Genomic DNA, 56,685 nt, shown 5'->3' on the forward strand with positions numbered 1-56,685 from the left:
CTGAGCATTCTGCTCGGCCTGCTCTTGATGATCTGGATGCGCGTCGCGCAAATCCTGCTGGTCGTGCTGGCCCCTTTTGCGCCACTGGAACCCAGCGCCTTTCTCAACTTCCTCTTCACCGATGGGTCCGGACTGACCCTGCTGGCTGTCGGAACCGTCTTCGGCGGCGTGCTGGCCACCCTCTCCTTTGCGATTTCAGTGATCGCCTTCCCGCTGCTGGTGGATCGCGATGTCGATGCCATCACGGCGCTCGCAACCAGCTTCAATGCGGTCTTGAAACAGCCCTTCGTGATGTTCACCTGGGCCTGGCTGATCGCCTTCATCATCGGCGCCGGTATCGCCGTCTTCGGGATCGGCCTGACGGTAGCCTTCCCGTGGATCGCGCTGGCCACCTGGCACGCCTATCGCGATTTCATGCCGAAGGAAGACGACTGAGCCACGCACCGGCCGCCCTCAGTCGTCCGGGCGCTCGTCATGGCCGGGAAGCGGTTGGTCATCATCCATCAGGATGCGATGGGCGGCGCCATCCATGTCGTCGAACTGGCCACTGCGCAGGCTCCACAGGAAGCCTGCCAGACCGAGCGCGCCCATGATGAGCGCGACCGGGATGAGCCAGATAAGGGCTGTCATCAGCGTCCTCCCCGCGCCAGTCTGAGCGCGTTCAACGTCACCAGGACGGACGAGGCCGACATCGCGATGGCCGCGATCAGGGGTGTGACCAGACCGGCCACGGCCATCGGGACGGCGATGGCGTTATAGGCGGCGGCCAGACCGAAATTCTCGAGCACGCGCCGCTTGGCACCGCGCGACACGTCCAGCGCCACAATACTGGCCGCGAGACGGTCGCCCTGCAGCACAAAATCAGCGGCGGCCTGGGAGACTTCGGCGGCCGAGGCCAGCGAGATCGAGACGTGCGCGGCGGCCAGGGCCGGTGCGTCATTAATCCCGTCACCGACCATGGCAACGGTGCCGCCTGCCGCCTTCAGGGCTTCCAGGCGGGCGATCTTGTCCTGGGGCTGCATCTCGGCCTGCCAGTCATCAATCCCGAGCGTGGCGGCGACGGCCTCCACCGGTCCGGTCCGGTCTCCCGACAGAAGATGAACCCGGCAATCGCGCGCCTTCAGCGCCGTGATCACGGCCGCCGCATCCTCGCGTAGACGATCCTCGAAACAGAAGCGGACCGGCGCCTCGTCTCCGATGACCAGCCAGGATTCGGTATGCGGATCGCTGACCGCATCAACGCCCAACCAGCGGGCCGCGCCGAAACGCACACGCTGGCCCTCCACCCTCGCTTCCAGTCCGCCGCCGGGGATTTCCCTCACATCGGCAGCCGCCTCCCCCATGCCCGCGGCGTCGGCAATCGCGCGTGAGAGCGGATGGCGACTGGTGCGGGCCAGCCGGGCCGCCGCCTCCAGCGCGCCGGCCGGAAGCCCATCCGCATCGACGAGGCGTGGACGGCCTTCTGTCAGTGTACCGGTCTTGTCGAAGACAATCGTGTCCGCCCCGGCGAGCCGTTCCAGCGCATCCCCGGATTTGACCAGCACGCCTTCGCGATAGAGCCGTCCGGACGCCACGACCTGCACGGCCGGTACCGCCAGCCCCAGCGCACACGGGCAGGTAATGATCAGGACCGCGATCGCATTGATGATGGCAGGACGGACCTCACCGCCGATCAGCAACCAGCCGATCACGGTGAGCGCTGCCAGCCCGTGCACGACCGGCACATAAAGGCGGGCCGCGCGATCAGCCAGGCGCACATAGCGAGAGCGGGCCTGCTCACCCGCTTCAACGAGACGGGTGATTTCGGCGAGCAGGGAATTGTCGCGATCCGCCCGCGCTTCAAGCACCAACTTGCCGTCCAGATTGAGCATGCCGGACCAGACGTCCAGACCGGGTTTGGCCGTGACCGGCGCGGTTTCTCCGGTGACCAGAGAGCCATCGAGCGCGCCCGCACCTTCGAGGATGCGGGCATCGACGGGAACCCGGTCGCCGGCGGCCAGGACCAGGCGATCGCCGGCCTTCACGTCACGGGCCGGAATGGCCCGGATATGCCCATCCGCATCGAGCAGGTTTGCCGTCGCCGCCTGCATGGCTGCCAGACCCCGGGCAGCTTCTCCCGCGCGCGCACGCAGCCGCATGTCGAGAAAGCGGCCGATAAGCAGGAAGAAGAGCAGCATGACCGCGGCGTCGTAATAGGTCTGGCCGTGACCGATGAAGGTTTCCCAGACAGACAGGCCGCAGGCGAGCAGAACCGCCAGCGAAATCGGCACATCCATATTGACGTGACCGACCCGCAGGGCCCGCAGGGCAGAGCGGAAAAAGGGCTGACCGGCAAAGGCGGCGGCCGGCAGGACGATGAGGGCGGATATCCGATGCATGAGAGCCTGCATGGTCTCACTCATTTCCAGTCCGCCGGACCAGACCGAGATCGACAGCAGCATGACATTCATCATGGCAANNAGGCGCCCGGTCGACAGATTGAGCCGTGCCTGCTGGACGCGCTTGTCCTCGCGCAACCCGCCCTCGATCCGCGCGATACACCCCGCACAGGTCGCCCCGCGCACCATCAGGTCAAGCTCGCAGAGCCCCTCCCGCCGGCGAACAAAGGCTTGCGGGTCCGCACCGCTGGCGGCGGCGAGACCGGAATGGGTGGCATCTAAGGCAGCCATAACTCACTGACCATCTCGAACGGGGCATCATCGCGACTGTGCGCCTCAAGGCGCCAATCGCCCTGCCCTTCACAGGGTAGGGTCACACGGTATACGCCCGGTCGGGATTCGGCGAAGGCCAGCGGACAGTCGCGCGACGTGTCGGCCGGGTGAATGAGCGTCCCGACGAGATCGAGCCCGGCGACCGGGCTGCCATCGGCCGCACTGATGGCCAGGACGACATCGCGCTCGACCAGGTTCACACGGGCCGTCCAGCCCAAGGCTTCCTGCGCGCGGCGACGGTCCAGCGTGTCATTGTAATTCAGCCCCTGGACATAGGAGCGCGGCACGTCCTCGCCCGGATGGGTCCGCAGGGCCAGGGTGATGAAGGTCGCATTGACCCCGATCGTGACCCCGAAAAAGGCCAGGATGAGGATCAGGACATGCCAGCCACGCAGGGGATTGAAGGGGTTTCGCATCACTCGGCTCCGGTAATCAGGACGGATGAGGATCGTGCCGTCTCGCCGGTTTCCCGGTCGGTCACGACAAAGGCAATGTCTTCGCTCGGACCATCGATGGCCGCCCCCGGCAGGGTCAGATAGACGACGTAGTCCTGCGAGCGGTCGGGACCGATCTCGATCCGGTCCGGGGTCACGTCAGCCGCGCCGAGGATGCGCACGCCGATCGCCGGATCACCCTCCACCGCCAACTCCATAACACGTGGCGCATTGGCCTTGTTGATAACGTTGACCGTATAGCCATTGCGTACGGCGCCATCGGACAGGCGCACATAATTCGGATTGCGGTCGCGCTGGGAATTCAGTTCCAGATGGGTCCGCGTCACCAGGGCGCCCAGCATCAGGGCACTCACAATGGCCAGCGAGACCGCATAGACCATGGTGCGCGGCCGGANNTCGACATTGTCATCCGTCTCATAGGTGATCAGTCCGGTCGGACGCCCGACCTTGCCCATGATGTCATCGCACGCATCAATGCATAGCCCGCACTGGATACACTCCAGTTGCGCCCCGTCACGAATATCGATCCCCATCGGACAGACTGCGATGCATTGCTTGCAATCGATGCAATCACCCCGATTGTCCCAGCTCTCCGTCTTCTTGTGGGCACCGCGCGGCTCACCGCGATCGATCCGGTAGGTGACATTGAGCGCGTCACGATCCGTCATCGCCGCCTGGATGCGTGGCCAGGGGCACATATAGGTACAGACCTGCTCACGCATCGTGCCGGCAAGCGTATAGGTGGTGAAGGTCAGAACCCCGGCGAAGACGTAGGAGGACGGCGCCGCCGTGCCAGCGAAGAAATTCGCGAGCGTGTCCCAGGCATCATGGAAATAGAGGATCCAGGCCCCCCCGGTCGCAAAGGCGATGACCAGCCAGATGGCGTGCTTGCCGACCTTGCGCCAGGCCTTGTTCAGCGACCAGGGCGCACGGTCCAGCTTCATGCGGGCATTGCGATCCCCCTCGAACATCCGTTCGACCATGATGAAGAGATCGGTCCAGACCGTCNNGCGGGCAGGCATAGCCACACCAGACCCGGCCGAACAGCGCACTGGCCAGAAACAGACCCAGCGCCGCCATGATGAGCAGGCCGGTGACGTAGTAGATTTCCTGCGGCCAGATCTCGAGAAAGAAGAAGTAGAATCGGCCATGGGCGAAATCGACCAGGACGGCCTGGTCGGGCGCCCCGGGACCACGGTCCCAGCGCAGGAAGGGGATGAGATAATACACCCCCAGCGCCAGCGCCATGATCACCCATTTGACAAAGCGGAACTTGNNCATGCGCCAGCTTGGGATAGATCGGCTCGCGCTTCTTGTAGAGCTCTCGCGTGTCGGCGGCATTGACCGCCTCGGCCTTGGACCGGGAAATCCCGGGCGCTGCCATGTTCTTGGGAGTGGCGTTGGACATGACAGCGTTAAACCGGATTTCTCATGGGGTCACTATGCGACCTACTGCCCCGTGGGACCAGCTGTCGCATCCTCGCCGCCGCCCCGCAGGAAGACATAGGCTGCCAGGGCGTCGAGCGTGGTCTCCTCCAGGCGGTCTTCCCAGGCCGGCATGACACCGTATGGACCCCGATGGATGGAAGCCATGATCTGCTCGCGTGTCCCGCCATAAAGCCAATCCTGATCGGTCAGGCTCGGTGCGCCCTGCGCGCGGTCACCACGTCCGTCAGCCATGTGGCAGCTGGCGCATTGCGAGTCATAGATCGCCTGCCCGCGGCTGACCGCGCCAGCATCGGCACTGGTCCCGGAAAGGGAGAGCACATAATCGGTGACCTCACCGATTTCGGCGCGGCTCAGCAGCTCATCACGACCAAAGGCCGGCATTTGCGAGAAGCGGGTGTCGGGATGCTCGGAGCGAATTCCGACCTGGAGCGTATGACGGATATCGTCATAGGACCCGCCCCACAGCCAGACATCGTCATTCAGGTTGGGATAGCCGACAAAGCCCTGCCCGCCAACGCCATGGCAAGTGCCGCAGCGGTCACGGAAGACGGTCTCACCCGCTGCCAGCACGAAGCCGAGCAATTCCGGGTCATTTTCGATCTCGCCGATCGAGGCACCTTCCAGCGCGGCGAATCCGACGGCGCGCTGCTCGGCCAGCGCATCAAGCGCCTCGGCCACATTGGCGCGTTCGGAGTGATTGCGCAGTCCCCGGGTGTGATCGGTCTCACCCGCCAGACCGGGAAGCGCCGGCCAGGCTGGCATGAGCACCCAGTAGATGACGGCCCAGACACAGGAGGCATAGAAAATATACAGCCACCAGCGCGGCAGGGGCGTGTCGAGTTCCTTGATGCCATCCCATTCATGACCAGTGGTCTCGGTGCCGGAATGAGCGTCGGTTTCACGCGTTTCATCATGCTCGGACATGGGTCTCGTCCTCGGTCTCGTCGGCCGCAGCCGGCGTATCGTTTTCAGTGAGCGGGGCGCTGGCAGCCGCGTCGAACAGCGCCTGATTGCGCGGCCAGAGCGCATAGACAAGCGCCGCAGCGAACAAGGCCACGAAGATCAGCAAGCCCCAGGTCTGCGCGAAGGTTGAGAGGATCTCATACATCGGCCTACCTCAGATTTTCATCGGCTTCGGCCTCATAGGTGGAGAAGTCCACCATGGTACCGAGAACCTGCAGATAGGCGATGAGCGCATCGAGCTCGGTCACCTGATCCGGATTGCCGTCAAAATCACGCATGACCGCGCCCGGATAGCGTTCCTGGAAGCCGTCATAATCCTCGGCATAGGGATCCAGCTGGGTCTCCACGTCCGAAACAGCCGCTTCCAGCATGCCGTCATCATAGGGCACGCCGACCGTGCGCAAGGCGCGCAGATTGGCCTCGACATTGTCGAAACCGAGCTCGGAATTCTCCAGGAAGGGATAGGCCGGCATCACCGATTCCGGGACCACGGATTGCGGGCGTCGCATATGGTCGCGATGCCACTCATCCGAATAGAGCCCGCCGATACGGGCCAGGTCCGGCCCGGTCCGTTTCGATCCCCACTGGAAAGGGTGATCATACATACTCTCGGCCGCCAGCGAGTAGTGGCCATAACGCTCCACCTCATCGCGCAGCGGACGGATCATCTGCGAGTGGCAATTATAGCAACCCTCGCGAATATAGATGTCCCGGCCCAGTTGTTCGAGCGGCGTGTATGGCCGCACCCCTTCGACTTCCTCGATTGTCGAGTCGAGGTAGAAGAGCGGTGCAATCTCGACGATGCCGCCGATGGACACGGTCACCAGAACGCCAACGGTGAGGACGAGCGGTTTCTTTTCGAAGAGCGATTTGTGCAGATCGCTCCAGAGAGATTTTTTCCCTGACATTGCGACCTCCTATGGCGCCGGCTGGAGGGCGGGTTGCTCGACGACATTCTCGTCGTCCTCAACCTCGTCGCCCCGAACGGTGCGGTACACATTATAGACCATGATCAGGGCGCCAGCGAGGTAGAGCACGCCGCCCACCGCTCGGATCACGTATGGAATGAACATGGCTTCAACGGTCTCCACGAAGGAGTATTCCAGGAAGCCGAGCGCGTCATAGGTGCGCCACCAGAGGCCCTGGAGGATACCGGCCGTCCACATCGAGGTGATGTAGAGAAGGATGCCGATCGTCGCGATCCAGAAATGCCAGTCGACCAGCGCCTTGGAGTACATGCCCTTGCGCTTCCACAACCAAGGAACAAGGCAATAGAGCGCACCGAAGGAGACGAAACCGACCCAGCCGAGCGCACCGGAGTGCACATGCCCGATCGTCCAGTCCGTGTAGTGCGACAGCGCATTCACGGCGCGGATAGACATGACCGGACCCTCAAAGGTCGACATGCCGTAGAAGGCGACCGACATGACCAGCATGCGGACCACCGGGTCGGTGCGCAGCTTGTCCCAGGCGCCAGAGAGCGTCATCAGGCCGTTGATCATCCCGCCCCAGGACGGCATCCACAGCATGATCGAGAAGGTCATGCCCAAGGTCTGCGCCCATTCCGGCAGCGCCGTGTAGTGCAGGTGGTGCGGACCAGCCCAGATATAGATGAAGATCAGCGACCAGAAGTGGATGATCGACAGGCGGTAGGAATAGACCGGCCGGTTCACCCGCTTGGGGATGAAGTAATACATGATCCCGAGGAAGCCGGCGGTCAGGAAGAAGCCAACCGCATTATGGCCGTACCACCACTGGATCAACGCATCCTGCACCCCGGCAAAAGCCGAATAGGACCGCGATCCGACCCAGGAAACCGGCATCGACAGATTGTTGATCACATGCAGGACGGCGATCGTGACGATGAAGGCCAGGAAGAACCAGTTCGCCACATAGATGTGCTTTTCCTTGCGCTTCCACAGCGTGCCGAGGAAGACGAGGAGATAGACCACCCAGACGAGGGTCAGCCAGATATCCGCATACCATTCCGGCTCGGCGTATTCCTTGCCCTGGGTAATCCCGATCAGATAGCCCGAGGCGGCGATCAGGATGAAGAATTGATATCCCCAGAACACGAACCACGGCCAGATCCCGCCGGCGATGCGCGTCCGGCAGGTTCGCTGGACAACATAGAAGGATGTTGCCAGCAGGACATTGCCGCCGAAGGCGAAGATCACCGCCGAGGTGTGTAGCGGGCGCAAACGGCCAAAATTGGTGAACCCGAACGCCTCGATGTTCAGGACCGGAAAAGCGAGCTGAAAGGCGATGACAACACCGACCAGAAGCCCGGCCACACCCCAGAATAGAGAGGCAATGACACCAGCTTTTATAAGGTTTTCATTATACTCGCGCTCATCCGTGATGACGCCGCCGCCGGCGATCGAACCGACAAGCAGGAATATCCCGGTGAGGAAGCCGCCGAGGATCAGCCAGGACTGACCTCGCATGGCGGCGTCCGGCGCATAGGCTGCTGCGAAAAGCGACCAGATGGCACCGAGAATGGTGATGAGAAGAACGATGGCTGTGCTTGGGTCGGAACCCGCCCGCTTCAGCCCTTGAGCGGATATCATGTGCGCCCCCGGAGATTGGCTTTCATGATCCGGGTGTAACGCAGTTTCCCCCAAAATATCTATGGCAATTTGTCACGTGCGACACAGCGGACCTTTGCCACATCCTTCGAGCGAGCCTGACGCACCCTGCACACGCGTCTCGGCACGCCGATCTTCCAGACAAAATTGCGCGCCTGTGAGCCTTGCGGGTTGATCGCATGCGTGAACCCGTCAACTCTCGCCGATCAGGCTGCACAGACAGCCGCCAACGGGAGATATCGATGACTTGGGCCCTGTCCATTGACCGCGAAACCATTACCGACGTGCAACTGGTCGAGGAGCCGGTCCGCGCCCTCGATGACGGCGAGGTCCGCCTCGCCATCAACAGCTTCGCGCTGACTGCAAATAATATCACCTATGCCGCCTTCGGCGATGCAATGCGCTACTGGGACTTCTTCCCCGGCGCAGACGGTCGCTGCCGGCTTCCGGTCTGGGGATTCGCGGATGTCGCGGAAAGCCGCGCTGACGGCCTGACCGTCGGCGAGCGGATTTACGGCTATTTCCCGGCTGGCGGTGAGCTCATCGTGCAGCCTGGCAAGATCAGCCCCGGCACCTTTGTCGACATGACGGCTCATCGCGCCGAATTGCCGCCTGCCTACAATAATTACGTCCGCTGCGCCGCCGATCCCGGCTGGTCACCTGCGGGCGAGGCCGCGCAAATGGTGCTGCAACCGCTCTTCATCACGGCCTGGCTGCTCGATTTCTTCCTGCGCGATCCAAACAACGGCCTGACAGACGCTCCGGTCCTGTTGACCAGTGCCTCCAGCAAGACCGCCATCGCCCTCGCCTTCGCGCTGAAGGCTGGTGGCGGACGCCAGGCGATCGCGCTGACCTCGAAAGGGAATGCCGACTTCGTGTCGGGTCTGGACCTCTATGACGCGGTCGCGACCTATGACGCACTCGACAAGCTTGCCCCCTCAGCGCCCGCCGTGATCGTCGACTTCGCCGGCGACGCCGACCTCAACCGCAAGCTCCATGAAGGACAGGCTGGCCAGCTCGCCGCCAATATCCGCGTCGGCGGCGCCCATTGGGAGCAATCCGCCCCACCGCGCGACCTGCCGCCGCCCAAGCCGCAATTCTTCTTCGCCCCGGACGCAGCGCGGACCTTGATCAAAGCGTGGGGTCCGGAGGGTTTCGATCAACGCTACAAGGCAGCGTGGCGCGAATTCGCCGACGCGGCTCCGGGCTATTTCGACTTCCGCAGCGAAGCGGGCGGAGACGGGGCGCTTGCCACCTACCGTGCCTTGCTCGACGGTAAAGCCAAGCCGCGGGACGGCTTCAGCATCAAGGTCTGACCGGAAGGGGCGCCGTTTTGTGAGCCGGCGGGCGGAGCTAGGTCAGCGATTGCTGGATACTTCCCTGTCCGTCTTCAAACCGGACCGTTGCCACGCTGCCGTTGAGCAAGGTCAGGTTGGGCGGTTTGTGGCCGATGTCCAGATCGTAGAGCACCGGGCAACCGACACCGCCCAGTACTGATTCCAGGACGTCGGAATAGGTCAGACCTGCGCCATCCCTCTCCGGCCCGGCATTACGGCCAATCAGTATTCCGGCCAGATCGTCAAATACGCCTCGGTACTTCATTCCGAGCAGAGTTCTGGCCAGCTGTGTTGGGCTCAGCTCAACATTTTCGAAATACAAGAGGCAGCGGTGGTCCCCGTGCGCGGCGGCGAAGCCCGGCAAATCCAGACAAGGGCCATTGAAAAGATGGCCGAGCGTGTCGAGGCACCCGCCCAGTAGCCGCCCCTCCATCATCGATGGTGCGCCTCCTTCGTTCGATGGCTCGTCAGCAGCGGACACGAGGCGCTTCCAACGCGTAGGCTCGCTCAAATCAAGCGGGGCGGCTGGCTTCTCCTCGAAAGAGACGGCCGCGGCCTGGTATCGCTTGGACGAGCTCTGGGTGAAGCACTCTCCACGTCGCAATGTCAGCCCGTCGAGCGTGCGCGCCGTGAGCGGGTCAGTCTGGGCGGCGATCAAGTCGATGAAGTTGGCGCAATGCGCTGTTGCCCAGTGGCATTTCGCGGTGATGACGGCGCTGAGCGTGCTCACATCCGAGAAGCCGAAAATCCATTTCGGGCGGGCCTCTCGCAGGCGGTCGAAGTCCAATAAATCAAGCAGCTCCATTGTCAGCTCGCCGCCCCAAGGGGGCGCAAGGGCGTCGACCGTATCGTCGAGCGCAAAGCGCATGAATTCTTCGGCGCGCTCAGCGGCTGGCGCGCTGACATGTTTGTGGCTTCGGCGCAGGCAGCGCCCCTCGACAATCTCAAATCCGCGCTGGCGCATGTCCTCTATGGCCAGGTCAAGCCGGGGATGCACGGCGTCTGGGACGCCCGCGGAAAAGGCCGTCAGGGCGATCCTGCTGTTTTTCCCGAGTGGGGCTGGGTAGTTGATCAAGCCTCTACTCCACCGTCACTTCGCCCAGCTCGGATGAGCCGGAGCCGATCGGAAATATGGGACGGGTTCCGTGCACGATCACGTCCATCATGAACCGCCAGGGCCCCACACCAAGCCCACCAACAAGGAGGCTGCCCGCTACGCCCTGCCCCTGAACGCCGCCGCTAGAGAATGCTCTGACCCGTCTTCTGCCAGTCGGCCATGAAGGCTTCCAGGCCCTTGTCGGTCAACTGGTGCTTGACCAGGCCCTTCAGGACTGACGGCGGCGCGGTGGCGACGTCGGCGCCCAGCAGGGCGCATTGCTGGATGTGGTCGGCCGAACGGATCGAGGCCGCCAGGATCTGGGTGTCGAAGGCGTAATTGTCGAAGATCATCCGCAGATTTCCGATAAGCTCCATGCCGGCAACGCCGAGATCATCGAGCCGGCCGATGAAGGGCGAGACGTAAGTCGCCCCGGCCTTGGCGGCGAGCAGGCCCTGATTGGCCGAGAAGCACAGCGTGACATTGGTCTGGATATTCTCGGCGGTGAGCGCCTGACAGGCCTTCAAGCCCTCAAACGTCAGCGGCAGCTTGACCACGACATTGTCGGCCAGATGGGCCAGTTTCTTGCCTTCGGCAATCATGGCCGGAGCCTCGAGTGCCGTCACTTCGGCGCTGACCGGGCCGTCCACCAGGTCGCAGATCTCCTTGACCACTTCCAGGAAGTTGCGGCCGGACTTGGCGATCAGCGAGGGATTGGTCGTGACGCCATCCACGAGTCCGGCTTCGGCCAGTTCACCGATCTCGGATGTTTCTGCGGTGTCGACAAAGAATTTCATGATGCTCTCCTCGCGGGCGGTCGTTATGGCCAGTCCCGTTACCGGTAACTGCCGGGTATGACATTTCAAAGCGGGTTGGACAGGAAAACTCAGTAACCGGCCAGTTCGACGCGGAAGCCGGCGGTCTGCAGCGCGCCACGGATCCGGTCCATATGGGCGCCATCCTGAGCCTCCAGCGAGATGTCGATATAGGTCACCTTGGCGGGCAGGTCCGAGAAGGTCTTGTGATAGGCGACATCGGTGACATTGCCTTCGGCCCGCGAGATGATGTCCGACACGGCGGACAATTGCCCCGGCACATCCACAAGCTCGATCCGGAACCGCGCCAGACGGCTGGACCGCGCCAGATCGCGCAGCAGCAATGAGGACAGGAGACGGGTGTCGACATTACCGCCGGACAGGACCAGTCCGACACGCTTGCCGGCAAAGCGCCCGGGATGTGCGAGCACAGCGGCGAGACCGACCGCGCCGGCGCCTTCGGGCAGAACCCGCATCTGCGAGATGAAGAGATTGAGCGCTCGCTCGATCTGGCGCTCATCGACCAGGAGAACATCATCAAGAAGGTCCATGAGGAGACGACTGGTCAGCCCGCCCGGCTCACGCACGGCAATCCCCTCGGCGAGAGTGAAACCACCGACCGGGCGATCTTCGCCATGAAACCGGTTGGCGAAAGACGGAAAGAGATCGGACTGGACCCCGACCAGTTCGATGTCCGGCTTGATCCGCCGCGCGGCCAGGCCGGCACCGGCCGCCAGGCCGCCACCTCCCACCGGGAAGACCAGCACATCAAGGTCAGGCAGGTCCTCGAGCATCTCCATGGCCAGTGTCCCCTGCCCGGCCAGCACGACCGGGTCGTCAAAGGGGTGGATAAACACCGCACCACCGGTTTCCGCCTCGACCAGCGCCAGCGTCTTGGCGGCATCGAAATCAGCCCCGGCGATCTCGACCTCGGCGCCCAGGGCGCGGGTTGCATGCACTTTCACCATGGGCGTGCCGGTCGGCATGAAGATTCGCGCGCGAACCCCCATCGCCGCGGCGCTGCGGGCCACACCCTGGGCGTGATTGCCGGCAGAGGCGGCCACAACCCCGCGCGCGCGCTCATCGGGACTGAGGGCCGCGAGCCGGGCAAAGGCGCCACGCTCCTTGAAGGAGCCGGTCACCTGAAGATTCTCCAGCTTCACAAACAACGCGCAACCGGCCACGTCCGATAGGCCCGGTGAGGCAATCAGCGGCGCGCGCAGAATCCCGCCAAACCCGTCCGCCCGCAACTGGTCGACATGATCGAAGGCCGCCTCGATGGCAGCGTCGCGAGGCTTTGGCGTGGCGCACCTATCCATCATCGGTGATTGGGCAGTCGTGGGCATGGTCGGTCTCCGGCAGACCGCACAGAAAAAACCCCGCTTCTGGTGTCAGAAGCGGGGTGAAACTGCACGATACCTAAAAAGGGGTCAGGTCGTGGCGGTCATCGCTCCAGACGGCGCTATGACGGTGATAATCGAAATAAGCGGAAAGCGAGCGGCCATGCGCAAGCAAGCGGCTCGTGTGCCCGCCGACTGCCCCTGCATGATTTTGCCCGCATTCAGGCGCATGACGCCATTCTCCAACAAGATTTCACTGTCACCATGCCCAAACACGACAATCCTGTCCAGCGCTTAAACGGTCACTCACTCACCCGGCCGCGTCATAAGCCTGTTTGAGCCAGGCGATGACCTCGGCGTCCACGCCCTCCACGCTTTCCAGCCGAACCCGGTGGGTGCACATGGCGTTGAAAGAGCCGGAAGCCTCCAGGCGGCCGGCAGGTTCGAGTCCTTTCAGATTCAGCCCCAGATCGACCCGTGTCTTGGTGGAGGGCTGGACCAGACCGAATTGCTTGGCCCGTCGCAACGAGACATAGGCCTTCTTGGGCGCCAGCTCGGCATCCCCGCCAAAGCCGGTCGCGACGGACGCCAGAGCCTCATAGATCGGCCTCAGCCCGGCTTTCGGTCCGGCATATTGCGCCTCCACGAGATCCGTTGCGGCGACCGGGGCAGAGACGACGCGGCCCTTCACTTCATGAGCCACAAGATTGGCGAAGCCATGGGTCATGCCGTGCTCGGTCTTGAGCAGCTTGACCATCTCGCCATGCTTTTCCAGCCCGCTTGCCTTGACGATCGCCACCCAGTCGCCGAGTGGCTTTCCGGTCTTTTCCGGCATGTTGGCGATCATGGATCGCGCCATGTCTTCCGGTGATTGCGCCATGATCAGGCCTCCTCATTGACAGAAATTGCGGACAGCTCGGGCGCACGCTCAAGCGGCCAGTTGGCCGACAGTGCCGCCTTCGGCGTCATCGGCGCCATCAGCGAGAACATGAAAAGCATCATGCGCCCCCCCATCGTCACCTTGCCGGTCTCCACCAGCGCCTTGAGATTTTCGCAGATAAATTTCGCGCCCTGCGCCATCTGCTTCTCGGACTTCGAGACCGGATCAGACGCGGCATGCTCATTGATGAGAGTGAATTCGACGCCGCCATCCACCGGCTTGAGGACGTAGCGCACGATTGAAACCGGATCGTCCGAGGTGGTGAAGCGAAAGGTGTGGGCATAGCGGTGTGGCGGTTCGAACTCGATCACCTTGCCCATCACCAGGGTGTGTTTGCCATCAGGCGTCCGCATGGCAAAGGCCGCGCCCTCGCCCAGGCCGGGCGTGTCATATTGTCCGTTGAAGAAAAACGGCATGGGCCGGTCGGTACGGATCAGTTCCGACCAGACCTGGTCGATGCCAGCCTTGATGATGACCCGGTACATCGAGGTTCGGACCTCGCCGGACAATTGTTTGGCTGCAGCCTCTGTCATGACGTTTCCCCCTTTTTGCGAGCGTCTGTTTCCGCCTCGTCATCGCGCCCCTCGCGGGCGCGCCTCTGTTCGGCAAGATATTTGATATCCAGCATGCGACCGGCCCACAGGGCCGAATACTCACTTGTCCAGCGATCATGAATCATCTGGATCGGTACGGCATTCATGTAGAGATGACGGGTCCGGCCGCGCTTGTCGGAAATGATCAGGCCGGCGTCCTCCAGAACGGAGAGATGGCGCATCACCGCGATCCGGCTGACATCGAAACGGCGGGCAACCTCGCCCACCGAAGCCCCCGGCTGATTGCGGACGATATCCAGCATTCCGCGCCGCGTCGCATTGGCGAGCGCCTGGAAAACCGCGTCCATGGAAGCCGGAGACATCATTTCACCCTCACATGTAATGATTATGTTACCTATTGCGACGCAGGGCGCAAGCAAAAACAGGTGAGTCCAAACCGCTGTATAATTTCAGCTACTTGTCACTTCAGGACACCGACGCTCTGGGCCAACGACGTTCTGGATCGGCGCACGTTCTGGGGCGGTGCACGCCTGGGCGCGGTGCCACGCCAATTGGGCGAGCGCACCCATTTCCCAAGCACTGCGCGACCGGTCAGAACAGACCAAAAGACCGCATCCACGCCGTTCGGCTCTCCACATATCAACGCGGGTAGCCGGGACGGGTTTGTGAACCGGACCGAACCAGCGACTTCCCTTCACCCCCGGGAAAGGGTCAGGATGAGCGGGAAATCCCGGCCCGCGCGCGACGCCTCCCGGGGCCGCCCCCTGGAGCACTGCCTGCCCGGGCTGACCGAAGAGGCGGCGACGATGCAAGCGCTCACCCCATCTTTCGCAGTGCAACATTTCGCTTCCATCAGCCGCGCGAAGCGGGTTCTATGTTACCGATAACGGCGCGCGGCCCCGCGCGCGCCACCCCTGACCCTATTGGGAGACGCCGCGTGCCCACCGAAAAACTCCTCATCGCCAATCGTAGTGAAATTGCCATCCGCATCATGCGCGCCGCCACCGAGCTCGGCCTGCGGACGGTCGCGATCTATGCGGAAGAGGACAAACTGGCCCTGCACCGTTTCAAAGCGGATGAGAGCTATCGGGTCGGGGCCGGTCTGGGTCCGGTGAAAGCCTATCTCGATATCGACGGCATCATTGCCATCGCCAGAAAGTGCGGCGCGACCCTGATCCATCCCGGCTATGGATTCCTGTCGGAAAACCCGGATTTCGCCGAGGCCTGCGCCGCGGCCGGGCTGACCTTTGTCGGCCCCTCCCCCGAGGTCATGAAATCGCTCGGCAACAAGGTTGCCGCCCGCAATATGGCGGTCGAGGCCGATGTGCCCGTCGTGCCGGCAACCGGCCCCCTGCCCGCGGGCGAGGACGACTGGGCGAAGCTGGCGGATGAGGTCGGCTATCCGCTCATGCTGAAGGCCAGCTGGGGCGGCGGCGGACGCGGCATGCGGGTGATCGAGAATGCCGACCAGCTGCACGACCAGGCCCGGGCCGGGCGCCGGGAGGCCGAAGCGGCTTTCGGCAATGGCGAGGTCTATCTGGAAAAGCTGATCCGCAAGGCACGCCATATCGAGGTCCAGATTCTCGGCGACAGCCATGGCAATCTCGTCCACCTCTTTGAGCGCGACTGCACGGTCCAGCGACGCAATCAGAAAGTCGTCGAGCGCGCTCCGGCACCGGACATGAGCGAGGACACCCGCTCCGCGATCTGCGAGGCCGCGCTGCGCCTGGTGCGCCATGCCGGCTATTGCGGCGCCGGCACGGTGGAATTCCTGCTCGATGCGGAGAGCGGCAAATTCTACTTCATCGAGGTCAATCCGCGCGTCCAGGTCGAGCATACCGTGACCGAGGAAGTCACCGGGATCGACATTGTCCGGGCCCAGATCCAGATCGCGCGCGGTGGTCATATCGGTGATGAGCGCGAGACCGGCGTTCCGGAACAGTCGAAAATCGTGCTGCACGGCCACGCCCTGCAATGCCGGGTCACCACGGAAGACCCGCAAAACAATTTCACGCCGGATTATGGCCGCATCACCGCCTATCGGGGTGCCACCGGTTTCGGTATCCGGCTCGATGGCGGGACCGCCTATTCGGGCGCTGTCATCACCCGCTATTTCGACAGTCTGCTGGAGAAAGTCACCGCCTGGGCCGCCACGCCGGAAGAGGCCGTCCGCCGGATGGACCGGGCCCTGCGCGAGTTTCGCATCCGCGGCGTCTCGACCAATATCGCCTTCCTGGAAAACGTCATCAATCACCCCGATTTCGTGTCGGGCAATATCACCACCCGCTTCATCGACACCACGCCGGCCCTGTTCGATTCCCCCAAGCGCCGAGACCGGGCCACCCGTCTGCTCGGATATATTGCCGATGTCTCGGTCAATGGAAATCCGGAAGTCGCTGGACGCCCGCTGCCGCCCGCCCATGCTGTCATTCCGGTCCCGCCCGCCAGCACCGGCACGGCGCCGGACGGCACCAAGCAATTGCTCGACCGGCTCGGACCGGAAGGCTTTCGCGACTGGATGCTGGCCCAGGAGCGCGTGCTGATCACCGACACGACGATGCGCGACGGCCATCAATCCCTGCTGGCCACCCGCATGCGCTCGCACGACATGGTCACCGTTTCGGAAGCCTATGCCGAACACCTCTCCCAACTCTTCTCGGTAGAGTGTTGGGGTGGCGCGACTTTCGATGTCGCCTTGCGCTTCCTGAAGGAGGACAGTTGGGACCGCCTCGCCGATCTGCGCGAGCGCATGCCGAATGTGATGCTGCAAATGCTGCTGCGCGCCTCCAATGCGGTCGGCTACACGAATTATCCCGACAATGCGGTTGACCTTTTCGTCCGCCAGGCGGCCGAGACCGGTATTGATGTCTTCCGCGTCTTCGACAGTCTCAACTGGGCGGACAACATGAAAGTCGCCATGGAGTCGGTGCTCAGGACCGACCGGCTCTGCGAGGCGGCGATCTGCTATACCGGCGATCTCGGGCATCCCGAACGGCCCAAATACCAGCTCGACTATTATCTCGACCTCGCCCGCGAGCTCAAATCCGCCGGCGCCCACATCATCGGCATCAAGGACATGGCCGGCCTGTGCCGTCCGGCACAGATCCGTTCTCTGGTGAAGGCGCTGAAAGACGAGACCGGCCTGCCAATCCACTATCACACGCATGACACGTCCGGCATTGCCGCCGCCACCGTGCTGGCAGCGTGCGAGGCCGGCGCGGATGCGGTCGATGCCGCGATGGACAGCTTCTCCGGCCTGACTTCCCAGCCCAATCTCGGCTCGATCATCACCGCCCTGGGCGATACACCGCGCGATACCGGGATCGACCCGGCCGTGATCCGCCGTTTCTCCGATTACTGGGAAGATGTCCGCACCCAGTATGCCGCCTTCGAGCCTGACCTCCGTGCCGGCGCCTCAGAGGTCTATCTGCACGAAATGCCCGGCGGACAATTCACCAATCTCAAGGAGCAGGCGCGCTCGATGGGCCTCGCCGAGCGCTGGCATGAAGTCGCCAAGATGTATGCCGCGGTGAACATGATGTTCGGTGACATCGTCAAGGTGACCCCCTCCTCCAAAGTCGTGGGCGACATGGCGCTCTACATGGTCTCATCCGGCCTGACGCCGGACGATGTGCTCGACCCGGATACTGACATCAATTTTCCAGAAAGCGTGATCGGCCTCCTGCGCGGCGATCTCGGTCAACCGCCCGGCGGTTGGCCTCCCGCTCTGCAAGCCAAGGCCCTGAAGGGCGAGACACCGGTCACGGGACGCCCGGGCCAGCATCTCGAGCCGGTCGATTTCGACGCCGTTCGCAAGACCATCATGGGTCATGGCGAGCGCAGCGTGAACGATAATGATCTGTGTTCCGCGATCATGTACCCCAAGGTCTTCGCCGACTATGAGGATCACCGCCGCGAATTCGGACGGGTCGACCGCCTGCCGACGCCGGTCTTCTTCTACGGTATGGAACCGGGCGAGGAGATTTCCGTCGATATTGATCCGGGCAAGGCGCTCAATATCCGCCTGATGGCCATCGGCGAACCGAATGATCACGGCGAACGAGAGGCCTTCTTCGAGCTCAATGGCCAGCCGCGCGTGGTCCGGGTCGACGACAAGTCGGTCGCCTCGACCGTCATCGCCAATGAAAAGGCGGACGTGGCCAATACAGCGCATATCCCAGCGCCGATGCCGGGCCTGATCGCCACGGTCGCCGCCAAGGAAGGCGAGACCGTCAAGGCCGGCGAGCTCCTGATGACGCTGGAAGCGATGAAGATGGAGACCTCGATCACCGCGCCGCAGGCCGGCATGGTGAAACGCTTGCCCGTCAGCGCCGGGACCCAGGTCGATGCCAAGGACTTGCTGGCGGTGGTGGAGTAAAGCGAGGCGCGCCCCGCCAGACCCTCAGCTCTGTCGAGCGCGACTGGAGAGGGCCGCGATGAGCAGGCACGACAGCAATAGCAGGTCCAGCGCGTTGAACGCGATATCGATGCCGGACGCAGCGCCGCCGAGAAGAAAGTCATATTCCACGAACATGGATGCGATCAGCCACAGCGAGAAGTCGAGCGCGGTGGCGAGGAAATAGACCAGAAGCGCCTGTCCCGGGTGTCGGGGAAAACGCCAGGCCGCGACCAGATATCCCAGCACATAGCCAAGCCAGAGAAACAGGAATGGCAGGCGGACAATGCCGACGAACTGACCGGTCGCGCCGTCGACAAACTGCAGCCAGGGCACGCCGACCCGATAGCCGATCAGAACCGAAAACAGGCCTAACGCCCAGAGCGCTCGAGCCCACAGAACCGCCAACAGCACACGGGCGGCCGGTGAGTCCTGATCAATGCGCAAGTGTACCGACTTGGCCATTACCCCTCGCGACCGCACCGTTCGACGCCATCATATATATGATATCACCATGAAACCAGTGCACATTTTCGGTTTCGGCGTCAGCGGCTCGCCTCAGCCATGCGCTGGATAAAGCCCTGCAACCGCTCCGGCTCGATGACCGGCGGCATGTGGCCGCGCGCATCCATTGTCTCGACATCGGCATCGGGTAAAGCGGCGGTCAGGGCCGCGATCTGCTCGGAGGCCGAGAGGATGCGGTCGTCCATGCCGTAAAACAGGCCAACCGGCAGGTCGATCTCGCCCAGGCGCGCAGTGATGTTGCCCATGTCGATGCCCACGGCATGCATGTCGGTCGCCGCGGCATAAAAGGCGTTCGGGCGAAGCGACAACAAGCCCCCGCCCTTGAAGCGGAAGTCCTCCGGTGCCGCGTCCGGTCCGAAGATAATCGCCAACGTTTTGGCGCCATTGCGGATGGACATCGGGACAGCCAGGGTCTCGGCGATGAACCGCCGCATCCCCGGATTTGCGACATTGATGCCGGAAAAGGCCTCGGACGGCGTCTCCGGCGCCGTGATAAGCGCCGAGACCAGCGCCAGACCGCCGACCTGATCGGCATGGTTCAGCGCCAGGGCCAATGACACGGCGCCGCCCAGCGAATGCCCCACGAGCAGCGGCTTCTCAATCCCCTCCTTGGCCAGCATTTCGGCGATCATGCGGGCCTGCTCGGGAATGCGCGCCTGCTCATCACTGTCGCGCTCGGACCAGCCGCAGCCGGGACGGTCGACAGCGATCGCGCGATACCCGGCCTCGGCCAGCCGGTCGATCATCGCGTAGGAAAAATTGTGCAGATTACCGGCCAGGCCATGGATCATCACAACCGGACGCCCCTCGCCCTTTTCGATCCAGTGCAGTCTCCCACCCTCGACCTCTGTGAAATGCCCTTTTGGAGGTATGGCGGCTGACGCCTTGGCCGCAACCGAGTGCGAAAAGCGCCAGGCGACGAGAAGTCCGACCAGGACCAGGCCGATAATGCCGCCAATGACGGAAAGGATGATGGTAAGCATGAACTACCCCTGTGACGGCGTCTTGGAACCGGACCGGCGCGCGCCGACGATGGATTGCATCAAGGACCAATAGCGGGTCGGAAACAGGCGCTCGAGCCACATCATTGAATGGGCATCCCGGCCGACGAGGATACGCGGCTTCTTGCGGGCGACACCGTCGAGGATGATGCGCGCCGCCTCAGCTGGCGGCATGACCAGCAGGCGCTGGGTCTGTTTCTTGCCCGCCGCGATCTCGGCCTCACTGGCATTCGGCGGCGGTTTGGCACTGGCGGCAATATTGGTGGAAACGCCGCCGGGATGGACCGTGGTCACCCCAATGCTGGATCCGGCGAGCTCGTGGCGCAGGACATTGGAGAAACCCTTCACCCCGAATTTGGCTGTCGAATAGGCCGCCTGGCCGGCCGGCGCAACAATCCCGAAAATGCTGGAAATATTGACGATATGTGCCTCCTCCACGGCCCGGAGGCGGGGCAGGAAGGCGCGGGTCATGCGGATGACGCCATAGAGATTGATATCCAGGAGACGCTCAAAGTCGGCCATGTCGACCTCTTCAAACAGGCCGCCCAGCGCAATACCGGCATTATTGATCAGCAGGTGAACCGGCTCACCGGTCGTCGCCACATCCCGGGCCAGGCCGGAAATCGCCTCGGCGTCCGCCATGTCGACGACATGCGCCGTGACGCGATGCCCCGACTGGCGCAGCGGCGCGGCGACGGCGTCCAGCCCCTCGGCATTGATATCGGCAAGGATCAGATGCGCGCCGCGCGCGGCCAGTCCAGCCGCGAGAGCTGCCCCGATGCCGCTGGCTGCCCCTGTGATCAGGGCCGTACGACCGGCAAAGTCGAACCGCGCGCTCATTCGGCCGCCGCCTTCATGGCTTCATCCGACACCGGATCCGGTGCCCGGGAAAAACTCATGTAACCATCCTCGAGCTTGCCGAAGCGGATGGTGAGCATGTCCTGGACATAGTTCTGATAAGTCTTCCAGGGCGCGCGATCACCTTGTTTGGGAAGGTGCGCGATGGCGCGCTGGACATAGCCGGACGAGAAGTTCAGCAACGGCTCCGGCGTGATGTCCGCAGGCACTTGCGGGACCGCTATATCGGTGCCCGTCTTCTTCATGTGATTGAGCATGCGGCAGACGCGTTCGCAGGTCAGGTCGACCTTCAGTGTCCAGGAGGCATTCGTATAGCCGAATGCGAGCGCCAGATTGGGCAGATCGCCAAGCATCATGCCGCGATAGGTATAGAGATCCGCCGGATCGATCACCGCGCCGTCGCGCGAAATCTCGGCCCCGCCTGCCAGCTGCATTTCCAGACCGGTTGCCGGCACAATGATGTCGGCATCGACATGCTCACCCGAGACGAGCTGAATGCCGGTTTCGGTGAAACGCTCGATCTGGTCGGTGACAATGTCTGCCTTGCCGGATCTCAGCGTCTGGAAGAAGTCGCCATCCGGTGCCAGGCAGAAGCGCTGATCCCAGGGATTATAATTCGGCGTGAAATGCTTCTCGACATCGAAGCCCTCACCCAGCTCGTCCTTCACCGCCTTGATGACGGCCTTCTTGACGACATTCGGCCAGCGCTGGGAGAGTTGATACACATAGATGGAAAGACCGATATTCTTGATGCGTGCCAAAAGGTAGGCGAGCTTGGCAGGCAGCGCCTTGCGCAGGGTTTCAGCGATCGCATCACGCGAGGGACGCGCGGCGATATACGTCGGCGAGCGCTGCAGCATCGTTACATGGCCCGCGGTCTCCGCCATGGCAGGTACCAGCGTCACAGCGGTGGCGCCAGAGCCGATGATCACGACTTTCTTGCCAGAATAATCCAACTCGCCATCCCAGTGCTGGGGATGCGCGATGGCGCCCTTGAAGTCATCATAGCCCGCAAATTCCGGCAGATAGCCCTGCTTGTAGCGGTAATAGCCCGAACACAGCATGACGAAGCGCGCCCTGAAGACTTGCGCGTCACCCTTGGCATCGGTCGCGGTAACCGTCCAACGCGCGGCGGCGCTCTCCCAGTTCGCTGACACCACGGTGTGACCGAAATGGATATGCTGGTCGATTCCGTTTTCGCTGGCTGTGTCGCGGACATATTGGCGGATGGACGGGCCGTCTGCGAAGGCCTTGCCACCCGTCCAGGGCCGGAAGGCATAGCCGAATGTGTACATGTCACTGTCCGAACGAATACCCGGATAGCGAAACAGGTCCCAGGTCCCGCCGATCGCGTCACGCGCCTCGAGAATGGCATAGCTGCGGTCAGGACATCGGGTCTGCAGGTGATAGGCGGCGCCAATACCAGACAGGCCAGCCCCGACAATCAGGACATCGAGATCGTGATCGGACATGTTTCCTCCGTACCGCATCTTCGGCGGGAGAGAAAAGTGAACACCGTTTTCTTTTCTGCGCAAGAGGGAGGAACGGGGCGCTGCTTGACGGTATCGTCCGGAGGAGGCAGAGCAATGAGCTGCAACCGGGGGGCGATGCGATCGAATGACAGAGCAGAAACAGGCGGCAATCAGCCAGCCCCTTGAGGAGCGCGTCTTCTATGTCGCCACCAATTTCCATTCGGGTCGCATACCCGAGCATCTGGACGAGTTAACGCCCGCCTTCACAAACATGACCTTTCCCGGCAATGTGACCTTGGGCTTTCGCGGCTTGTTCTGGACAGCCTTCACGCGGCTCTTCCGACAGACTTTCCTCGCCCGTCCCGAAGTCGAATTCGCGGGGCTCAACTGGCGCATCTCCTCGGTCTGCCTGTTTGAAGTCTACAGCGAGCGCTTTCCCGTCCTGGAAGATAGGCAGACGCGCTACATCCTGCTTGTGGCCGCCAAGCCAGATCGCGACATCTCGGTTAAGGAGCTGAACGCGCACACATTCGCTCAAGGCATGAACGAGCAAGCCTTCATCAAGGGCTTCTTCCAGAATCTAGCCACGTGTCCCTCCTTAGATTGGTTGGACACATTCAAGCACGACCGCGATTTTCCGGCACGAATCCAGTTTACCTTTCGCGGCCGACTGGAGCTACAGGACACCGGGTCCGCTCTCGCCGGTTTTTACTTCCTCGCGCAACTCCTTATCTGGCAGGCCCAGCGCGAAATTGCCCAGATTGACGTCTCACTCGTTCGGTCAAGCGCTCAGCCTTCTATACGCAATGCCTTGAGCGCGCGGCAGAAACTGATCGAGATCGAGCGCCTGTTCCTGACCAAGAACATCTCCAATGACTCGAGCCTGAAAGCCTTTGCATCCAATGCGAGGAAGCGGCTTCGACTGCGCATGTCCTTTGACGGGCTCATGCAGCTCAATGAGGCGATCGAACGCTTTCACCTGTCTGCATCCGCCTTGCGCCAGGAACGCCAGACGAGGCGGCTCACACTGATCGCAACAGCCGTCGCCATCCTGGGCATACCGATCTCATTCGTCTCCATGATGATGGCAATCTCCGATACCAATTTCGTGGTCCGGCACGGCATCCTAGCCCTGTCCGAGCCCTCACTCGGGCAGACGCTCGCCCTGCTGAGCGGCGGCGCGGTCCTGGCGACTCTCGTCATCGCCTTGTTCGTCTGGATTTTCACGGCACGCCGGTAGGCATCACTCAGGAGAAGTCGAGCGCCTCAAGCGACTGGCCAAGTCGTGCCGCCCGCAAGGCCCCGGCCCAGAAAAGCCCGCCCAGGCCGACCAGAACATCGACGTTTCCGGCTTGCGCATGGGCAAGGTCCAGCGCCGCTTTGGCGTCCGAAGCGACGGCTGCGACGGCCACAGAAGGCCGGACGGCCTGCGCCCGCGCTGCAAGCGCTTCCGGCTCCAGCCCGTTGTAGGCCGCGCCGACGATCATGCGATCAAACGCGGGAAGTATTTGCCCCAGCATCCCGTCGACATCTTTGTTGTGCGACATGCCAAGGAGCAGGGTCGTTTCGCGCCCTGCGGTCAGCTCCTTGACCGCTGCGACCGCAGCGCCAACAGCCGCTGGAGTATGCCCAACATCGATCAGGAGCGGAGGCCCCCCCTCCAGAACCTCCAGCCGCCCGGGACAAGCCACACGCGCCATCGCGTGCCGGACCAAGCTCGGCCAGCGCGCCGCTTCTATCTCCGGTCGGGCCGCACGGGCCAACTCGATCGCAAGTTGGAGATTCTCGACCTGCCGCACGCCATGGAGAGCAGTTGTGCCAGTCAGACCGCCAAGCTCGGCATGCTCAAGCCGGATCTCATGCGTCTCGATCGTATCGCGCGATGCGGTGGCCCGAAACAGCACGCTCGATCGCTCAACCTTGACGGAACGAAGCGCGCCCATGGTGGCGAGACTGTCCCATTCCGTTTCTACATTGCGGCCGATCAGGACACGGGCCCCTGGAGGTGCGACGTCGAACTTGTCGAGCGCAATCTCGCGGAGGCTCCCCCCCAGCAGGCTGGTATGCTCGAGGTCGAGACTGACAATGGCTGCCAGCGGCGCCTTGAGAAGTCGGGTCGGATCGTATCGACCACCAATGCCGGCCTCAATGACCAAGTTATCACACTCGGCGTCCGCAAATATCATCAATGCGACTAGAAACCACGCCTCAAACTCGCCCAGTTGGTCGCCGCCTTGCGCCTCGGCATCATCGCGAAGAACCGCATCAAGTCGTGCCTCGGCAGAAAGGATCGTCACATCATCGACAGGCACATCGTCAATCTTGAAGCGCTCATTGAACGCAAAGAGATGCGGAGAGACAAAGGTTCCGACCCGGCCACCAGCGGCACACTGAAGCGCGGTCAGCCAAGCCGCCGTGCTGCCCTTTCCATTACTGCCCGTGATAACAACCGCCTTGCGGCCCAGCTCATCCAGATCGAGACCAAGTCGGCGCGCCACGCGCGCCGTGCGGGCGAGACCTATGCCATTGCCGAAACGGGGCAGAATTAGACTAGTCCGCTTCACCGCCACTCTTCCCTCTCACCCTCACCCAGCGCCCGGGCCAAGATGTCGTCCCAGATTTCTTGCGCCAGGTCCAGTTCGCCCAGGGTTTCCAGGGAGGCAAAGCTCGGATTGGCGTTGACTTCGAGTATGTGGGCCGCGCCTCCCTCAGCGCAGAAGAGATCAATCCCTGCGACATCCAGACCGATCGCCGCGGCTGCGGCCAGGGCGAGCCGGGCCAGCTCGGGCTCGATCGACTGCGAGAAGGCCTCGGTCTGCGCGCCGGAGGCCAGATTGCGGCGGCCGGGGAGCGCCAGCCGTTGGCCTATGCCCGCCCTCTCATCCGCACGAATACCGGCCTTGACCAGGGCACCCGTGAAGACCGCAGCGGGCACCGGGCTCAGCGCTTCGGCCGCCAGTTCGGCATTCATCGCCTCAAACAGCGCCCGCCAGCTTGCGACGCCATCACCGACCAAACCGCCGTCGGATTTTCGATACTGGAAACACGCCCGCCCGCCGGACACGAAGACGCGATATTCCGGTGCGTCGATCAGGGGCTGGATGACGACCTGGTCATGGCGTCGGGCCGCCCGGGTGAAATAGTCTGCCAGAGCGTCAGCGTCCTCGATGCGCTCGGCGAAATCGCCGTGGGCTCCGCGATTGGGCTTGGCAAAGAGCGGAAAGTCGAGCGTGGTGGCGCGGGCGAGCCAGTCGGAAGCTTCCCGGCCCGGCGCGCGCAGATGCCGGCGCGCTGCTTCCAGGAAGACCAGCTCGGTCGGGACGCTGTCCAGGCCCGCCGCGCTTAGGGCCGCGTGGGTGAAGGCCTTGTCCCGGGCGATCGTGTAGGCACTCGCGGCATTGCCGGGATAGGCGCAGATCGCCCCACTGCCACAGAGCACACGCCGGTCTCCGGCCGTCACCGCAAAGAGATAGCCGGCGCCGCCGTCCAGATCAGAAAAATTCCATCCCCGACGCCGGCACATCGCCTCGACGAAGCGGGCATTGAAGGGCCGGGAATCGGAGGCGGCTTGCGCGATCATGCGACCTTGTACCGGTCCGCGTCCTCGCCGCCTAGCCTGTCGCGAGGCCCTCGTCGCCCTCCCGCGCCACGCTGCACCGCCGCAAAATGCATGGGTGAAATACATACCGAAGGGTCGATTTTGTCGCGAACTTCCCTACCTGTTGGCCCAGTTCATTTCGCGAGGATCACCGCATGACCGCCACTGACGCTCTTTTCCGCCCCTTCTCCCTGGGCTCGCTCACCCTCCCAAACCGGATCGTTATGGCACCGATGACCCGGTCGAAAAGCCCGGGCGGCGTGCCCGGACAACCGGTTGTCGATTATTATCGCCGTCGGGCCGAGAATGCGGTCGGCCTGATCATCACCGAGGGAACGACGGTCGACCGTCCCGGCGCCAGCTTCGACCCGGCCATACCGAATTTTCATGAGGCAGATTCGCTGGCCGGCTGGAAAAACGTGGTGGACGCCGTCCACGCCGCCGGTGGCAAGATCGCGCCGCAACTCTGGCATGTCGGCCTGGCTCGCAAGCCGGGCACCGGCCCCCACCCCGAAGCCAAGTCCGACAGCCCTTCCGGCATCGTCCCCGGTGGCAAACAGGTCGGCGACGCGATGAGTGCCGAGGATATCGCTGACACCATCGCGGCCTTTGCCAAGGCCGCCAAGGCAGCCGCCGAAATCGGCTTTGACGCCATCGAGCTGCATGGCGCCCATGGCTATCTGCTCGATCAGTTTTTCTGGGAGGGCATGAATCAGCGCGATGACCGCTTCGGCGGCGGGCTGGTCGAGCGCACCACGATCGTCCAGGAAATCGTCAAGGCCGTGCGCGCGGAAATTCCCGCCGACCTGCCCCTCATCCTGCGCTACTCGCAGTGGAAACAGCAGGACTATAATGCCCGCCTCGCAGACACGCCGGATGCGCTGGGCGAATTCCTCGGCCCGCTCTCCGATGCCGGCGTCGACATCTTCCACGCCTCCACGCGCCGTTTCTGGATCCCGGAGTTCGAGGGTTCCGATCTCAATCTCGCCGGCTGGACCCAGAAACTCACCGGCAAGCCGGCCATCACTGTCGGCTCGGTCGGTCTGAATTCAGACTTCATCGGGGCTTTCATGGGCGAGAATTCGCCCGCCGCTTCGCTGGACGGGCTGATCGAGCGCCTGGAACGCAACGAGTTCGACCTCGTCGCCGTTGGTCGCGCCCTCATCTCTGACCCGGAATGGGCCGCCAAGGTCCGCGATGGCCGTTTCGACGAGCTGGAAGACTTCAGTGCGGAGGCGCTGAAGGAATTGGTGTGATCACCCGCGCCAGACAGACAAATGCGAAAGCGCCCGGCCGACTGGTGGCCGGGCGCTTGCCTGAGAAAGGGTCTCCCCACCGTCAGTCGCTCGGGAGGCCTTTTCTCATGCAAACGGTCTTGCCGCGGCAGGACACCACGACCCAGCCCAAATGCTGATAAAGTCGGACATTCGCGGGCATTTCAACATGGGTGTTTAGACGCATTTCCTCAAAGCCCTGCTTGGTGGCTTCGCCCTCTGAAATCCGCATCAATTCGCGACCAAGTCCCTTCCCGCAATGGTCAGGATGAACCGCCAGATTCGCGAGTTTCATGAATCCATCGCCGGCAACAAGAACAAGACCCGCGATGATCTCGCCGCCCAGCAAGGCGACCCAGACCTGATTGTCGCGAATATCCTCCGCACACCCCTCCGATACCGCTGGCAAATCAGGGATCCGCGCCGCGTACCGGGCATAGGCCGCCTCCATACAGGCCGCCAAATCAGCAGCATCCGCTTCTTGGGCGCGGCGTATGGTCGGGGTCTGTGTCGTCATGTGATCGGGCCCGTCACGCGCGTTCGAGTGTGAGAACTCATAGCCCGAACCCTGAAGGTGTGAAACCGGGTCGCCTCAGCCCCGAAAATGGCGGGCGCGTCTTTCGAGGCCTCTGCCAGAAATGTCGCGCAACCGCGCATGCGCGGCGATGCCTTGCGACGGTCTGAAGCACCAGACGAGACATTGTTGGCTGAGAGAAAAATGGTGCCCGGGGGCGGAATTGAACCACCGACACGCGGATTTTCAATCCGCTGCTCTACCCCTGAGCTACCCGGGCACCGTGTCGAACAGCTGCCTCGGCAGCCAATCGAGAGCGCGGTTTATAGGTCGGGCATGGATGCGTGTCCATGGCCCTTTTCAGCAAATTCACAACCGGTGGCAGTCATCATCGCACCATGGCGCCCGCGCGTGCCCCTACTGATCTTCTTCGCTGGCCGGATTGTCTTCGGCGACGTCGGCAGCCTCGCCGGGAATGGCATAGGAACCGCTCACCCATTTGCCCAGGTCGACATCAGCACATCGCTTGGAACAGAAGGGTTTGAACTCGGGGTCGGCCGGCTGGCGGCAAATCGGACATTTCATCATGTGTCTCCTTTGCGGGAGCGAATGGACAGGACCTGGGCCCGGGTCTGGGCCTGGGTCTGGGTCTGGGTCTGGGTCTGGGTCAGGCGCGAGCGACGCGGCACTCATGCCGGTCAAGATCGGTCTGTTCGGCCAGCTCGAAGCGCGGACCAATCCGGTCTGTCAGAGCCGCACGCCAGGCGATGGCATCGCTGCCAAGCCAGGCAAAGACCTCACCCGGTACGGCCAGGCGCAGCTTGCGGGCCCGGTCATGCCGCGCCTCGCCTTCCAGGCGGCGCAAGGCCGCCAGGGCGGCCGTCTCGACAGTGAGGCGGCCATCGGCCTCCAGCATGATCTCGGACAGGGTGCGACCACGACGCTGGCGGGCCACTTCGCCAATACAGAATTGCGAGAGCGGGGCCACATCGACCTTGGCCCTGTCACGGCGGAAAGCACCGCGCAGGGTCTGCTCGACCGCCTTGCGATCGGGCTGGCCACGCATGTGCACGAAATCGATCGCCAGCAGGCCGCCAATCCCGCGCATACGCGCTTGACGGGCCACTTCCTTGGCGGCGGAATTATTGAGCTGAACGGCCAGCTGGGCCGCATTGCCCTGGCCCTTGCGGCCATCGGCATCCACGTCGACCGTCGTCATCGCGCGCGTGGTCTCGATATAGAGCGAGCCTCCCCCCGGAATCGCCACACCCGGCAGGAGGGCGTCATCGAAGGCTGCCGCGAGATCATGATCGGTCTCATCGGCCCAGATGGCCTCGGCATCGCCGAAGACACGCACCAGGCGCTGGGCGATGATTTCCGCCGGCTCGAGACAATCGGGAGCATCGCCCGGCTCGACCTCGACGAGACCCAGATTCGGCCCCTTCTCGGCATAGGCTTCGCGAGCCACGCGAACTCCGATGGCGGCGCCCTCGTGCAGACCCTTGGGACGCCCGGACTTGCCAAAGGGCAGGAAGCCTTCCTCGCCGATACCCAGATCGACAAAGGCGGCATTGAGTGCCGGCTCGACGCGCTTTACCCGACCGCGAAAGATCTCGCCTTCAATGGCCCGCTGCCCGGCTTCCGACCAACGTTCGAGATGAAGCTCGACAAGGCGCCCATTCTCCGCCACGGCGGCGCGGGTTTCGCCGATATTTTCCTCGATCAGGATCTGACGATTCATGACGTCTCTGCCTCGCCCATGCGCGCCGTCGCTGGATAGCCCAACCCCGTCAGCATATTGGCGGTCTCGTAAAGCGGCAGCCCCACGACACCGGTGAAGGAGCCGATCAGATTGATGACAAAACAGCCGGCCCGGCCCTGAATGGCATAACCACCCGCCTTCCCCCGCCATTCGCCGGAGGCGAGATAGGCGGCGATTTCCGGCTCGGACAAGCGCTTGAACTTGACCCGAGTCTCCACGACCCGCGCCGCAAAGCGACCATCCGGGGCACGTGCAGCAATCCCGGTGAAGACCCGGTGATTGCGCCCCGACAGCAGGTCCAGACAGCGTCGGGCCTCGGCTTCGTCCTCGGTCTTGGGCAGAACCCGCCGACCGACGCCGACCACCGTGTCGGCCGCCAGTACAAAGGCATCCTCGGCGCCGGGATGGGCCATGGCTTTTTCCTGCGCAAGGCGCAAGGCGAGAGGCCCGGGCAGCTCGCCGGGTATCTCGTGCTCATCGATATGAGTGGGTTCGACCGCGTCAGGGGTCAGGCCCGCCCCGCTCAACAAGTCGAAGCGTCGGGGCGAGGCACTGGCCAGGATCAGGCGCGGGCGGGGGTGTGCCCTGTCGGCAAGCGTCATCGCGTCACCACGCCGGCCCTCATGCTTACTTGAAGCGATAGGTGATCCGGCCCTTGGTCAGATCATAGGGCGTCATCTCGACCAGCACTTTGTCACCGGCGAGAACGCGAATACGGTTCTTGCGCATCTTGCCCGCCGTGTGGGCAATGATTTCATGTTCATTCTCGAGTTTGACCCGGAAGGTCGCATTCGGAAGCAGTTCCGTGACTTCGCCCGGGAACTCCAACAACTCTTCTTTCGCCATGCGGCTCCTCGTTTCCGGCCCTGTGTGGGCACAAAAATTGGGGTGTAACGTCCGACTCGCCGAGCGAGCGGCGCACCGGAGCGCGCTGTATACTCCCTCTCACCGGCAAAAGTCGAGACGTCAGGCGCTTTTTGGGGTGGGTTCCCACTGCGCAACCTGCGCCGCGATGGCGTCACGGGTTTCGCGATAGGCCGCAATCTTCATGTCGCGATTGCCGCCGGTCTCGCTGGGATCCGGAATTGGCCAGGCCTGGAACTCCGCCCCGGTCCGCGCGGCATACTCCTTGGCCATGCGGTCGGCTGCGGTGGACAGCGAGACAATTATGTCGGCCGGCGGTTCTCCGACTCCATTGAGGGCGATAGGTGAGAAGTCTTCCAGATCGACCTTCTTCTCCAGCATGACCGAGACCATGAAGGGATCGACGAAAGCCGCCGGGATGACACCGCAGGATCGGGCCGTGGCCTCATTCCCGAAACGCAGGCGCCAGAGGGCTTCGCCCATGGGCGAGCGGATCGCATTGCGACCACACACGAAGAGCACAGATGGCAGGCTCATGACGCGGCCCGCCGATGCAGGGCGCAGATCAGGGTGAACAGGCGGCGCGCGGTGTCGAAATCGACTTCGATCTTGCCGGTCAGGCGTTCGCGCAGCAGCGTGGAGCCCTCATTATGCACGCCACGCCGGGCCATATCGATGGCCTCGATCCGTTCCAGCGGCGCATCGCGAACGGCTTCGTAATAGCTCTCGCAGATCAGGAAATAGTCCTTGATGATCCGGCGGAGCGGCCCCAGCGCGAAAACGAAGCCGTGCACCGGTGTGTTATTCTCCTGGCGCACATCAAAGACCAGCCGGTCGTGCTCGATCGCGAGGCGCAATGCAAATGGACCATCGGCGTCGCCGTCGGGCCGAAAGCGATTGCCTTCGAGAAGGTCCGCGATTGCCACACGGCGCTCGTGATCGGCATTGACGTCACCCGGCCCCATGCTGGCGCCATCCAGGTCGATACTGACAATCCTGTCTCCGGACTGGCTCATGAATCGGGTGTCTCTCCGTCAGCCGCATCGACGTCTGCGTCGAGGGCATGTTCCGGCCGGGCTGATGCCCGCCAGGGGCGAGACAGGTCAACCATGACCACATCCAGGCATTCGACATCAAGGCGCAGCTCACCGCCACCGGAAAATGTGCAAATTACCTGTCCGGACGGCATTTCGCCCGTTTCGAAGCGCAGGGAGAGCAGATTGACCACCGCATCCTCGGCACCCTGTCGGATATTGGCCGAGCGCGCGGCCGTGACCTGACCGATCTGGACACCGCAACGCACCCGCCGGTCACGCCGCCCGGATTCCCAGCAGAAGCGGTTGAAGGCCATGGTGAAGGCGCGCTCGCGGCGTGAATAGACGAAATCCCCCAACAGGGCCACGGCATCCTGGAGCGCCGTCGAAACCGCCTGCAAGTCCTGCTCGTCCAGCGCGGTCAGTCGCAAGGGAGAAACCATCATATGACGTCCTGTATTCAGTCCCCGTCGGGCAAGCGTTCAATGCGGGCGCCACAGCCTGACAACTTGGCCTCGAGCCGCTCGAAGCCTCGATCAAGATGATAGACCCGGTTGACCACGGTTTCGCCCTCGGCGGCAAGACCGGCGATAACCAGACTGACCGAGGCGCGCAGATCCGTTGCCATCACCGGCGCACCGCGCAGGCGGTCGACACCGCGCACAACCGCCTCATTGCCATGCACCGTGATATCGGCACCAAGGCGCGCGAGTTCGGGGGCATGCATGAACCGGTTTTCGAAAATTGTCTCTCGGATCACCGAAGACCCGTTGGCCAATGCCATCACCGCCATGAATTGCGCCTGGGCGTCGGTGGGAAAGCCCGGGAAGGGCTGGGTCTCGATATCGACACTGTCCAGACGACTGCCATTGCGGGCCACGCGGACACCATCGGCAACGGCTTCAACCGATACGCCGGCCTCGGTCATGGACGACCACAGAGCCTTGTTGTGGGCCAGCACGGCGCCCTCCAGCACCGTGTCGCCGCCCGCCGCGGCGACGGCCAGGGCGTAGGTCGCGGTCTCGATCCGGTCAGCCACGACCTTGTGGGTCACGCCGGACAGACGGGACTGGCCCTGGATGCGGATAGTCGAGGTCCCCGCCCCTTCAATGGTGGCGCCCATGGCGCTCAGGCAATCCGCGAGATCGACGATCTCGGGCTCGCGCGCCGCATTTTCGATCACGCTCTCGCCACGCGCCAGGGAGGCGGCCAGCATGGCATGTTCGGTCGCGCCGACCGAGGCGAACGGCAAATCGATCTCGCCACCGACCAGACCGCCGGACGGGGCCTTGGCCGTGACATAGCCCTCGGCAATCTCGATCTCTGCCCCCAGCGCCTTGAGCGCCTTGAGGTGCAGATCCACCGGGCGCGCGCCGATGGCACAGCCGCCGGGCAAGGAGACACGGGCATGGCCCTCACGGGCAAGCAGCGGCCCGAGTACGTTGAAGCTGGCGCGCATTTTCCGCACCAGGTCATAGGGCGCAAAAGTATCGCTGATCTCGGCAGCGTGCAGACGCAGCCGGGCCGGTTCCGAATCGCTGACCTCGACACCCAGTTCGGCCAGCAAATGCCCCAGGAAGCGGCTGTCGGCGAGGCGCGGCATCCGGGTGAGGATGAGCGGCTCATCCGTCAGCAATGCGGCGGCCATCAGTTTGAGCGCCGAGTTCTTGGCCCCGCTGATATCGATTCGACCTTCAAGGCGCGCGCCGCCCTGGATGACAATCCGGTCCATGAGAACTCCTTAAAACCCTGATGCGCTTGGCATGACTTGAACAGATCGCCATCCCAGAGCCCGATCCGGGCGGCATTATGACGGGTCGGTGGGCTTTTCTGAGGCGGTTTGTGCAGCCGCACTGTCATTTTCCGTCGGCACGTCATCCGGCTTGCGGGCTGCGGCCTTGCGCCGACGCAGATTGGCGCGCAGCGCCTCGGCCAGGCGCGCTTCCCGGCTGTTTGGCGCGGCTTGGACGCGTTTCTGACGTGGCGGCTTGGCGGGGGGATCGGTGGGCGTGTTCATGCAATTGGTCATGTCGAACGCTGCACATCACGTCAAGACACTCTTGGCGTGGCGGCGGGCTTGCGTTATATGCCCGGCTCTCGCTCGCCGAAAGGCGACCCGGCGCCGCTATAGCTCAGGGGTAGAGCGTTCCCTTGGTAAGGGAGAGGTCGAGTGTTCAATTCACTCTAGCGGCACCATTCCTCGCACATCATTGTAGAGCCACCCCTTTGGGGACGAGGCTTGTCGTCACCGTCCTGTCTGGTATTGGCAGTAGGGATGGGCTGCACGGGCGAGATCCTGCGCGGCGGGGAAGACGGGGGACACTGTGCGACTATTCCGATCGGACTGGATCAGGGCCGGTGGCGCCGTTGCGGTCGCCATGTCCACTGCGACCTATATCATCGGCACTCACTCGCCTGCCAACGTGGCGCAGAGTGCCGACTCCGTCGTCTACAGCATTCTTCACATGACCGAGCGCATGGCGGACCGGCAGGCTTGCCCACTCGATCTCGGCCAAGCCCGCGCGCTCATCGAGCAGCAGCACGCCACATCCGGCCTGACGCTCGAATACAGCCCGCTTGCCGATGGCCCCGATGTTCTGCTGCACGCATTCTCCGCAGAGCACACAATTTCCGATACCGACACACCGGCCCGGTGTTCATGGACAATCGAGATCAGCTATCAGGGCCAGTCCCTGGTCCACCGGGCGGTAACTGAGCCCGCAGAGCTACCGGCAAGTCCGGTCGGCTTGTCGGCCGAGACGGGCAGTCTGATCTCGGCACCGAATCGATGAGCGCCTTCTTTCCAGAGCCGGTCGTCCGGCGCGAAGGCCGCCTCGCAGTCAGTGACGGGCATGAACTGCATTGGGAGTGCTGCGGCAACCCGCAGGGCTTGCCACTGGTCTTCCTGCACGGCGGGCCGGGTTCAGGCATTTCGCCCAAATTCCGGCGCATGTTTGACCCTGCCATCTATAATTTGATCCTGTTCGACCAGCGTGGCACCGGACGCTCGACACCGCATCTGTCAGTGACCGGCAACACCACGCAGCATCTTGTCGCCGACATCGAGGCCCTGCGAGCCCATCTCGGGCTTGATTGCTGGATGGTGTTCGGTCCTTCCTGGGGGTCCACCCTCGCCCTCGTTTACGCCCAGACCCATCCCGAGGCTGTCAGCGCACTCGTCGTGGAGGCCGTTTTCGCGGCGCGTCCGGATGAGCTGAGCTGGTGGCACGGGCCTGACGGTGCGCGGCGCTTTTTTCCGGATGCTTTCGCCGACTTCATCGCGCCGGTCCCCGCCGCGCTGCGAAACGACCACACGGCGATTGCCCATTGGTATCTCGACGCCATGCAGGCCGAGATCGCCGCTGGAATGCCGGACCTGGCCGGGCTGGAACAGCCAGAGACGCCACTGGAAACCCTTCGCAACTCAGCCCTTTATCGCTGGACCGAGTATGAGGACCGGATGTCCTATCTCGACAATCCGGCCGAGTCCGTGCGCGCCGGGTTGAGCGTTCGAGGCCGGAACTTCCTCGCGGCCCATTCACTCATTGAAGCGCATTATTTCAGCCACGCCTGTTTCCTGGAACCAAACGAGATTTTCAACCGGGCGGGTCGTCTCGCCGAGATCCCGATGGGGATACTCCACTCGCGCTATGACATGATCTGCCCGGCGCGCGTGGCATTTGACCTGGCCGAGGCGTGCCCGCATGCCGATTTTCGTCTGGTCGCCGTCAACGGGCACGGCATGACCGACGCCACACAGCGTGAACTGAACAATCTGATGGCCGATTTGACGGCCTCACTCACCGCCTAGGCACTCGGCGCAACCGGGCGCCAGGCGTGAATGGCTATCGCGACGGCTCCACCCGTAAAGTCTCCGCCATTGGCCGTGAGGACGACCGGCGCGTCAGCGTAAAAGGCTGTCGGGCCGATCACGCCGATATTGCTCGAGCCGGCAGCGACCCCGAGCGAGCCACCGAATTTGCTGAGTTCCCCGGCAATTCCGCAGTCAAAGGAGAGCGCGCCGGTAATGGATGCGCGGGTGCGGACGGACACAGCGAAAACTACCGATCGGGCCGGAATAACGAGGGTCGATTGCACGCTGTTGCCGGTCAGGCCCTCAATGACTTCGTCACCCAGCCAGGCCTGCGTCGCAGCGCCTGAATCGCCTTCGGCGAGCACGTGTTGGGGTCGCGCGTGCCGCCAGCGCTGCGCGCCGGCATCCCAGCGCACATCGCTGGCCTCGTCCCGGACGTGTACACACCAGCGATCCAGGGGGCTGTAGGCATGCCAGCTGCCATCGCGAAATACGGCGAGATCACCGGCCTCGAATCCGGACCAGCTATCGCCCGACGCGCCGACCGGGATCAACCACGCCGCCCCCTCTCCCGGCTCGGTCGGTTGGGCTGCCAGTAACCGGCTTTCCACAACCGTCCGGACCAGCGCATCAAGGCGAAGAAGCGCCTCATTCACTGTGACGTGCTTTTGCGCCTGCGCGGGCTGCACGAGTGGCAGATGAAGGGTCGGACTGGTCTGGGACATGGGTTATCTCCTCGCTGGCCCGCCAGTCTGTGGCAATATGGAGCCGTGAGGATTGGGCCGTGCACTGTCCACGCTTCAGGCGGCCACTTGACGCGCGGACCGTGCGCGCTTTTTCTCCGCAGCAGAACGATAACGAGAAGATCGAGGACATTCGGGCATGACCGACTCTATCCGCAGCCTCGCCGGGGGTTTCCCGTCGCAATCGCCCGACAATTGGGCCGCCCTGGCCGAGAAGGCGCTGCGCGGCGCCGGTTTTGCGGAGACACTCGGCCGCTCGACGATCGACGGTATCGAGCGCGGTCCGGCCTTCTTCAGCCGCCCTGATGCTGCCCATGCTGTCGACGCAGCCCCGCGCGATCTCTATCTGCCTTGGGGCATCCGCCAGACGCTTGTCGAGGCTTCGCCCGGGGCCGCCAATGCCGCCGCGCTGGACGATCTCATGGGCGGTGTGTCGGAGCTGGAATTGCGGCTGGACCCAACCGGGGCTCACGGGCTCAAGGCCAATGAAATCGACCTGTTGGATACGGCGCTCAAGGGCGTTGATCTCACCCTCGCCCCGATCCATCTGGACAGTGTCGGCGGTCAGGGTCATCACGCCCATCTGCTTCTCGCACTTCTCGCTCGCCGCCGGATTGATGGTGAAACGGTCAGTGGCGGGCTTGGCCTTCACCCGATCGAGCGCGCGGCCCGCCAAGGCGTCGCGTTGGAGGCACAATGCTTCCCCAAGACTGCAGAACTGACCGGGCTGACGCACGCCGCTTTCCCCAATCTGAAAGTTTTCCGCTGCGAAGCGGCCCACATGTTCGAGGCCGGCGCCAGCGAAACGCAGGAGCTGGCCATCATGGCAGGCTCCGCCGCGACCTATATGCGGGTGATGATGGAGACCGGGCTGGACGCCAGTTCAGCCGCTCGCGCCATCGAGGCCCGGCTCGCTGCCGATGCGGATATTCACCTCACCATCGCCAAACTGCGCGCCGCACGCCGGATCTTTGCCCGGATCGCCGAGAGCTTTGGCGCCACAGGCGAGGCGCGGCGCCTGACCCTGCACGCGACCACCGCCGGACGCATGCTGTCGGCGAGCGATGCCTGGACCAATCTTGTCCGCAATGCCTGCGCCGGTTTTGCTGCGGCTGCCGGTGGCGCAGACGCGATCACGGTTCGCCCCATGACCGATGCGATCGGCCGGCCGACCCGGTTTGCCCGTCGCGTGGCGCGCAATCTTCACATCCTGCTGGCCGAGGAAAGCCATCTCGGCAAGGTCACTGACCCGGCGGCCGGCTCCTACCTGCATGAGACCCTGGCTGACAGCCTGGCCAATCAGGCCTGGTCGCTATTCCAGGAGATCGAGCGCCGAGGTGGTCTTGTCGAGGCCTTCGCATCGGGCTGGCTGCAAGGCGAGATCGCCATTTCGCGTGCCGCGCACCTGGCCCGTATCGAGAGCGGCCAGACGCCAATTCTCGGCGTGACACAGTACAAGGACCCCGATCCGAGACCCGTGGAGACAGATGGCGTGTGGCCCGAGATCGACGCGCCGGAAGGAGCATTGACCGCGACGCGTTTTGCCGCCGGCTTCGAGCCCGCGATGGAGGCCGCCCAATGACCCGACCGACCGACATCACCGCAACCGAGACCACGGCGCCCGACTTCACAACAATCGGTCTCGGCCAGGCCGGCAGCCCTGGCGCCGGCTCCCGCGAACCCTGGACGCCAGCCGAGGGCATCCCGGTCCGGTCGCAGTATCGCGCCGAGGACACAGCCGGCATCGACTTCCTGGGCACTGTCCCCGGCGCCGCTCCCTTCGTCCGTGGTCCCTACCCCACCATGTATGGCCAGCGCCCCTGGACGATCCGTCAATATGCCGGCTTCTCGACGGCAGAGGACTCCAACGCCTTCTATCGCCGCAATCTGGCCGCCGGTCAGAAAGGGCTATCGGTCGCCTTCGACCTGGCCACGCACCGCGGATACGACTCGGATCATCCCCGTGTCGCCGGCGATGTCGGCATGGCCGGGGTCGCCATCGACAGCATCTATGACACCCGTACCCTGTTCGACGGCATCCCGCTGGACCAGATGTCTGTCTCGATGACGATGAATGGTGCCGTCCTTCCGATCATGGCGCTGTATATCGTGGCTGCCGAGGAACAGGGCGTGAAGCCGGAACAACTCTCGGGGACGATCCAGAACGACATCCTCAAGGAGTTCATGGTCCGCAACACCTATATCTATCCACCCACGCCTTCGATGCGGATCATTTCGGACATTTTCGCGTACACGTCGGAGCACATGCCGCGCTTCAACTCGATCTCGATTTCCGGCTATCACATGCAGGAGGCGGGCGCTCCGGCCGACCTCGAGCTCGCCTATACGATCGCCGACGGGCTGGACTACATCCAGACCGGGATTGATGCCGGCCTCGATGTCGACAGTTTTGCACCGCGGCTCTCCTTCTTCTTCGGCATCGGCATGAATGTCTTCATGGAGATCGCCAAGCTGCGCGCGGCACGCCTCCTCTGGGCCAAGCTGGTCAAGGAACGCTTCAACCCGAAGTCCGACAAGTCGATTTGCCTGCGCACACATTGCCAGACCTCCGGCTGGTCTCTGGCCGCGCAGGATGTGTTCAACAATGTCGGGCGGACGACCCTGGAGGCGATCGCCGCGGTGGACGGACACACCCAGTCGCTGCACACCAACTCACTCGACGAGGCGCTGGCCCTGCCCACCGACTTCTCGGCCCGCATAGCCCGCAATACCCAGCTCCTCCTGGCCGGCGAAGCGCATCTCTGCGACGCGATCGACCCCTGGGGCGGGAGCCATTACATCGAACGCCTGACCCATGACCTGGCGGCCCGGGCGCTGGATCACATCGCTGAAGTCGACGAGCTCGGCGGCATGGCCAAGGCCATCGAGGCCGGTATTCCCAAGCTCCGCATCGAGGAAGCGGCCGCCCGGACCCAGGCGATGATCGACAGCGGCCGCCAGACCATCACCGGGGTCAACAAGTTCCGCCTCGACGAGGAAGAGGATGTGCCCGTCCTCAAGGTCGACAATTACCTCGTTCGCAAACAGCAGATCGAGAAACTGGACCGCCTGCGTGCCGAACGCGATCCCAAGGCGCTCAAGGCCGCATTGGATGCCTTGACCGAGGCAGCCCGCACCGGAGACGGAAATCTGCTGGCCCTTTCGGTCGACGCGGCCCGTGCCAAAGCCACCGTCGGCGAAATCTCCGATGCGATGGAAATCGCCTTCAACCGCCATGTCGCGAAGATCAAGACGGTCAAAGGGGTTTATGGCGAGGTCGCCGGCGATGATGACCGGGTCAAGAAAGCCCGTTCGCTCGCCGAAGCATTCCAGGCGCGATTTGGCGAAAAGCCGAAAATCCTGATCGCCAAGCTGGGTCAGGACGGCCATGACCGTGGCCAGAAAGTCGTCGCTTCGGCCTATGCCGATCTCGGCTGGGAGGTTGTCGTCGGACCACTCTTCCAGACACCGGAAGAAGCCGCCGCCCTGGCTGTCGCGGAGAAGGTGCACGCCGCCGCGGCGTCCTCACTGGCGGCCGGCCACCTCACGCTGGTGCCGGAATTGCGCAATGCGCTGTCCGATCAGGGCCGGGAGGACATCCTGGTGATTGTCGGCGGCGTGATCCCGCCAGACGACGAGCCCGTCCTGCGCCAGATGGGCGCCGCCGCCGTCTTCCCGCCCGGCACTGTCATAGCCGACAGCGCCCTGGTGCTGCTGGAACGCATGGGGATGGAGCCGGAAGCGGCGGAATGAGCATTCATCGACGCGTCAGGCGGGCTGTGGCAGGGTTCTTTCCGAACCCTGTCCAAGGAGCCCGCCATGCGTCACCTGATCTTTCCGCTCGTCCTTGCGGCCAGCCTGGCCGCCTGCGTCTCCGCACCCACCACTTACGGCCCAGCCAATGGCAGTGATCGCGGCTGGTCGCAGACACGCATTGAGCAGGACCGGTTCCGGATTCGATTCGAGGCCGGGTCGGACATGGAGTTTGACGAAGTTGAGCTGATGGCGCTGCGCCGGGCGGCCGAGGTCACGCTCGAGCAGGGCGGCGAGTGGTTCCTGGTCAGCAGCCGCAATGCCGAGGGCAATGATCGCAATCCGGTCGGCGTCTCGACCGGCGTCGGGATTTCCACGGGCTCTCGCGGATACTCATCCCGCGGCATCGGGGTCGGACTGAATTTCGACGCCTCGGCCGGAGAGAAATCCGTCTCACTGGAAATCCTCGTCCGCTCAGGGCCGCGGCCGCAGGATGTTCGCGTCTATGATGCCCGCGAGATTCTCGCCAATGCGGCCGGTGGCTAGCCCCGGTCAGGCCTCTGGCAACAGACCCAGTTCACGCTGCTTTTTCTTGGACAATCCCGATGCGATGATGGCGTGTGAGCGCTCGAGATAGGCCTGTAGATCATCATCCGTCAGAGCTCCCGGCTCAAAGGACTGGATCCAGGTCATGCCCCGTGATGCGAGATAGGGCGCGGGACGAAGCCCGTCCTGCTCCTTGAGAATTTCAAAGGAAAGTGGCGTTACCTTGAAGGAAATGCCCGCATGGTCACTATCGGACCATCCAGCGACGGCGAAGACCTTGCCGCCGACTTTCCAGACATCCGCCCCGCCCCACTGCACAACATGTGACGTCGCGACCAACCCGCTGCAGAACTGATTGAAACCGTCCCGGTCCATGACGGATCAGCCAGCCAGCGCCTTCGCCTGCCCGACCCAGTCATCACGACGGATACGACCACGCCCCTTGATGGCGTCATCCCAGCGGTCGATATCGGCGTCCGTCCACGCCGCGATCTGGCTGACCGATGTCACATCACCCGCTTTCAGTGCAGCCGCAGCTTTCGGACCCAAGCCCTTGATGGCGCCCAGATCATCGGATGCCGACGCCTTCCCGGCCGGCTTGGACGCAGGCTTGGATGCCGGTTTGGACTCTCGCTTCGGGGCTGGCTTGGTGGCCGGCTTGGCTTTTGATTTCGCAGTCGCCTTTGCCGCTGCGACCGGCTTGTCAGCCGGCACTTCCGGCGCTGGCACCGGGTCCGGCATCGCGATTTCGGGACGCTCGGCCCGAGCCGGCGTGAGCTCGGACGCGAGAGCGACGCTGGTGGCTGCACTCTCGGCATCGCCCAGACGACGGGCCAGATTCTCGTTTTCCTGACGCAGACGGGCATTCTCGGCGATGGCCGCATCGGCCTCGGCGCTGCGCGCGTCACCGGACCAGAGCTGGTATCCAACGAAAACGCCGAATCCGACTGCCAGTAACAGCAAAATGCCCATTTCCCAGATAAGGTAAAACATGCCTCAGCCCTCAAGCGTCGCGATTGCAAATGATATGGCGCTGTCCTGGCTGTCCACCAGCACAACTGAAATACGTGTATCCTCGGTGACGCTGCCGCCGACCAGACTCGCCACTTCCGCGATCCGGTCGCTATCAAGTTCGGCGTCATCGGACTCACGGCGAATGGACACCGTCATGGCGGCTCCATCCGGACAGGCGGCAAACATGCGTCCGACCCGGCGCAACGCCACCGACGTGAAGGGGCTGGGCGCAGACCCGGCCCGCTCGAAGCGCAGCGTTTCAGTCCCCTGAGCCGCCAGGATGACCGCCGAACAGGCCGCCACATCCTCGACACGGACAACCGCAGGCGCGCCGGATGGTGTCACGACGCTGGCAGCCCGGAACGGCTCCGGCATGGTGCCGAGTGCCTGGCTGACCGATTGCGCAACCTGCGGATTGGGTGCGTCACCGACAAGGGCGCCCTGCTCACCGCGCAGCACGGCAGCACCGCGATCGAGCCTCGCCAACTGGCCGAGCAGACGCTTCGCCGCCTCCTCCCAGTCCGGTGACGCGGAACCACCCGGCACGAGCGTGAGATCCGTATCCGCGCCCTGTGGGAAATTGGCCGCCGCATAGCTGGCAATCGCGTCGCGCGCGCCGGCATCTGTCGCATCACCTCGGACCAGGACCCGGCCATTCATGGCGACATCGGCCCGAAAGATGAAGCCCGACTGCAGGCGGGCCTCGAGCGTCTCATCGACGACCCGCGTCACGCCGCCAGCGACCACACCGCCACTCCAGGTGGAGGCCAGGACCGTGGCGAGCGCGTCGGCCCGCGCCTCGTCGTCTGGCGCGGCGCCGGTAAGAATGGCCCGCTGACCATCCATCCGGACACTGGCCCAGTCATGCCCGCGCAGCGTCAGAGCCTCGCGGGCGCCTGCAGCCAGGCGCGTTTCAATGGCGCCAACGGAGAACGGCCCGAAGGAAAACAGGATCACGGCAGTGAACAGGACGATTCCGGCCGCCATCAGCAGCGTCTTTTGAATGCGGGGTGTCATCGCGAGGTCGACCATGATTCATCCATAGAGAATGGCCAGTCATCACCGGAAAACGGCAGATTGAAGGCCAACGTCCACTCGGGAAATAACATTAAAGGTCAGGCACCTCCATAGGGCAAGCAGCGCCTGACGATACAAAAAGGGCCGGAGCTTGCGCTCCGGCCCCTCAAGCATCTGGTTGCGATGTGCCTAGTTGCGCACGCGCAGGGTCAGACCATAGGTGCGCGGGGCACCGAGGAATGCGTTGAACGAACCCGGCTGGAACGGTCCGTCAAACCCGACCTGGACATATTCCTCGTCCAGCAGGTTGCGGCCCCACAGCTCGAGCGACCAAGCGTCGTCGTCGGCACTGAGACCCACGCGACCATTGAAGACCGCATAGGCGTCCTGTTGCTTCTCGGGATCGAGATCCGAACCGGTGTTCTGCTCGGACAACCATCGCGCGTCGAGGTGAGCGAGCCAGTTCATGCCACTGTCCAGCTGGCCCGTGTAGGAGACCGAGCCAGAGGCATACCATTCCGGAGCCAGAGAGAAGTTCTGACCGGACAGACGGTCCACATCAGCCGTACCGGTCGGCGCGAAATTGTCGTAGCGCGCGTCCGCATAGGTCACACCGCCCTGAAGGGTCAGGCCCGGCATGCTCTCCGGCAGCCACAGGATTTCGGCTTCCGCACCCTGGGTCGACGCACCGTCGATCGAGGTCACGAAGAAGCCGATGCCGTTGAACGTGTTCAGCTGGTAGGTCTCGAAGTCAGAGCTGAACAGGTAGAGGTTAGCCAGCACCGTGTCATTGAGCCATTCGGTCTTGAAACCGATCTCGACGCTGTCGACGATTTCCGGATCGAAACGTGCCGGATAGCTCGTCGGGTCAGCCAGGACAGACTGGAAATCAACCGCCGAGGAACCCGCCTGCGTGAAGCGGTCCAGGTTGAAGCCACCAGCCTTGTAGCCGCGCGAGAACGTACCATAGACGAGCAGGTCGTCATTGATGCGGTGCGAGATCGAGAGCAGGCCGGAAATCTCGTTTTCCTCAAGCGACTGCGTGTTGTCGATCTGCGAGTAGACATCACGCGAGAACGGCAGACAGGTGAAGGTGCCGAAGGTCACCAGGTCGGCCACAGCCACGCCGGAACCGGCCGAGAAGCCGCTCAGGATTGCCTGGTTGAGCGGAGTCGAGAAGTCCAGGGCATCGCCGAACACGGCTTCCCAGACGTCACAGGCCGGCACCGAGCTGTCCGCAAAGTCGAACGTCGCCGTCTTGTCGGTGCTGGTATGACGCAGACCGAAGGTGATGTCCGTGTTTTCCAGCACGTGCCAGGTATTGTGCGTGAAGAAGCTGAGGCTCTCGCCCTGCTGGGTGAAGGTATCGCCCAGCGGGTTGCCGCCACCAAGCGGCGTGCCCGAACCCGGTGCGATCCCGCCGAAGCCCGGGATGAAAGTGAAGCCAAGACCATTGGCCAGATCGGTGACCAGGGTCGGGCTGCCACCAAGCAGGCCGAGATAGGGTTCAAAGACGGACCCCATCTGGATCGCATCGCCGCGCTCGAGATCTTCGTCCGAATAGTACATGCCAACCATCCAGTCGACGCTTTCACCTTCACCGGAGAAGCGCAGCTCGAAGGTCGTATTGTCGAAATCGAACGTGTTGTTGGACGCGTCACGGAACACGATATCGGCACCCGTGAAGTCGGTGTCCTGACCGGAACGCAGGGAATAGCTGCGATCCGACACGATTGCGGTCATGTCGAAATTGTCGAATTCCCAGTTCAGCTCGCCGCTGAAACCGTGGTCGATGATGTTCTGGCCGGTGTCCCGGTTGGACTGGATGACGCGGCTGAACGGATCTTCAGCCCCCGGAAGCGGACGCGCACCCGGCACCAGGCCATTGATGGCGAACGCGGTCGGGCCGGAGACCAGGCTCGGCGCACCACAGCAGAACTCTTCGCGCTTCGTGTAATCAGCTGACAGCAGCAGATTCACATTGTCGGCGAAGTCGACGAGGAATTGCGTGCGCAGGGTATAATAGTCCTGATCGCCATCGCGCGTTTCCGTGCGCGGGCCGCCAAAGGTTTCAACCTGCTGGAAGCCGTCGCGCTCGCGATAGGCACCAAAGACGCGCATCGCCAGGTTATCGTCGATCCCACCGGTGAAGCCACCGGCGATGCCGTAACCCTCTTCTGCGCCGGCAACGTAATCCAGCTCGGCATGGGAGCTGAACTCATACTCAGGGCGCTTGGTCACGACATTGATGATGCCGGCCGAGGTGTTGGCGCCGAACAACGTACCTTGCGGGCCGCGCAGGACTTCGATGCGCTCCAGCTCACCGAGATCATTGAAGCCGACGCCATTGCGGGCGCGCGGCACACCGTCAATGACGATGCCGACAGATGATTCGAGGCCCGGATTGTCGCCAACCGTACCGATCCCGCGGATGCGGGCCGTGGTGACGAATTCGTTCGAGGTCGAGGTCACATTGATGCCCGGCGCGATAACGGCCAGGTCTTTCAGGTCGCGGACACCGGCATTCTGAAGCAGTTCCGCGTTATAAGCGGTCACGGCGACCGGGACATCCTGGATGCCCTGTTCGCGCTTCTGAGCAGTCACGGTGATGATGTCGACCGAGCGGGCTTCCTGGGCAAAAGCCGAGGCGCCAGAAATCGCGATTGCCGAAGCAGCCGCGAACAGAAGTGTGCGTTTGGTGGATGACATTCTCTAACTTCCTCCCGTTGGGATGGCGATCATGGCGCCAATCTTTTTTTTGGTGCGGCAAATGGGGCTTTGTCCCATCATACGCTTGCAACTTGATCCAATTGCAGGTTTGGGTGAAGCACATTTGCTGCGTCGCCCACACGAAAAACCGCACCCAAGGCTCGAATTGGCGCGCTTTTTGGCGCTTTGTTGCCGTCGGGCCACAGCTTTACCTGGCGAGTGTGACATGAGGGACGAGCGCGCAGTGTTTCGCGCGACGGGGACGGATGGAGAGTGGTTGTGTTCAAACCGATAACTGGACTTCTTGCGGTGATCGCCTTTGCTGGCGCAGCATGCGGCCAATCTGACACACCCCTGCGAGCAGAAAGCGTCTTCCAGCTCGAAGCCGTTTCGGGACCACAGATTTCGCCGGACGGTTCCGCCATCGCTTATGTGCGGCGCACAAACGATGCGGCACTCGACCAAACCCGTTCGTCGATCTGGCTCATCGAACCGGATGGCAGCGGCCACCAGCCCCTGACCGAGCCAAGCATTCTGACAGGCATGCCGCGATGGTCTCCCGACAGCCAATACCTCGCCTATACCCGCGCTGACGAGCAGGGCGTCAGCCTGCGCACACGCGCCCTGAACGGGGATGACCGCCATGTCACCGACCTGCCCGGCGCGCCGGGCGGCCTGGCCTGGTCGCCAGACGGGCGTCATCTCGCCTACTCGGTCTTCCGGGCACAGCCCGGACTGGCGGCAGCCGCCCTGCCCGCTATCCCGGAAGGTGCCGACCGCGCGCCCTCTGCCGAGGTCGAGAACCGACTCGTTTTCCGCCTCGACGGCGCCGGTGCCATTCCGCCCGGCACGCAGTATTTCTACCTGGTCGAGCTGGAAACCGGCGACGTCAAACCACTCAGTCAGGACGCGCTTGGCGGATCCGGCGACTTCGCGTTCAGCCCAGATGGCCAGGCGCTCCTGTTTTCCGCCGACCGTCGCGAGCAATTGGGGGAACTTCCGCCGGACACCGAATTGCACCGCCTGGACATGGTGACCGGCAGCGTGACCCAGCTGACCGATCGTCGCGGCCCTGATGCCTCCCCGCGCCCGTCACCGGATGGGCGCTGGATTGCCTATCTCGGCTTTGATGACCGCCGCATGGGCTATCACAATACCGAGCTTTACCTGCGCTCGACCGAGACCGGCGAGACCCGGTCGCTGACCGCATCGCTCGATCGATCTGTGGGTAGTCCGCAATGGGCCGCCGACAGCGCCAGCCTCTATGTCCAGTTTGATGATCGCGGTACGACGCGGGTCGGACGGGTCAATCTCGATGGCGAGTTGAGCATTGTCGCAGACGGACTGATCGGCGCCACATTCGGACGCCCTTATACTGGTGGGTCCTATAGCGTCTCCAATGCCGGCGACGTCGCCTTTACGCCGGGCTCGCCGCAACAGCCGGCCGAGCTGGCGATTGTGCACGCCGGAGGCGAGACAGCCCGACTGACCGATCTCAACAGTGATGTCCTGTCCGACGTCGACCTTTCTCCGGCCGAGGCGATCAGCTGGGCCTCGCCCGCCGACGGTCGAGACATCTATGGCTGGGTCCTCTATCCGCCCGACTTCGACCCCAGCCGGACCTGGCCGATGATCCTGGAGATCCATGGCGGCCCCTTCACCGCCTATGGGCCGACCTTCTCCGCTGAGCTCCAGCTCATGGCTGCGGCCGGTTATGTCGTCGTCTATACCAATCCGCGTGGCTCAACGAGTTATGGCTATGACTTCGCCAACCTCATCCATCACGCCTATCCGGGCGAGGATTATGACGACCTCATGGGGGCGGTCGATCACATGCTGGGGCGCGGCTTCATCGATTCCGACCGGCTCTTCGTCACCGGCGGGTCGGGCGGCGGACTTCTCACCGCCTGGATCATCGGCAATACGGACCGCTTTGCAGCCGCCGCTTCGGTCAAGCCGGTGATCAACTGGTCGAGCTTCGTGCTCTATTCCGACCTGCCGCAATTCTTCTACCGCTACTGGTTCGCCAGCGCCCCCTGGGAGGACCCTGACGAGTATTGGCGCCGGTCTCCGCTGTCCCTGGTTGGCCGAGTCTCGACACCGACGCTGATGATGGTCGGCGGCGCCGACATGCGCACACCACGGGCCGAGACCGAACAGTTCTATTCCGCGCTCCACCTGAACGGTGTGCCGACGCGTCTGGTCATCATTCCCGAGAGTTTCCATGGCATCTCGAACTCGCGGCCCAGTCGCCTTCTGACCAAGGTCGCAGAGATCCTGCGCTGGTTCGAAGAATACGATCCTGGCGCCCGGGAAAACGGAGCGTCGGAGTGAAACAGGTCAAGCTCGCGGCCATCCAGGCCGCGCCAGTCTTCTTTGACCGCAAGGCCTCGACCGAGAAAGCCTGTGCGTTGATTGCCGAAGCTGGCCGGAGCGGGGCGGACCTCGCCGCTTTCGGCGAGACCTGGCTGCCCGGCTATCCCTTTTTCATCGAGGCCCCGTTGAGCGACCTCTGGTGGGAGGCCGCGGCGCTCTATGTCGAACAGGCGGTCAGGCTGGACGGCCCGGAAATCGCCGATCTGTGTCGTGCGGCACGCCAGGCCGGCACCGATGTCGTGATCGGGATTGCCGAGCTGGATCCGGCGACCGAGGGCTCGGTCTATGCCAGCCTTGTCTTCATATCCCGCGAAGGCGAACTGCTGGGGCGACACCGCAAGCTCAAACCCACCCATCATGAGCGTTCGGTATGGGCGGACGGAGATGCGGAAGGGCTGGTGGTTCATGCCCGACCCTTTGGCCGGCTCTCCGGGCTGAATTGCTGGGAACACAATATTGTCCTGCCCGGCTTCACGCTGATCAGCCAGGGCACGCAATTCCATGTTGCCGCCTGGCCGGGACGCGAACCGGAAATCGCGCCGAACGACCCCGTCTGGTCACGCCAGGTCCTCCTGTCCCGCGCGTTCGCAAGTCAGGCCGGCGCCTATGTGATCGCCCCCGCCGGCCTGCGGCTGCATACCCACGTGCCCGACCGTTTCAAACCGCTCAGCACCATCGAGCATACCGGACAGAGCGTGATCATTGATCCGCGCGGCGAGATCATCGCCGGCCCCGCCAACGGCGAAACCATCCTTTATGCGACCGCCAGTCTCGAGGAAATCCGCAAGGCGAAATCGGCGTGTGACCCGGCCGGGCATTACTCCCGACCGGACTTGTTCGAGCTGCGCCTGAAAGGCGAGACCATCTATCCGACGCGGCAATCCTGACCGGTCGGCGGCAGATCAGGCCTGGAGACTGGGGCGAGCACCAACCGCTTCACGCCAGCGCGCGAGATTATCGAGCCCCTCGGGCATGGGCAGTTTGATCCAGGCGGTGAAGTCGACGAAAACATACGCGGCGATGTCGGCGGCCGAGAAGGCGTCACCGGCCAGATAGGCGGCCTCGCCAAGCCGCGCGTCCAGGTCCTGGAGACAGGCAGACGCTCGCGCCCGCCCCCGCTCGATCAGTTCTGGCACCTGGGCATAGCGATTGGGGCCCGTCACCGAGGAATCCTTGAAGAATTCGGAACGGTTGCGCAGCGCTTCGGCAACCCCCATCAGGCCCTCACCTTCAACCCGCGCGGTCCACTCCGCGACCAGCGCTTTTTCAACCGGCGTCCGGCCGAGCATGGGCGGGTCGGGATAGACTTCCTCGAAATAGCGGGCAATCGAGGCATTATCACAAAGGACCGTGCCGTCATCGAGCGCCAGCGCCGGTACGGTGCAACGCGGATTGATGCTTCGGTAGGGCTCCTCGAATTGCGCCTTGGTGCCGAGGTCCACCTGCTCCGTCTCAACGGCAACACCCTTTTCGGCCATCAGGATGCGGGCCCGACGCGGGCTTGGCGCGGCGTTGTAATCGTAGAATTTCATGGCGAACTCCTAGAGGAAGGCTGGCGGATGATCATCGGCAACAGCAAGGCGGCGCTCCAGCTCGCGCCCCAGCGCGACCAGATTGCCCTCCTCGAACAGCGGCGCCCAGAGGCTGGTGGTTTGGGGCACACGGTGTGGCGTCGCGCGCTCACCAGCCGGGTCGCCGAAAATCGAGCGCGTCGGCACCTGATTATAGCCTGACTTGAAGGCCAGTTGTGGATGGCCGGTATAATTCGTGATGACCAGAAGCGCATTGGCGAAGTTGGGCCCGATCAGCGCGTCCAGCCCCTCCATCACCCCGTCCATCATTTCCATCACTTCGCGACGGAAACGATCGACATTGATCAGGTCCACCGCCGAGATGAAACGGGCCCGACGCCAGGTATTCGGCCAGGCCGCCGGATCCTGCCAGACCAGGCTGTCATCCTCGCCGGACAGGGTGAGATGCTCGAAGGCCGCCGCCGATTCAGCCTCCACGACGGCGAATAATCCGTCATAGGGCAAGGCTGGCAATTCGATTTCGACCAGCTCCACACCGGCGTCGCGCGCCGCCTGAAGCGCGGCACGGTCCGCGTCAGTTCCGGAATCGAACCAGGCCTGGTTATAGCCAACACGCATACCGGCGACGGATCGTCCGGCATCGATTTCCAGCCCCAGCGCGAGCGAACCGGCATCCGCCGCGTCATACCCGTTCAGCGCGGCAAGGACAGAGCCTGTATCCTCGACGGAGCGGCAAATCGGGCCGATCTTGTCGAGCGACCAGCACAGGGCCATCGCACCATGACGCGAGACGCGTCCAAAACTCGGTCGCAAACCGGTTGTGCCGCAGCGATTGGAGGGCGACACAATTGAGCCCAGCGTCTCGGTACCGATTCCGAAGGCAACCAGGCCGGCGGCCGTGGCCGAAGCCGAGCCGGCGCTGGAGCCAGAGGAGCCTTCCTCGGTATTCCAGGGATTGCGCGTGATGCCACCAAACCAGCGATCCCCATAGGCGATGGCGCCATTGGTGGTCTTGCCCAGCAGGACAGCCCCGGCCTCGCGCAGCTTGACGGTCGCCGTCGCATCAATTTCCGCAATCCGGTCCTGATAGGGCGTGGCGCCCCAGGTTGCGCGGACATCGGCGACGTCCACAATATCCTTCATGCCATAGGGAATGCCATGCAGCGGCCCACGGTCCTGGCCGGCGGCCAGCTCGCGATCGGCGGCGTCGGCCTGCGCGCGTGCAATCTCGGGGGTTACCGTCACGAAGCATTCCAGCGTCGCGCCGTAAGCCTCGATCCGCTGGAGATAAATATCGGTCAGGCGACGAGACGTGATAGCTCCGCGGCGCAGCCATTGCCCCAGCTTCCAGACCGGCGCAAAGGCGATCTGCGCCGGGTCGGACGGCAGGGGGCCGGCGTCAACACCGGACGGGACAAGCGCATTGCCCTGGTCGCGATAGCTGCGCGACCGCAGACGCGGGTCGAAGACCGTCGCGGGTGACAATGTATTGGGTTTGGCGTGCGCCCGCTGGCGAGTCATGCGGTCGATCCAGCCATCGATCTCAGCGACGACCATTTCCCGCTCGGCATCGGAGTAGCTGACATCGAACAGCGACTCGGCACAGTGCAGCGCCTCGGTCGTGACGGCGGGCGCACTTGCCGGCGCGGCAGAGGCGGCCTCCTGCCTTGCCAGGGCCGGGCCTGCTGTACCGGCGGTCACGGCAGCAATTGCGCCGCCTTTCAACACGTCTCTGCGCGATGTCTTGATACCGGACATGAACTCCCCCTTCACGCTGATTTGCCAGAGAAGGTGCGGCGCGGATGACCGGACTTCAATAGCTTGCCCGCCAAATGAGACACGTTTCCCCTCAAAATTGCCGCAATCCGAGCCATTTCGCTTCACAATTGCAAATTAACCATGGTGTCAGAGCCAATCCGGCTTGGTCGAAATAGGGGGAGGCCATGCCCTTAGATCAAAATGTTATCGAAGCCGATCTGGAACTGCGTCCGGATCTCGCCGAGTTCCGCGAAACGCGGTCACCCGCTGCGCTTATCCAGCTGGGTCGCGCCCGAGCCATTGCTCGCGCCCGCCGTGAAGACCTGCTGAAATTCCGACGCACCTGGGGTGGTGCGGTGGAGGATACGGCCGGTACAGACAAGCCGGCCGTCAAGCCGATCGACCGGGCTGCCATCTATCCCAGCTCGCACATCCTGCACTTCTCGGTACTGGCGACCCTTGTCCTGTTTGAAGGCCTGGCCAATGCCTACTTCTTCTCCACGGGCTCGGACCTCGGCCTGCTCGGTGGCTGGCTGCAGGCGATCACTGTCTCATTCACCAATGTCATCGCCGCCTTCTTCCTGGTCGGCTTCATTGGTCTTCGCCACATGTCCAACCGCAACCGCCCGATCATTTCCGGTCTGGCAGCCGCGGGGGTAGCGGTCGGCATCGCCCTCCTCATCCTGCTCAATCTGACCGCGGCCCATTTCCGCGACCTGCTCGAGCTGAACGCGGCCACGCTGGCACTCGGCGGTGCAGAGATGACCGGGACCGTGCTGACACCGGTCGTCGAAGCGCGGAGCAATCCGTTCGGTCTGCAGACGCTGGAAGCCCTGCTGCTCTTCATTCTGGGCACGACCTTCGCCGCCATTGCAGCCTTCAAGGGTCGCACTTTCGACGATGCCATCCCGGGCTATGGCGGTGTCACCCGTCGCCTGGAAGCAGCGTCGCGCGACCTCGAAAAGGCATTGGAAGCGGGCTGGAAAGACGCCCGCAAGCTCTCCCAGCCGGAACTGGAAGAACTGGTCGAGGCAAAAAATCTGCTCGATGAGATCTGTCAGGACTTGGCCGGTCCGAGCGAGCGCCGCTAAGGTGCGCCGCGCGGGCCGGGCTGGCCCGCGCGCTCACGGGGAGCGACGGAGGGGGCAATGTCCGGACGCGACGCCATAGGCCTGTTGAACCTGGCAATCATAGCTGCGGTTCTCGGAGGCATCACTTATCTCTACCTCACGCTGACGCCGGAGGAATATGACAGCCAGACCCTGTGCCTGGCCGATTCCTTCCCGCCCCATCGGGCGGTCGTCATCGACAAGACCGATCTCTACTCGGCTGAACAGGCCGAGGGGATTGAAGGTCTCATCCTGGCGCAGCGCGACACGCTCGCTGTCGGCGAGCGCCTTTCCCTCTACGAACTCAATGAGAGCGGGCAGCTGCGCAATACGAACAGCTTCTCCCTTTGCAATCCCGGCGCTGGCGAACAGGTCAATCCGCTCTATCGCAACCCGGAACGCGTCCAGGCCCGCTATGAGGCGCTGTTTGCGGACCCCCTCGACCGTGCCCTCGCCGATCTCGTTCTGCCCAAGGACGCCCCGTCCAGCCCGATCATCGAGGCACTTGCCCGGCTTGCCCAGGACCCGAGCTTCGATGCGACCATTCCCGGTCGCCGCATCGTGCTGGTCTCCGACATGCTGCAGAACTCGGACATCTTTTCGGTCTATGGCCGCCGACGTGGCGCTCTTGAAGATCGCATCCCGCCGGCCGACGACGTCGCAACGGCCATCCGCGACACCTATGGCGACAGCCTGCGCGGGGTTTATCTGGAGATCCAGCTCATCCCCCGCGACAGCTGGGAAGCGGAGCAGCGCGGCGCGCTTCAGGATTATTGGACCGATGTTTTCCGCCGGCTCGGCATGGCCGTGAGCTGGTCCGACATCTGAGTCGTATCCGACCGCTGCGCCACTCCGGTTTTCCACAGGCAAAGCCCGCCATGCATAGAATATGCATTTATGCGCCCGGCGACCCGCCCCACTATATGTTGTGTTGACTTGAACGCGACACGCAATAAATGGGGTTTGCAATGGCGTCCTTCGCCGCTGATCGGGATGAGGAAGCAGGCAGTGCACCGCTGCGATCTTTCGCCCCGCCGCCCCAGGGGTCCCTTCTGGACCGCGACGTCGTGAGCCTGTGTTCGCGACAACGCCATCTGCTCGAATTCGCCTTCCGGCTCGCGGATCACGGGCACACCCATGTCGGCAATGCGCTCGCTCTTTCACGCTATACTTTGCTGGACCTCGCCGATGGCCAGGCCGAACTTGTGGACGGGCTTGAACGCCTTCTCGGTCATCTCGGATTCGAGCTGGACCAGCCAGTTCCGGGCTGGTCGTCGCCAAGTCCGGATGTGATTGACGTCCAGCTTGACTGATTTTGATTGCCCTTGGCTTTGCCTTTCCCGCCAGGGCCCCTATTTGGTGACCAAATCCAGTCAGACAGGCAGAGCCCCATGATCACCGTCCATCATCTCAACAATTCCCGGTCCCAACGCATTCTCTGGCTGCTGGAGGAGATCGGGCTCGAGTACGACATCCGCAAATACGAGCGCGATGCCACCACGATGCGGGCGCCGAAGGAATTGCGTGACATTCATCCCTTGGGAAAATCGCCCGTGATCACGGATGGCGACCTGGTGATCGCCGAGTCCGGTGCCATCGTCGAATACCTGGTCGACACCTATGCGCCGGGCCTGAAGCCAGCTGCCGGCACCGAAGCCCATCGTGAATATGTATACTGGATGCATTTCGCCGAGGGCTCGCTGATGACGCCGCTTCTGATCAAGCTGCTGACAGGCCAGATCGAGAAATCGAAGGCGCCCTTCTTCGTCAAGCCGATCATCAAGCAGGTCGCAAGCCGGCTCCGCGACGGCTTTGTTGACCCGGAGTTGGCGTCCCTGTTCGGCTACATCGAATCCTATCTTGAGGGTCGCGACTGGATCGCCGGACCAGAATTTACCGGTGCGGATGTCCAGCTCACATTCCCGCTCGAGGCCGCCGTGGCGCGTGGCGGGCTGGACGAGCGCTACGCGAATCTGACTGCCTATGTCGCCCGCATGCACGCCCGCCCCGCCTACAAGGCGGCCATCGAGCGTGGCGGTGCCTACGGTATCGTCGGCGGCTAGCGCTCCCGGTCAGCGATTCTGGATGCGGATGCCGATCTGGAAGACGGCACCGGAATAACTGCGCAGATCGATATTGGAATCATTGTCGACATAGCCCGCTTCGCCATAGAGCGTGACCTGCTCCGTCAGGCCGTGCTCGACACGGCCGGTCGCGCGCCAGCGTCTGTCCTCGCGCTCATACATCTGAACTGCCGAGAACGGACCGTCATAGCTGCGCTGGGAGGCTTCCAGACGCAGCTCGCCGCGCGTGTCCTCCCCCAAGGGCTGCCAGGACCGGGCCCGCAGGGTGGTTTCAGAAAAACTGAACCGGTCGGCATCGGCACTCGATGAAGTGAAGAAGCCGGCCAGATACCAGCCGGAGCGCCTGTTCTCACCATAGCCATATTGCTCGATCCCGGCCCGCCACTGGGTCTGGTCCAAGCCGGTGACGACCTGGTCGCCGAAATCATATTGGTTGGCCCGCAGGCGCAGCACGGTTTCGCGATTGTCAGCGGGCCGGTAACGCATCTGCCCCTCAGCCTGGAAACGTGTGTAGTGGCGGTCGCCATCACGATTGAGAACAGAGGCCTCGGCGATCGCGCGCATCTGCCAGTGCTCGCCCACCGGAGCCCAGTACTGGACGCGCGGCGTGAACAGCATGGAGTCGAGATCGTCCCGGTCCTCATAGAGGCGCAGGCGGGCCTGTTGCTCAAACCGCCAGACCCTGCCGGCCCCAACCGGCTTGACGATGCGCAGCCAGTTATTGCTGTCGAATCCCGTCTCCAGATCAAAAGCGCCCTGGGGCTCCAGAACGTCCTGATCGATGAAAGGGTCGGACCGTTGCACGGCGTTGTCCGACCGGAATTCAATCCGGGCGTCCTGGGCGCTGACCGCGCCGGGAATCAGGGACAGGGCGGCGGCGCCCGCCAGCAGGGTGGAAATGGAAGGTTTCATGGCGGATCCCCCGAGATGCCGTATAGTTGCTTCAAGCTTATCGCCGCAGCGGGACTTTCGCCATCGCCTCGACGCCTTAATGTTGATATTTTCAAGTCTTAGGGTGGCTTCCGGGCCGAAATTGGGCGCAGTCATTCAGCTGCCGGTCATGCCGGCAAAGTCGTTGTGAGACAGGAGTTCAGATGGCAGGCAAGGATCGCCAGCACCGGTCCGGTACGGGCAAGGCCGCCCGACCCGCTGACTTCTTCCGCTCCGTCGACAGCGCCCCCAAGGGGATCAGCGTCAAGCGCGACCGTTCAGCGACGGACGGCTTCCTGATCAGCTTTCTGGCCCTCACCATATTGGCGCTCTCGACCGCGGCCTGGGCCAATGCGCAATGGCCGGGCAGCGTTCCGACCGATCTGATCTTCTTCACCGCAGACCGGTTCAATGCGGTCCTGCCCATCCGCATCTTCCTGGTCATCTTCTTCGTGATCTACGCAGCGTATGCGCATGGACCTATCCTGGCCCGCCTGAAACTTGGTTTCAGCTTCCTGATCAAACTGGCGGGTGTCGCCGCGATCGTCGACGGTGCCGCGCTCTTGTCCTGGCAGCAGGCCGACGCGGTCTGGCCGGTGCACGTGCAACAAATCCTCGTCGGCCTCTCCGGACTGGCGATCTTTCCCCATACCGTGCTCAACCAGGCCCGTCTGCCTGGCCCGTGCGGGTCGCCTGTACGCCGCCGGGGGCGCTATTACGAATACTGGATGGTCAGCGCTGCGGCCCTGGTCGCCGCCATCGGGGCCGTGGTTGCGATCACGCTCTACGACGCTGAAGTCGAGCAATTGCGCAATCTCGCCCTGCTCGGCGGTATGGGGCCAGGCGTCTTCCTGGCGCAGCAATTCTTTACCGTACAGCTGGCTGCGGTGGGAACGGCGCGCAATGCCCTGTCACGTCGACGCGCCTATTCGCCACCGGTTGCGGTCCTCATTCCGGCCCACAATGAATCCCATCTCATCGCCCAGACCATCGACGCCATTGACGAGGCCGCGGCCAATTATGATGGAACGGTGCGTATCCTGTTGATGGAGAACTGCTCCAGCGATGACACGGCGGAGATCGCCCGGCAGGCCATTGCCAAATGCCGCTGCGCCCGTGGCGAGGTCATAGAAAGCGCAATCCCCGGCAAGGCCAAGGCCCTCAATCACGGCCTTGAACTGATCAGCGAAGACTATGTCGTTCGCATCGACGCCGACACCCAGATCGACCCGAAATCCCTGCGCCTCGCCATGCGCCATTTCGCCAACGCCACCGTTGGCGTGGTGGGTGGACTGCCCCTGCCCCTCAAGAGAACCGGCTTGTTGGACAAGTTCCGCACGATCGAGGTGCTCAACCGGCATGGCTTCTTCCAGGTCGCGCTGGGCGCTTTCAACGGCATTCTCGGCATTCCCGGCATGTTCTGCATCTATCGCCGAGCGGTGTTGATGGAAGCTGGCGGTATTGTCGAGGAGATGAATGGCGAGGACACGGATATCGTCCTGCGCATGACCAATCTGGGCTATCGCGCAGTCTCGGACCCGCGCGTGAAATTCCGAACCGAAGTGCCCGACAGCATGGATTTCCTGCGCGAGCAGCGCACCCGATGGTTCCGCAGCCTTTATCACGTCTCGGCGCACAATCGCGCCATGCTTTTCCAGGGTAATCTGATCACCGGCGCGGTGGTGCTGCCCTTCACCCTGATCAATGGAGCCCGACGCGCCATGATGGCGCCGCTGGCGATCTATGGCGCCGTG

55 protein-coding genes, 2 tRNA genes and 2 pseudogenes (1 of these 59 only partly in view) are annotated in these 56,685 nt (G+C 63.3%); 18 read left to right on the top strand and 41 right to left on the bottom strand.

Going from position 1 to position 56,685, the window contains the following annotated elements; genetic code table 11:
• On the top strand, window positions 1–435 hold a 435-nt coding region (locus JXQ94_RS13445; RefSeq protein ID WP_421924304.1), incomplete at its 5' end, for a DUF2189 domain-containing protein.
• Window positions 436–453: 18 nt separating this feature from the next.
• On the opposite strand, the gene ccoS is transcribed toward JXQ94_RS13445, so the two are convergent.
• From ccoS to ccoN, 10 genes and pseudogenes are all read right to left on the bottom strand, one after another.
• Window positions 454–630 (bottom strand): cbb3-type cytochrome oxidase assembly protein CcoS, encoded by a 177-nt coding sequence (ccoS, locus tag JXQ94_RS13450; protein WP_421924305.1) that lies wholly within the window; start codon window positions 628–630, stop codon window positions 454–456.
• Window positions 630–2,458: copper-translocating P-type ATPase (locus JXQ94_RS13455; protein WP_421924306.1), on the bottom strand; the 1,829-nt coding region annotated here is incomplete at its 5' end. The genes ccoS and JXQ94_RS13455, both read right to left, overlap by 1 nt.
• A gap of 198 nt (window positions 2,459–2,656) precedes the next feature.
• Window positions 2,657–3,127, bottom strand: coding sequence for a FixH family protein (locus tag JXQ94_RS13460; protein WP_421924307.1), 471 nt, complete (start codon window positions 3,125–3,127; stop codon window positions 2,657–2,659).
• On the bottom strand, window positions 3,127–3,560 hold a 434-nt coding region (locus JXQ94_RS13465), incomplete at its 5' end, for a FixG Ig-like domain-containing protein (RefSeq protein WP_421924308.1). The genes JXQ94_RS13465 and JXQ94_RS13460, both read right to left, overlap by 1 nt.
• Window positions 3,561–3,562: 2 nt before the next feature.
• Window positions 3,563–4,174, bottom strand: a pseudogene (locus tag JXQ94_RS13470) (4Fe-4S dicluster domain-containing protein); the annotation flags it as partial.
• A gap of 2 nt (window positions 4,175–4,176) precedes the next feature.
• A pseudogene (locus tag JXQ94_RS13475) lies at window positions 4,177–4,442 on the bottom strand (4Fe-4S binding protein); the annotation flags it as partial.
• Between the two features lie 173 nt (window positions 4,443–4,615).
• Window positions 4,616–5,539 carry a cytochrome-c oxidase, cbb3-type subunit III gene (gene ccoP, locus JXQ94_RS13480; RefSeq protein WP_421924309.1) on the bottom strand — a complete coding sequence of 308 codons (924 nt, stop codon included), beginning with the start codon at window positions 5,537–5,539 and terminating at the stop codon, window positions 4,616–4,618.
• Window positions 5,526–5,723: a cbb3-type cytochrome c oxidase subunit 3 gene (locus JXQ94_RS13485; protein ID WP_295692107.1), complete on the bottom strand. Its 198-nt coding sequence runs from the start codon at window positions 5,721–5,723 to the stop codon at window positions 5,526–5,528. Before JXQ94_RS13485 ends, ccoP begins: the two co-directional genes overlap by 14 nt.
• Before the next feature lie 4 nt (window positions 5,724–5,727).
• A complete protein-coding gene (gene ccoO / locus JXQ94_RS13490) occupies window positions 5,728–6,486 on the bottom strand; it encodes a cytochrome-c oxidase, cbb3-type subunit II (RefSeq protein ID WP_421924311.1) in 759 nt (252 codons plus the stop codon).
• A gap of 9 nt (window positions 6,487–6,495) precedes the next feature.
• Window positions 6,496–8,148: a cytochrome-c oxidase, cbb3-type subunit I gene (gene ccoN, locus JXQ94_RS13495; protein ID WP_421924312.1), complete on the bottom strand. Its 1,653-nt coding sequence runs from the start codon at window positions 8,146–8,148 to the stop codon at window positions 6,496–6,498.
• A 260-nt stretch (window positions 8,149–8,408) separates the two neighbouring features.
• Between ccoN and JXQ94_RS13500 the strand changes: the two genes are divergently transcribed.
• A complete protein-coding gene (locus JXQ94_RS13500; RefSeq protein WP_421924313.1) occupies window positions 8,409–9,482 on the top strand; it encodes a DUF2855 family protein in 1,074 nt (357 codons plus the stop codon).
• Between the two features lie 37 nt (window positions 9,483–9,519).
• On the opposite strand, the gene JXQ94_RS13505 is transcribed toward JXQ94_RS13500, so the two are convergent.
• The 6 genes from JXQ94_RS13505 to JXQ94_RS13530 form a co-directional block, all read right to left on the bottom strand.
• A complete protein-coding gene (locus tag JXQ94_RS13505) occupies window positions 9,520–10,578 on the bottom strand; it encodes a S66 family peptidase (RefSeq protein ID WP_421924314.1) in 1,059 nt (352 codons plus the stop codon).
• A 164-nt stretch (window positions 10,579–10,742) separates the two neighbouring features.
• Entirely contained in the window at window positions 10,743–11,396 is a 654-nt protein-coding gene (gene fsa / locus JXQ94_RS13510; RefSeq protein WP_421924315.1) for a fructose-6-phosphate aldolase, read from the bottom strand.
• An 89-nt stretch (window positions 11,397–11,485) separates the two neighbouring features.
• Window positions 11,486–12,760, bottom strand: coding sequence for a threonine ammonia-lyase (locus JXQ94_RS13515; RefSeq protein WP_421924316.1), 1,275 nt, complete (start codon window positions 12,758–12,760; stop codon window positions 11,486–11,488).
• Between the two features lie 304 nt (window positions 12,761–13,064).
• Window positions 13,065–13,634 carry a DUF4287 domain-containing protein gene (locus tag JXQ94_RS13520; RefSeq protein WP_421924317.1) on the bottom strand — a complete coding sequence of 190 codons (570 nt, stop codon included), beginning with the start codon at window positions 13,632–13,634 and terminating at the stop codon, window positions 13,065–13,067.
• Between the two features lie 2 nt (window positions 13,635–13,636).
• Complete coding sequence (locus JXQ94_RS13525) at window positions 13,637–14,227, bottom strand: SRPBCC domain-containing protein (protein ID WP_421924318.1); 591 nt, start codon at window positions 14,225–14,227, stop codon at window positions 13,637–13,639.
• Window positions 14,224–14,613 (bottom strand): ArsR/SmtB family transcription factor, encoded by a 390-nt coding sequence (locus JXQ94_RS13530; protein ID WP_421924319.1) that lies wholly within the window; start codon window positions 14,611–14,613, stop codon window positions 14,224–14,226. The genes JXQ94_RS13525 and JXQ94_RS13530 overlap by 4 nt, the downstream gene beginning before the upstream one ends.
• 572 nt (window positions 14,614–15,185) lie before the next feature.
• Here JXQ94_RS13530 and JXQ94_RS13535 point away from each other — a divergent pair.
• A complete protein-coding gene (locus tag JXQ94_RS13535; protein ID WP_421924320.1) occupies window positions 15,186–18,626 on the top strand; it encodes a pyruvate carboxylase in 3,441 nt (1,146 codons plus the stop codon).
• 24 nt (window positions 18,627–18,650) lie between these two features.
• Here JXQ94_RS13535 and JXQ94_RS13540 read toward each other — a convergent pair whose 3' ends face one another.
• The 4 genes from JXQ94_RS13540 to JXQ94_RS13555 all read right to left on the bottom strand — a co-directional run bounded on the left by JXQ94_RS13540 (window position 18,651) and on the right by JXQ94_RS13555 (window position 22,500).
• A complete protein-coding gene (locus tag JXQ94_RS13540; RefSeq protein ID WP_421924321.1) occupies window positions 18,651–19,109 on the bottom strand; it encodes a hypothetical protein in 459 nt (152 codons plus the stop codon).
• 80 nt (window positions 19,110–19,189) lie between these two features.
• The gene (locus JXQ94_RS13545; RefSeq protein WP_421924322.1) at window positions 19,190–20,152 is read right to left on the bottom strand and encodes an alpha/beta fold hydrolase; all 963 of its coding nucleotides are present in this window, start codon (window positions 20,150–20,152) and stop codon (window positions 19,190–19,192) included.
• Window positions 20,153–20,155: 3 nt separating this feature from the next.
• Entirely contained in the window at window positions 20,156–21,010 is an 855-nt protein-coding gene (locus JXQ94_RS13550; RefSeq protein WP_421924323.1) for an SDR family NAD(P)-dependent oxidoreductase, read from the bottom strand.
• Complete coding sequence (locus JXQ94_RS13555) at window positions 21,007–22,500, bottom strand: flavin-containing monooxygenase (RefSeq protein WP_421924324.1); 1,494 nt, start codon at window positions 22,498–22,500, stop codon at window positions 21,007–21,009. The genes JXQ94_RS13550 and JXQ94_RS13555 overlap by 4 nt, the downstream gene beginning before the upstream one ends.
• 145 nt (window positions 22,501–22,645) lie before the next feature.
• Here JXQ94_RS13555 and JXQ94_RS13560 point away from each other — a divergent pair, with 145 nt between their 5' ends.
• Complete coding sequence (locus JXQ94_RS13560; protein ID WP_421924325.1) at window positions 22,646–23,740, top strand: hypothetical protein; 1,095 nt, start codon at window positions 22,646–22,648, stop codon at window positions 23,738–23,740.
• A 7-nt stretch (window positions 23,741–23,747) separates the two neighbouring features.
• Here the strand turns inward: JXQ94_RS13560 and JXQ94_RS13565 are convergent, their stop codons facing one another.
• Window positions 23,748–25,064: a bifunctional folylpolyglutamate synthase/dihydrofolate synthase gene (locus tag JXQ94_RS13565; RefSeq protein WP_421924326.1), complete on the bottom strand. Its 1,317-nt coding sequence runs from the start codon at window positions 25,062–25,064 to the stop codon at window positions 23,748–23,750.
• The gene (locus JXQ94_RS13570) at window positions 25,061–26,080 is read right to left on the bottom strand and encodes an ATP-grasp domain-containing protein (protein WP_421924327.1); all 1,020 of its coding nucleotides are present in this window, start codon (window positions 26,078–26,080) and stop codon (window positions 25,061–25,063) included. Before JXQ94_RS13570 ends, JXQ94_RS13565 begins: the two co-directional genes overlap by 4 nt.
• A gap of 173 nt (window positions 26,081–26,253) precedes the next feature.
• Here JXQ94_RS13570 and JXQ94_RS13575 point away from each other — a divergent pair, with 173 nt between their 5' ends.
• Entirely contained in the window at window positions 26,254–27,354 is a 1,101-nt protein-coding gene (locus tag JXQ94_RS13575) for an NADH:flavin oxidoreductase (RefSeq protein WP_421924328.1), read from the top strand.
• An 82-nt stretch (window positions 27,355–27,436) separates the two neighbouring features.
• Here the strand turns inward: JXQ94_RS13575 and JXQ94_RS13580 are convergent, their stop codons facing one another.
• The 11 genes from JXQ94_RS13580 to JXQ94_RS13630 form a co-directional block, all read right to left on the bottom strand.
• Window positions 27,437–27,889, bottom strand: a complete 453-nt coding sequence (locus JXQ94_RS13580) for a GNAT family N-acetyltransferase (protein WP_421924329.1) — start codon at window positions 27,887–27,889, stop codon at window positions 27,437–27,439.
• 202 nt (window positions 27,890–28,091) lie between these two features.
• Window positions 28,092–28,166: transfer RNA gene (locus tag JXQ94_RS13585), tRNA-Phe, on the bottom strand.
• A 137-nt stretch (window positions 28,167–28,303) separates the two neighbouring features.
• A complete protein-coding gene (locus JXQ94_RS13590; protein ID WP_421924377.1) occupies window positions 28,304–28,471 on the bottom strand; it encodes a DNA gyrase inhibitor YacG in 168 nt (55 codons plus the stop codon).
• Window positions 28,472–28,553: 82 nt separating this feature from the next.
• Complete coding sequence (locus JXQ94_RS13595; protein ID WP_421924330.1) at window positions 28,554–29,627, bottom strand: ribonuclease E/G; 1,074 nt, start codon at window positions 29,625–29,627, stop codon at window positions 28,554–28,556.
• Window positions 29,624–30,250 carry a Maf family nucleotide pyrophosphatase gene (locus JXQ94_RS13600; protein ID WP_421924332.1) on the bottom strand — a complete coding sequence of 209 codons (627 nt, stop codon included), beginning with the start codon at window positions 30,248–30,250 and terminating at the stop codon, window positions 29,624–29,626. The genes JXQ94_RS13595 and JXQ94_RS13600 overlap by 4 nt, the downstream gene beginning before the upstream one ends.
• A gap of 25 nt (window positions 30,251–30,275) precedes the next feature.
• Window positions 30,276–30,494: a translation initiation factor IF-1 gene (gene infA, locus JXQ94_RS13605; RefSeq protein ID WP_011643070.1), complete on the bottom strand. Its 219-nt coding sequence runs from the start codon at window positions 30,492–30,494 to the stop codon at window positions 30,276–30,278.
• A 120-nt stretch (window positions 30,495–30,614) separates the two neighbouring features.
• The gene (locus JXQ94_RS13610) at window positions 30,615–31,049 is read right to left on the bottom strand and encodes a low molecular weight phosphatase family protein (protein WP_421924333.1); all 435 of its coding nucleotides are present in this window, start codon (window positions 31,047–31,049) and stop codon (window positions 30,615–30,617) included.
• On the bottom strand, window positions 31,046–31,528 hold the full coding sequence (locus tag JXQ94_RS13615; protein ID WP_421924334.1) for a UPF0262 family protein: 483 nt from the start codon (window positions 31,526–31,528) through the stop codon (window positions 31,046–31,048). Before JXQ94_RS13615 ends, JXQ94_RS13610 begins: the two co-directional genes overlap by 4 nt.
• Window positions 31,525–31,992, bottom strand: coding sequence for a DUF2948 family protein (locus JXQ94_RS13620; protein ID WP_421924335.1), 468 nt, complete (start codon window positions 31,990–31,992; stop codon window positions 31,525–31,527). Before JXQ94_RS13620 ends, JXQ94_RS13615 begins: the two co-directional genes overlap by 4 nt.
• Window positions 31,993–32,006: 14 nt before the next feature.
• A complete protein-coding gene (murA, locus tag JXQ94_RS13625; RefSeq protein ID WP_421924336.1) occupies window positions 32,007–33,278 on the bottom strand; it encodes a UDP-N-acetylglucosamine 1-carboxyvinyltransferase in 1,272 nt (423 codons plus the stop codon).
• 75 nt (window positions 33,279–33,353) lie between these two features.
• Window positions 33,354–33,563: a hypothetical protein gene (locus JXQ94_RS13630; protein WP_421924337.1), complete on the bottom strand. Its 210-nt coding sequence runs from the start codon at window positions 33,561–33,563 to the stop codon at window positions 33,354–33,356.
• A 104-nt stretch (window positions 33,564–33,667) separates the two neighbouring features.
• Here JXQ94_RS13630 and JXQ94_RS13635 point away from each other — a divergent pair.
• The 3 genes from JXQ94_RS13635 to pip all read left to right on the top strand — a co-directional run bounded on the left by JXQ94_RS13635 (window position 33,668) and on the right by pip (window position 35,357).
• Window positions 33,668–33,742, top strand: a tRNA-Thr gene (locus JXQ94_RS13635).
• A gap of 182 nt (window positions 33,743–33,924) precedes the next feature.
• A complete protein-coding gene (locus JXQ94_RS13640) occupies window positions 33,925–34,338 on the top strand; it encodes a hypothetical protein (protein ID WP_421924338.1) in 414 nt (137 codons plus the stop codon).
• Window positions 34,335–35,357: a prolyl aminopeptidase gene (gene pip, locus JXQ94_RS13645; protein ID WP_421924339.1), complete on the top strand. Its 1,023-nt coding sequence runs from the start codon at window positions 34,335–34,337 to the stop codon at window positions 35,355–35,357. The genes JXQ94_RS13640 and pip overlap by 4 nt, the downstream gene beginning before the upstream one ends.
• Here pip and JXQ94_RS13650 read toward each other — a convergent pair.
• Window positions 35,354–36,085, bottom strand: a complete 732-nt coding sequence (locus JXQ94_RS13650; protein ID WP_421924340.1) for a DUF2793 domain-containing protein — start codon at window positions 36,083–36,085, stop codon at window positions 35,354–35,356. The two genes, pip and JXQ94_RS13650, sit on opposite strands and share 4 nt — an antisense overlap.
• Window positions 36,086–36,242: 157 nt before the next feature.
• Here JXQ94_RS13650 and JXQ94_RS13655 point away from each other — a divergent pair, with 157 nt between their 5' ends.
• The 3 genes from JXQ94_RS13655 (at window position 36,243) to JXQ94_RS13665 (ending at window position 40,402) form a co-directional block, all read left to right on the top strand.
• A complete protein-coding gene (locus tag JXQ94_RS13655; protein WP_421924342.1) occupies window positions 36,243–37,685 on the top strand; it encodes a methylmalonyl-CoA mutase family protein in 1,443 nt (480 codons plus the stop codon).
• Window positions 37,682–39,856, top strand: coding sequence for a methylmalonyl-CoA mutase (scpA, locus tag JXQ94_RS13660; protein WP_421924343.1), 2,175 nt, complete (start codon window positions 37,682–37,684; stop codon window positions 39,854–39,856). Before JXQ94_RS13655 ends, scpA begins: the two co-directional genes overlap by 4 nt.
• Window positions 39,857–39,922: 66 nt before the next feature.
• Entirely contained in the window at window positions 39,923–40,402 is a 480-nt protein-coding gene (locus JXQ94_RS13665) for a CC0125/CC1285 family lipoprotein (protein ID WP_421924344.1), read from the top strand.
• Window positions 40,403–40,408: 6 nt separating this feature from the next.
• On the opposite strand, the gene JXQ94_RS13670 is transcribed toward JXQ94_RS13665, so the two are convergent.
• From JXQ94_RS13670 to JXQ94_RS13685, 4 genes are all read right to left on the bottom strand, one after another.
• Complete coding sequence (locus JXQ94_RS13670) at window positions 40,409–40,777, bottom strand: MmcQ/YjbR family DNA-binding protein (protein WP_421924345.1); 369 nt, start codon at window positions 40,775–40,777, stop codon at window positions 40,409–40,411.
• Between the two features lie 6 nt (window positions 40,778–40,783).
• Window positions 40,784–41,395: a hypothetical protein gene (locus JXQ94_RS13675; protein ID WP_421924346.1), complete on the bottom strand. Its 612-nt coding sequence runs from the start codon at window positions 41,393–41,395 to the stop codon at window positions 40,784–40,786.
• Between the two features lie 3 nt (window positions 41,396–41,398).
• The gene (locus JXQ94_RS13680) at window positions 41,399–42,448 is read right to left on the bottom strand and encodes a hypothetical protein (RefSeq protein ID WP_421924347.1); all 1,050 of its coding nucleotides are present in this window, start codon (window positions 42,446–42,448) and stop codon (window positions 41,399–41,401) included.
• 174 nt (window positions 42,449–42,622) lie between these two features.
• Window positions 42,623–45,142 carry a TonB-dependent receptor gene (locus tag JXQ94_RS13685; protein ID WP_421924348.1) on the bottom strand — a complete coding sequence of 840 codons (2,520 nt, stop codon included), beginning with the start codon at window positions 45,140–45,142 and terminating at the stop codon, window positions 42,623–42,625.
• Between the two features lie 279 nt (window positions 45,143–45,421).
• Between JXQ94_RS13685 and JXQ94_RS13690 the strand changes: the two genes are divergently transcribed.
• Entirely contained in the window at window positions 45,422–47,476 is a 2,055-nt protein-coding gene (locus JXQ94_RS13690; RefSeq protein WP_421924349.1) for a S9 family peptidase, read from the top strand.
• Window positions 47,473–48,405 carry a carbon-nitrogen hydrolase family protein gene (locus tag JXQ94_RS13695; RefSeq protein WP_421924350.1) on the top strand — a complete coding sequence of 311 codons (933 nt, stop codon included), beginning with the start codon at window positions 47,473–47,475 and terminating at the stop codon, window positions 48,403–48,405. Before JXQ94_RS13690 ends, JXQ94_RS13695 begins: the two co-directional genes overlap by 4 nt.
• Window positions 48,406–48,420: 15 nt before the next feature.
• On the opposite strand, the gene JXQ94_RS13700 is transcribed toward JXQ94_RS13695, so the two are convergent.
• Entirely contained in the window at window positions 48,421–49,050 is a 630-nt protein-coding gene (locus JXQ94_RS13700; protein WP_421924351.1) for a glutathione S-transferase family protein, read from the bottom strand.
• A gap of 9 nt (window positions 49,051–49,059) precedes the next feature.
• Window positions 49,060–50,808 carry an amidase gene (locus tag JXQ94_RS13705; RefSeq protein ID WP_421924352.1) on the bottom strand — a complete coding sequence of 583 codons (1,749 nt, stop codon included), beginning with the start codon at window positions 50,806–50,808 and terminating at the stop codon, window positions 49,060–49,062.
• A gap of 185 nt (window positions 50,809–50,993) precedes the next feature.
• On the opposite strand from JXQ94_RS13705, the gene JXQ94_RS13710 reads away from it, so the two are divergent.
• The 4 genes from JXQ94_RS13710 to JXQ94_RS13725 all read left to right on the top strand — a co-directional run bounded on the left by JXQ94_RS13710 (window position 50,994) and on the right by JXQ94_RS13725 (window position 53,980).
• On the top strand, window positions 50,994–51,899 hold the full coding sequence (locus tag JXQ94_RS13710) for a hypothetical protein (RefSeq protein ID WP_421924353.1): 906 nt from the start codon (window positions 50,994–50,996) through the stop codon (window positions 51,897–51,899).
• 57 nt (window positions 51,900–51,956) lie between these two features.
• Window positions 51,957–52,745, top strand: coding sequence for a hypothetical protein (locus JXQ94_RS13715; protein ID WP_421924354.1), 789 nt, complete (start codon window positions 51,957–51,959; stop codon window positions 52,743–52,745).
• A gap of 140 nt (window positions 52,746–52,885) precedes the next feature.
• Window positions 52,886–53,230 (top strand): hypothetical protein, encoded by a 345-nt coding sequence (locus tag JXQ94_RS13720; protein WP_421924355.1) that lies wholly within the window; start codon window positions 52,886–52,888, stop codon window positions 53,228–53,230.
• 78 nt (window positions 53,231–53,308) lie between these two features.
• Window positions 53,309–53,980, top strand: coding sequence for a glutathione S-transferase family protein (locus JXQ94_RS13725; protein ID WP_421924356.1), 672 nt, complete (start codon window positions 53,309–53,311; stop codon window positions 53,978–53,980).
• A gap of 9 nt (window positions 53,981–53,989) precedes the next feature.
• Here the strand turns inward: JXQ94_RS13725 and JXQ94_RS13730 are convergent, their stop codons facing one another.
• Window positions 53,990–54,913: a hypothetical protein gene (locus JXQ94_RS13730; RefSeq protein WP_421924357.1), complete on the bottom strand. Its 924-nt coding sequence runs from the start codon at window positions 54,911–54,913 to the stop codon at window positions 53,990–53,992.
• A 182-nt stretch (window positions 54,914–55,095) separates the two neighbouring features.
• Between JXQ94_RS13730 and JXQ94_RS13735 the strand changes: the two genes are divergently transcribed.
• Window positions 55,096–56,685: the 5' portion of a glycosyltransferase family 2 protein gene (locus JXQ94_RS13735; protein WP_421924358.1), read on the top strand. It continues 309 nt past the right edge of the window; 1,590 of the gene's 1,899 nt are visible here — the first part of the coding sequence; it begins with the start codon at window positions 55,096–55,098; the stop codon falls past the right edge of the window.

Source organism: Maricaulis maris (assembly GCF_049116555.1).
Lineage (GTDB): Bacteria > Pseudomonadota > Alphaproteobacteria > Caulobacterales > Maricaulaceae > Maricaulis > Maricaulis maris_C.

Coding starts and splice junctions, on each gene's coding strand:
- ccoS (WP_421924305.1), bottom strand. CDS start 630: ATGACAGCCCTTATCTGGCTCATCCCGGTCGCGCTCATCATGGGCGCG.
- JXQ94_RS13460 (WP_421924307.1), bottom strand. CDS start 3,127: ATGCGAAACCCCTTCAATCCCCTGCGTGGCTGGCATGTCCTGATCCTC.
- ccoP (WP_421924309.1), bottom strand. CDS start 5,539: ATGTCCGAGCATGATGAAACGCGTGAAACCGACGCTCATTCCGGCACC.
- JXQ94_RS13485 (WP_295692107.1), bottom strand. CDS start 5,723: ATGTATGAGATCCTCTCAACCTTCGCGCAGACCTGGGGCTTGCTGATC.
- ccoO (WP_421924311.1), bottom strand. CDS start 6,486: ATGTCAGGGAAAAAATCTCTCTGGAGCGATCTGCACAAATCGCTCTTC.
- ccoN (WP_421924312.1), bottom strand. CDS start 8,148: ATGATATCCGCTCAAGGGCTGAAGCGGGCGGGTTCCGACCCAAGCACA.
- JXQ94_RS13500 (WP_421924313.1), top strand. CDS start 8,409: ATGACTTGGGCCCTGTCCATTGACCGCGAAACCATTACCGACGTGCAA.
- fsa (WP_421924315.1), bottom strand. CDS start 11,396: ATGAAATTCTTTGTCGACACCGCAGAAACATCCGAGATCGGTGAACTG.
- JXQ94_RS13515 (WP_421924316.1), bottom strand. CDS start 12,760: ATGCCCACGACTGCCCAATCACCGATGATGGATAGGTGCGCCACGCCA.
- JXQ94_RS13520 (WP_421924317.1), bottom strand. CDS start 13,634: ATGGCGCAATCACCGGAAGACATGGCGCGATCCATGATCGCCAACATG.
- JXQ94_RS13525 (WP_421924318.1), bottom strand. CDS start 14,227: ATGACAGAGGCTGCAGCCAAACAATTGTCCGGCGAGGTCCGAACCTCG.
- JXQ94_RS13530 (WP_421924319.1), bottom strand. CDS start 14,613: ATGATGTCTCCGGCTTCCATGGACGCGGTTTTCCAGGCGCTCGCCAAT.
- JXQ94_RS13540 (WP_421924321.1), bottom strand. CDS start 19,109: ATGGCCAAGTCGGTACACTTGCGCATTGATCAGGACTCACCGGCCGCC.
- JXQ94_RS13545 (WP_421924322.1), bottom strand. CDS start 20,152: ATGCTTACCATCATCCTTTCCGTCATTGGCGGCATTATCGGCCTGGTC.
- JXQ94_RS13550 (WP_421924323.1), bottom strand. CDS start 21,010: ATGAGCGCGCGGTTCGACTTTGCCGGTCGTACGGCCCTGATCACAGGG.
- JXQ94_RS13555 (WP_421924324.1), bottom strand. CDS start 22,500: ATGTCCGATCACGATCTCGATGTCCTGATTGTCGGGGCTGGCCTGTCT.
- JXQ94_RS13560 (WP_421924325.1), top strand. CDS start 22,646: ATGACAGAGCAGAAACAGGCGGCAATCAGCCAGCCCCTTGAGGAGCGC.
- JXQ94_RS13570 (WP_421924327.1), bottom strand. CDS start 26,080: ATGATCGCGCAAGCCGCCTCCGATTCCCGGCCCTTCAATGCCCGCTTC.
- JXQ94_RS13575 (WP_421924328.1), top strand. CDS start 26,254: ATGACCGCCACTGACGCTCTTTTCCGCCCCTTCTCCCTGGGCTCGCTC.
- JXQ94_RS13580 (WP_421924329.1), bottom strand. CDS start 27,889: ATGACGACACAGACCCCGACCATACGCCGCGCCCAAGAAGCGGATGCT.
- JXQ94_RS13590 (WP_421924377.1), bottom strand. CDS start 28,471: ATGAAATGTCCGATTTGCCGCCAGCCGGCCGACCCCGAGTTCAAACCC.
- JXQ94_RS13595 (WP_421924330.1), bottom strand. CDS start 29,627: ATGAATCGTCAGATCCTGATCGAGGAAAATATCGGCGAAACCCGCGCC.
- JXQ94_RS13600 (WP_421924332.1), bottom strand. CDS start 30,250: ATGACGCTTGCCGACAGGGCACACCCCCGCCCGCGCCTGATCCTGGCC.
- infA (WP_011643070.1), bottom strand. CDS start 30,494: ATGGCGAAAGAAGAGTTGTTGGAGTTCCCGGGCGAAGTCACGGAACTG.
- JXQ94_RS13610 (WP_421924333.1), bottom strand. CDS start 31,049: ATGAGCCTGCCATCTGTGCTCTTCGTGTGTGGTCGCAATGCGATCCGC.
- JXQ94_RS13615 (WP_421924334.1), bottom strand. CDS start 31,528: ATGAGCCAGTCCGGAGACAGGATTGTCAGTATCGACCTGGATGGCGCC.
- JXQ94_RS13620 (WP_421924335.1), bottom strand. CDS start 31,992: ATGATGGTTTCTCCCTTGCGACTGACCGCGCTGGACGAGCAGGACTTG.
- murA (WP_421924336.1), bottom strand. CDS start 33,278: ATGGACCGGATTGTCATCCAGGGCGGCGCGCGCCTTGAAGGTCGAATC.
- JXQ94_RS13630 (WP_421924337.1), bottom strand. CDS start 33,563: ATGAACACGCCCACCGATCCCCCCGCCAAGCCGCCACGTCAGAAACGC.
- JXQ94_RS13640 (WP_421924338.1), top strand. CDS start 33,925: ATGTCCACTGCGACCTATATCATCGGCACTCACTCGCCTGCCAACGTG.
- pip (WP_421924339.1), top strand. CDS start 34,335: ATGAGCGCCTTCTTTCCAGAGCCGGTCGTCCGGCGCGAAGGCCGCCTC.
- JXQ94_RS13650 (WP_421924340.1), bottom strand. CDS start 36,085: ATGTCCCAGACCAGTCCGACCCTTCATCTGCCACTCGTGCAGCCCGCG.
- JXQ94_RS13655 (WP_421924342.1), top strand. CDS start 36,243: ATGACCGACTCTATCCGCAGCCTCGCCGGGGGTTTCCCGTCGCAATCG.
- scpA (WP_421924343.1), top strand. CDS start 37,682: ATGACCCGACCGACCGACATCACCGCAACCGAGACCACGGCGCCCGAC.
- JXQ94_RS13665 (WP_421924344.1), top strand. CDS start 39,923: ATGCGTCACCTGATCTTTCCGCTCGTCCTTGCGGCCAGCCTGGCCGCC.
- JXQ94_RS13670 (WP_421924345.1), bottom strand. CDS start 40,777: ATGGACCGGGACGGTTTCAATCAGTTCTGCAGCGGGTTGGTCGCGACG.
- JXQ94_RS13675 (WP_421924346.1), bottom strand. CDS start 41,395: ATGTTTTACCTTATCTGGGAAATGGGCATTTTGCTGTTACTGGCAGTC.
- JXQ94_RS13680 (WP_421924347.1), bottom strand. CDS start 42,448: ATGGTCGACCTCGCGATGACACCCCGCATTCAAAAGACGCTGCTGATG.
- JXQ94_RS13685 (WP_421924348.1), bottom strand. CDS start 45,142: ATGTCATCCACCAAACGCACACTTCTGTTCGCGGCTGCTTCGGCAATC.
- JXQ94_RS13700 (WP_421924351.1), bottom strand. CDS start 49,050: ATGAAATTCTACGATTACAACGCCGCGCCAAGCCCGCGTCGGGCCCGC.
- JXQ94_RS13705 (WP_421924352.1), bottom strand. CDS start 50,808: ATGTCCGGTATCAAGACATCGCGCAGAGACGTGTTGAAAGGCGGCGCA.
- JXQ94_RS13710 (WP_421924353.1), top strand. CDS start 50,994: ATGCCCTTAGATCAAAATGTTATCGAAGCCGATCTGGAACTGCGTCCG.
- JXQ94_RS13715 (WP_421924354.1), top strand. CDS start 51,957: ATGTCCGGACGCGACGCCATAGGCCTGTTGAACCTGGCAATCATAGCT.
- JXQ94_RS13720 (WP_421924355.1), top strand. CDS start 52,886: ATGGCGTCCTTCGCCGCTGATCGGGATGAGGAAGCAGGCAGTGCACCG.
- JXQ94_RS13725 (WP_421924356.1), top strand. CDS start 53,309: ATGATCACCGTCCATCATCTCAACAATTCCCGGTCCCAACGCATTCTC.
- JXQ94_RS13730 (WP_421924357.1), bottom strand. CDS start 54,913: ATGAAACCTTCCATTTCCACCCTGCTGGCGGGCGCCGCCGCCCTGTCC.